Genomic DNA, 54687 nt, shown 5'->3' on the forward strand with positions numbered 1-54687 from the left:
GGCTTCGCCGCCCTGGCCTTCATCAACACCTTCGTCGCCACCGCCGCCGCGGTGCTGGCCTGGAGCGTGGGTGAGGCGCTGCACAAGGGCAAGGCCTCCATGCTGGGTGCCGCCTCGGGCGCCGTCGCCGGCCTGGTGGCCATCACCCCTGCGGCCGGCAACGTCGGCGTGGGCGGTGCGCTGATCATCGGCGTGATCGCCGGCTTCGCCTGCCTGTGGGGCGTGTCGGGTCTGAAGAAGCTGCTGGGTGCGGACGACTCGCTGGACGTGTTCGGTGTGCACGGCGTCGGCGGCATCGTCGGTGCCCTGCTGACCGGCGTGTTCAACTCGCCCAATCTGGGTGGCCCCAGCGCCGTGGGCGACTGGGTCACCGCCAGCATGATCACCGGCGACGCCTACTCGATCGGCGCCCAGGTGCTGACCCAGGCCAAGGCCGTGGGCGTGACCGTGGTCTGGTCGGGCATCGTCTCGGTGATCGCCTACAAGATCGTCGATCTGGTGATCGGCCTGCGCGTCACCGAAGAGGAAGAGCGCGAGGGTCTGGACATCAGCGCGCATGGCGAGACGGCCTATCACAAGTAAGCCGGCCAGCAAGCCCGCAAGCGAAAGCCGCCCTCGGGCGGCTTTTCTTTTGCCTGATGCGCTTTCGACGGAGGGTCAGGTCTTGCGGCCGCGCAGCAGAATCCCCAGCAGCTCCAGCAGCTTGGCCGGGCTGAAGGGTTTGGCGAGGAAGAAATTGGCGCCCAGCCCCAGGGCCTCGGCCTTGTCCTGTTCGCTGGCCGCGGCGGTCAGCATGACGATCACGGTGTTGGCGAAGGCGGGGTCGGCGCGCAGTGTCTTGCAGACCTCCAGGCCGTCCATGCCGCCGGGCATCATCACGTCCAGCAGCACCAGGTCCGGGCGCACCGTCTGTGCCAGCTGCAGGCCGAGCGCCCCGTTGGCGGCCTCGTAGATCACGTAGGGGCTGTCCTCCAGCGCCCAACGTACCAGGCGACGGATGTCGGCCTGGTCATCAACGATCAGGATCTTCGGCTTCATGGGGCTCGGGGGGCTGGCATTCACAGCCTCAAGCATATCGCCTGCTCCTGTCTTGGGATTTTCATTTGCGCCCCCATGTGCAGCAGCCTCCTAGAATCGGCCGACGAAGCAACGCTGGCCCCGCATCATGGTTCCCCACCTCATTACCGCACTCACCGGCCCCATCAACGAGCTGGAGCAGCGCGTGCTCGAGTCCATGCCGGCGATCGAGCGTTGGTTCCGCCTTGAGTGGATGGAGCACACGCCGCCCTTCTACAGCTCGGTGGACCTGCGCAATGCCGGCTTCAAGCTGGCGCCGGTGGACACCAATCTGTTCCCGGGCGGCTTCAACAACCTCACCCCCGAGATGCTGCCGCTGGCGGTGCAGGCGGCGATGGCGGCGATCGAGAAGATCTGCCCAGAGGCCAAGAACCTCCTGCTGGTGCCCGAGGGCCATACGCGCAACAGCTTCTATCTCAGCAATGTGGCCACGCTGACGCGCATCTTCACCCAGGCCGGCCTGAACGTGCGCCTGGGCACGCTGGACGAGAGCATCAAGGAGCCCACGGCGCTGGCCCTGCCGGATGGCGGCCAGCTCACCATCGAGCCGCTGGTGCGCAAGCGCGGGCGCCTGGGCCTGAAGGATTTCGACCCCTGCACCATCCTGCTCAACAACGACCTCAGCGCCGGCGTGCCGCGCGTGCTCGAGCATCTGCACGAGCAATACCTGCTGCCGCCCCTGCATGCGGGCTGGGCGCTGCGCCGCAAGAGCAACCATTTCCGCGCCTACGAGGAAGTGGCGAAGAAGTTCGCCAAGCTGCTGGGCATGGACCCCTGGCTGATCAACCCGATGTTCGCGCCGGTGCAGGGCCTGGACTTCAGCACCGGCCAGGGCCTGGATGCGCTGCAAACCCAGGTGGACACCATCCTCAACAAGACGCGCCGCAAGTACAAGGAATACGGCATCCAGGAGAAGCCCTTCGTGGTGGTGAAGCCCGATGCCGGCACCTATGGCATGGGCATCATGACGGTGCGCGATGCCAAGGACCTCGACGAGCTGAGCCGCCGCACCCGCAACAAGATGAGCGTCTGCAAGGACGGCCAGCTGGTCAGCGAGGTGATCGTGCAGGAGGGCGTGGTCACGCACGAGCGCGTGCACGATGCGGTGGCCGAGCCGGTCGTCTACATGATGGACCGCTATGTGGTGGGCGGCTTCTACCGCATCCATGCCGAGCGTGGCGAGGACGAGAACCTCAACGCCCCCGGCGCCAGCTTCGTGCCGCTGGCCTTTGCGCAAAGCTCGCAGCTGCCGCGCCCGGGTGAGAAGCCGGGCGCCAGCGCGCCCAACCGCTTCTACATGTATGGCGTGATCGCGCGCCTGGCCATGCTGGCGGCCAGCTACGAGCTCGAGGTCACCGACCCCGAGGCCGAGGTCTACGCCTGAGCGGCGTCCTTGACATGAAGCCGCGGCGGCGTCAAGCCCGCTGCCCCCTGGGCAGGCGGGGCGCTTGACGCACTGCACAAAGCCGAGCGCACAATAGCGCTTTTGGCTTTCGAGCAGCGTCCTCAGCGCGCTGCGGCACTCTGTGGGTTCTTCTACTGCGGCACGTTCGCCGTCCGCCCTGGCGGGCCTCACGCTCGGGGCATTGGGCGTGGTCTATGGCGACATCGGTACCAGCCCGCTCTACGCGCTGAAGGAAGTCTTCCATGGCGGCCATGTGGCCGCCACCACCGACAACATCCTCGGCGTGCTCTCGCTGATCTTCTGGACGATGACGGTGATCGTCTCCCTGAAGTACGTGCTGCTGATACTGCGCGCCGACAACAACGGTGAAGGCGGCCTGATCGCGATGCTGGCGCTGGCCACCACGGCGGTGAGCGAGCGCCCGCAACTGCGCCGCGTGCTGCTGGTGGTGGGCATGTTCGGCACCGCCATCTTCTATGGCGATGGCGTCATCACCCCGGCGGTGTCGGTGCTGTCGGCGGTGGAGGGCCTGGGCGTGGCCGCGCCGCAGCTGGAAAAATTCGTCGTGCCGCTGACCCTGCTGGTGCTCACCGGCCTGTTCGCGGTGCAGCGCTTCGGCACCAGCGGCATCGGCAAGTTCTTCGGCCCCATCACCCTGGTCTGGTTCTTCGTGCTGATCGCGCTGGGCCTGCCGCACATCATCGAGAACCCCAAGGTGCTGGCGGCCATCAACCCCTGGTATGCCTTCCAGTTCGCCGCCGCCCAGCCGCTGGTGGCCTTCATCTCGCTGGGGGCGGTGGTGCTGTGCGTCACCGGCGGCGAGGCCCTGTATGCCGACCTGGGCCACTTCGGCCCGCTGCCGATCCGGCTGGCCTGGTACGGCATGGTGATGCCGGCCCTGGTGGTCAACTACTTCGGCCAGGGCGCCATGCTGCTGGACGAACCCGAGGCGGTGAGCAACCCCTTCTTCCACATGGCGCCGGACTGGGCCGCGCTGCCGCTGGTGTTCCTGGCCACGGCGGCCACCGTGATCGCCTCGCAGGCCCTCATCACCGCGGCCTTTTCGGTCACCAAGCAGGCGGTGCAGCTGGGCCTGTTGCCGCGCATGCGCATCCTGCACACCTCGGTGCGCGACACCGGCCAGATCTACGTGCCCTTCGTGAACTGGGGCCTGTTCGTCTTCATCGTGCTGGCGGTGGTGCTGTTCGGCTCGTCCTCGCGCCTGGCGGCGGCCTATGGCATCGCGGTGACGCTGGACATGAGCATCACCACCATCATGACCTTCTACGTGATCCGCTACGGCTGGAAGTACCCCTGGGCGCTGTGCTTCGCCGCCACCGGCTTCTTCTTCGTGGTGGACGTCACCTTCTTCGCCTCCAACCTGCTCAAGCTGTTTGCCGGCGGCTGGTTCCCGCTCGTGATCGGCATCGGCATGTTCACGCTGATGCTGACCTGGAAGCAGGGCCGGCGCCAGCTCAGCGACAAGCTGCGCGAGGATGCCATCGACCTGAAGAGCTTCCTCGGTGCGGTGTTCGTCAACCCGCCGCTGCGCGTGCCCGGTTCGGCGGTGTTCCTCTCCTCCGAGCAAGGCATGACCCCGAATGCCCTGCTGCACAACCTCAAGCACAACAAGGTGCTGCACGAGCAGAACCTGTTCGTCACCGTCAAGCACCACGAGGTGCCCTGGATCGGTTTCGACAAGCGCGTGGAAGTGGAGGCGCTGGGCAACGACTGCTGGCAGGTGAGCGTGCACTTCGGCTTCAAGAACGAGCCCGATGTGCCCGAGGCGCTGAAGCTGCTGGAGTCGCGCCATGTGCACCTGGAAGAGATGGAAACCAGCTACTTCCTCTCGCGCGACATCGTCATTCCCACCATCGGTTCGGGCATGGCGCTGTGGCGCGAGAAGCTGTTCGCAAGCATGCACCGCAACGCCGCCGCCGCCGCCGACTTCCTGCACCTGCCGACCAACCGCATCGTCGAGCTCGGCTCCAAGGTCGAGATCTAGGGCCTGTTAACACTACGCCGATGGGCCGCGAAGGCTCGCCTCGGCGGGCCAAGCTAGGCGCAGCGCGCCGCCCGCACTCGCGTGCGGGCCAGCGTTGCAACGACGCGTGGCCCGCCGAGACGAGCCTTCCCGCAGGGTTGTGGCCAGAAAGACCGCAGGCCGCGTTGCAAATCCTCGCCGGGTGTCCAACCCGGCTGCGGTTTGCGCCTTGCCTGCAGCCTTTCTGGCCGACAACGCGACCCATTGGCGTAGTGTTAACAGGCCCTAGGCCGGCACCGCCTGCAGCGCCTCGCTGCTGCGCCGGCCCGCGGCGTCGAAGTGCAGCATCTCTCCCTGCGGGATCAGCTCCCAGCCCTGCGGGTCGCCCTCCAGTGGCTCCGAGGCCACCACCACGCCGGCCGCCGAGCGGTTGACGTAGAGCGTGGGTGCGCGCTTGTCGGTGGCATAGCGGAAGGCCCAGAGCTGGTCGCCATCGGCCAGCGCGGCCGAGAAGCGCAGCGGCTGCTGGATGTGCAGCAGCTGCATCATCGCCTGGGTCTCGCCGAGCACCTGGCTGGTGGCGCGCAGCGCGTCCAGCCCTTCCTCCATGCGCGCGATGATGAGCAGGAACAGCAACTCGGAGTCGGTCGCGCCCTTGCGATGTTCGTAGAGGTGATCGGGGATGCGCGCCTCCATGCGCCGGCGCAGCTGGCCATAGCCGCCGATCTGGCCGTTGTGCATGAAGAGATAGCGGCCGTAATGGAAGGGGTGGCAGTTCTGGCGCGCGATGCCGCCGCCGGTGGCCGCGCGCACATGCGCGAAGAACAGCCGAGAGCGCACATTGGCGCACAGCGCCAGCAGGTTCTCGTCGGACCAGGCCGGCATCACCTCGCGGTAGACGCCCGGCGCCTCGCGCTCGCCATACCAGCCCACGCCGAAGCCGTCGCCATTCGTCACCACCTTGGCTTCCTCGGCGCGCAGCGACTGTCGCACCAGCGAATGCCGGGGGGCGCATACCAACTCGTCCAGGAAGATCGGCGCGCCCAGGTAGGCCAGGAATCTACACATGCTTGTTTATGCAAGGAGGCTGTTAGGCTTTGGGATGGGCTCGCGCCAAAGCGAGTTGCTTGGCCAGCCTAGGCGGCGGTGCCGCCGTGGGATCGGCCCCCACCAGGCACCGGCAACGACGGATGGCCAGGCAAATCGCTTTGGCCCTTCGGGTTGGGTCGCTTAGGGGGCGCATGCGGCGTTGCAAATGCTCGCCGGATGTCCAATCCGGCTGCGCTTTGCGCCTTGCCTTCGCCCCCTAAGCGACCCAACGCGAGCCCATCCCAAAGCCTAACAGCCTCCTCGTCCATGAAAACCTGGCTCAATGATCTCTCAGTCCCATCGGCCGTGGCGGGGTTTGTGGCGGTGCTGGTGGGCTTCACCAGCTCGGTGGCCATCGTATTCCAGGCGGCCCAGGCCCTGGGTGCTACTTCGTCACAGATCACCTCGTGGATGTGGGCCCTGGGCCTGGGCATGGGCATCACCAGCCTCGGGCTGTCGCTGTGGACGCGCCAGCCGGTGCTGACCGCCTGGTCCACGCCCGGCGCGGCGCTGCTGGCCGGCACCGCCGGCATCAGCATGCCCGAGGCCATCGGCGCCTTCATGGTGTGCGGCGCGCTGATCCTGCTGGCCGGCCTCACCAAGGCCTTCGAGCGCGTGATGGATCGCATCCCGGTGGCGGTGGCCTCGGCGCTGCTGGCCGGCGTGCTGGCGCGCTTCGGCCTGGACGCGGTGGCCAGCGTGAAGACCGCCCCCACGCTGGTGCTGGTGATGGCGGCCGTCTACCTGGCCGGGCGGCGCTGGTGGCCGCGCTATGCGGTGCCCGCCGTGCTGCTGGCCGGCGTGGCGGTGGCGGCGGGGCAGGGGCGTTTGCACATGAGCGAGGTGCAGTGGGCCTGGGCCCAGCCGGTCTGGACCAGCCCGCGCTTCAGCATGGCGGCGCTGATCGGCGTGGCGCTGCCGCTCTTTCTCGTCACCATGGCCTCGCAGAACCTGCCCGGCGTGGCGGCCCAGCGCGCCTCGGGCTACCAGACGCCGATCTCGCCCAGCATCAGCACCACCGGCCTGGCGACCCTGCTGCTGGCCCCCTTTGGCGGCTATGCCTTCAACCTCGCGGCCATCACGGCGGCGATCTGCATGGGGCGCGAGGCGCACGAAGACCCGCGGCGCCGCTACACCGCCGCCGCCATGGCCGGCGTGTTCTACATCGCCCTGGGCCTGGCCGGCGGCGCGGTGGTGGGCCTGCTGGCGGCCTTCCCGCGCGAGCTGGTGGCGGCGGTGGCAGGTCTTGCCCTGCTGGGCACCATCGCCGGGGGCCTGGCCGCGGCGCTGAAGGAGGAAAAGCACCGCGATGCCGCCATCCTGACCTTTCTGGTCACGCTCTCGGGGGTGGCCATGCTGGGCATAGGCTCGGCCTTCTGGGGCGTGGTGGCGGGCACGGTTTCTCTTTTGGTGCAACACTTCCGAGGCAAGTAAATCATCCGCAGCCAGAGCCACCATGAAGATCCTGTTCGTCGCCGACCCGCTTGAATCCTTCAAGACCTACAAGGACACCACCTTCGCGATGATGCGCGAGGCCGCCAGGCGTGGCCATGAGCTGTGGGCCTGCGAGCCCGCCGACCTGGTCTGGCGCGCCGGTGGCCGGGTGGTGGCGCGCGCGGCGCGTGCCATCACGCTCACCGGCGATGCGCATGCCTGGTTCAGCGTGGTGGCCACCGCCGAGCTGGCGCTGGCCGATACCCAGGCCGTCATCATGCGCAAGGACCCGCCCTTCGACAGCGAGTATTTCTACGCCACCCATCTGCTGGGCCAGGCCGAGCGCGAGGGCGCGCGCGTCTTCAACAAGCCCGCGGCGCTGCGCGACCATCCCGAGAAGCTCGCCATCCTGGAGTTTCCGCAGTTCATCGCGCCCACCCTGGTGACGCGCAGCGAGGCCGCGATCCGCGCCTTCCATGCCGAGCAGGGCGACGTCATCCTGAAGCCCCTGGACGGCATGGGCGGCATGGGCATCTTCCGCGTGCCGGCCGATGGCCTCAACCTCGGCGCCATCATCGAGACCCTCAACAAGGGCGGCGCCGAGACCGTGATGGTGCAGCGCTACCTGCCCGCCATCAAGGAGGGCGACAAGCGCGTGCTGGTGATCGGGGGGCAGGTCGTGCCCTTCTGCCTGGCGCGCATCCCGCAGGGCGGCGAGGTGCGCGGCAACCTGGCGGCGGGCGGCAAGGGCGTGGCCCAGCCGATCAGCGCGCGCGACCGCGAGATCGCCGAAACCCTGGGTCCGATCCTGGCCGCGCGCGGCCTGCTGTTGGTGGGCCTGGACGTGATCGGCGATTGCCTCACCGAGATCAACGTCACCAGCCCCACCTGCTTCCAGGAGATCACCGACCAGACCGGCTTCGACGTGCCGAAGATGTTTGTCGACGCGCTGGAGCGCAGCCTCTGACGATGATCAGCCGCCTGACGGCCGCCCAGCTCAACGGCCTCACCGTGGCCCTGGGCGTGGCGCTGGTGCAGGCGCTGCTGAGCGCGGTGTTCGGCGCCGACGTGGGCCTGGCGGCGGCCGGCGGCGCGGTCTGCGCCAGCCTCACCGATGTGCCCAACCCGCCCCAGCGGGTGCTGCGGCGCTTGGTCCCCGCGGCCCTGCTGGGGGCGCTGGTGACGCTGGCCGTGGGCCTGCTGCGCGAGTCGCCGCCACTGATGACGGCGCTGATCGCGCTCACCGCCTTCGTCACGCTGATGACGATGGCCTGGGGGCCGCGCGCCGGGCCGCTCTCCTTCTCGGGCGTGCTGGCCCTGGTGTTCGCGATGGCCTGGGAAGACCCGCTGACGCGGCTGGAGGCGCTCCAGCATGCCGGCTGGGTGCTGCTGGGCGCCTCGCTCTATGCCTTGTGGGCGCGCAGCACCGCCTGGCTGCTGCGCCGCCGCTACCGCGATCTGGCGATTGCGGAGGCGATGCGCGCCTGCGCGCGTCGCCTGCATTCGCGCGCCGCCCGCATCGCCGGCGAGGCGTTGGCCGAGGGCCCCAGCATGCGCGCCTCGATCCGCGACGACGTGGCGCTGGCCGATGCCTTGCAGGCCGCGCGCGATCAGGTGTTCGCCGCCCGGCCCTCGGTGCAGAGCCGCCGCCAGGTCGATCTGGTGTTAGGCCTGATCGAGCTGCGCGACCTGCTGCTGGCAAGCCGCCTGGACATCCCGCTGCTGGGCGAGGACGCGGCCGGCCTGGCCTGGCGCGCCGCCCTGGCCATCACCCTGCGCCAGCTGGCCGACGCGCTGGACGGCATGGCCGCCGCGGTGGGGCGAACAGGCGCCGCCTGCCCGGCGATCTCCGCGCAGGGCTGGCGCGACGAGCTGGCCGGGCGCCTGGCCGCCGTGCCCGCCGCAGCCGACGATGCGCGCCACCATCTGCTGGCCGCGCTGCAGTCGCGCCTGGGTCATATGCTGGACGACGTGGCGCAGATGGCCGAGCGCCTGGCCGGGCCCGACCGCGCCGCCACCCTGACGCCCGCGCAGCTGCAGCAGTTCGTCTCGCCCGAGGGCTGGCCGCTGGCGGCGCTGAAGACGCACTGGACCCTGCAGTCCGGCGTGCTGCGCCATGCGCTGCGCGGCACGCTGGCGCTCTCCTGCGCCTATGCGCTGGGCCTGGTGCTGCCCTGGGCGGCGCATCCGCACTGGCTGGTGCTGAGCGTGGCGGTGGTGCTGCGCGGCAATCTGGAGCAGACCCTCGCGCGCCGCAACGAACGCATCATCGGCACCGTGATCGGCTGCCTGCTGGTGCTGGCGCTGGCCCAGGTGCACAGCCATGCCCTGCTGGCCCTGGCCTTCATCGCCGCGGTGGGCACGGCCCATGCCTACGTGAACGTGCGCTACCGCGTGGCCGCCACGGCCGCCACCCTGATGGCCCTGCTGCAGCCGCTGCTGCTGGCGCCCGGCAGCAGCCCGGCGGTGGGCGAGCGGCTGGCGGACACGGTGCTGGGCGCGCTGCTGGCCTGGGCCTTCTGCTTCGTGTTGCCGGCCTGGGAGCGCCGCACCCTGGGCCGGCTGGCGCTGCAGCTGTGCGGCGCCCTGGCGCGCCATGCCGCCAATGTGCTGCGCTGGGCGCCCGGCGTGCATCAGCAGCAGGTGCAGCAGCAGCTGGCGCAGCGCCTGAGCCGCCAGCAGGCCTATGCCGCGCTGGCGGCGCTGGCCGCGGCCGGCCAGCGCACCCGCGTGGAGCCCGAGCATGTGCGCGTGCCCGATGCGCATGTCGAGGCCCTGCTGACGCATGGCTACCGCCTGATGGCCCTGCTGGGCGCCGTGCAGACCCTGCTGAACCGGCGCGCCGAACGCCTGGACGAGGTCGAGGCCAGCCGGGCGCTGCAGCAGACCCTGCAGGCCTGCGTGGGCACGCTCAGGCTGGAGGCCCTGGCAGGGCAAGACCCGACCCCACCGAAGCTGGAAACCACCGAGGACGATTGGCCCGAGCACCGCGCCGACGTCAGCCTCACCCCCTGGCTGCTGCGCCGCCTGCGCCTGTGCGAGCGCGAGGCGCATTGGCTGGCGAGCGCGGTGCGCCAGCTGCGCGCCGATTTGAACGCTGATCCGCGCGCCTGATCAGCGCGGCGCCAGCGCCCGCAGCACGTCGCGCCAGGTGACGATGCCCACCGGCTTGAGGTCCTCCACCACGATGGGCAGGCAGGAGATGCCATGCTCCAGGAACAGTCGGATCGCGTCGCCGACGGGGTCCTCGGGCCGCAGCGTCAGCGGCTTGCGGCTCATCACCTGGTGCACGCGCTTGTTGAGCGTGGCGAGGTCGCGCGTCGTCTCCACCATGGTGCCGACATAGGGGCTGATGGCGCGCAGCAGGTCGCGGTCGGAGACCACGCCGAACAAGCGCCCTTCCTCCACCACCAGCAGATGGTGGAAGCTGGAACTGTCGAAGATCTCCTTCACCGTGGCCAGGCTGTCGTCCAGCTCCACCGTCACCAGGTTGCTGGACATCAGGTCGTGCATGCGCGTCATCTTGTGCTGCTCCCCGCGCCATCCCGCGGCGCGGGCAGATTGTCGCGCGTCCGTTTATGCTGCGCCTCGCATCTTCACTGGAGTAGCCCCATGATCAAGACCCGTGCTGCGGTGGCCTGGAAGGCCGGCGCCCCATTGACCATCGAGACCCTGGAACTGGACGGCCCGCGCGAGGGCGAGGTGCTGGTGGAAGTGAAGGCCACCGGGGTCTGCCATACCGATTACTACACGCTCTCGGGTGCCGATCCCGAGGGCATCTTCCCCGCGGTGCTGGGCCACGAGGGCGCGGGCGTGGTGCTGGAGGTGGGCAAGGGCGTCGGCTGGCTCAAGCCCGGCGACCATGTGATCCCGCTCTACACGCCCGAGTGCCGGCAGTGCAAGTTCTGCCTCTCGCGCAAGACCAATCTCTGCCAGGCGATCCGCAGCACCCAGGGCAAGGGCCTGATGCCGGATGGCAGCGCGCGCTTCTCGCTGAACGGCCAGCCGGTGTTCCACTACATGGGCACCTCCACCTTCTCCAACCACATCGTCGTGCCCGGCATCGCGCTGGCCAAGATCCGCCCGGATGCGCCCTTCGACAAGGTCTGCTACATCGGTTGTGGCGTCACCACCGGCGTGGGTGCGGTGCTGTTCAGCGCCAAGGTGGAGGCGGGTGCGAACGTGGTGGTGTTCGGCCTCGGTGGCATCGGCCTGAACGTGATCCAGGGCGCCAAGATGGTGGGCGCCGACAAGATCATCGGCGTGGACCTGAACCCGGGCCGCGAGGCGCTGGCGCGCCAGTTCGGCATGACCCACTTCATCAACCCCAAGGAGGTGGCGAACGTGGTGGACGAGATCGTGCAGCTCACCGAAGGCGGCGCCGACTACAGCTTCGAATGCATTGGCAACACCAAGGTGATGCGCGATGCGCTCGAGTGCACCCACAAGGGCTGGGGCCGCAGCATCATCATCGGCGTGGCCGAGGCCGGCGCCGAGATCAGCACGCGGCCCTTCCAACTCGTGACCGGCCGCAAGTGGGAGGGTTCGGCCTTCGGCGGCGCGCGCGGCCGCACCGACGTGCCCAAGATCGTCGACTGGTACATGGACGGCAAGCTCAAGATCGACGAGCTCATCACCCACAAGCTGCCGCTGGAACGCATCAACGAGGCCTTCGAGCTGATGAAGCGCGGCGAATCCATCCGCACCGTGGTGGAGTTCTGAGATGGCGGCCGAGCTGCTCAGCGAGCACGCCTGCTTTGGCGGCCGGCAGCGTTTCCTGCGCCATGCCTCGGCCGAGATCGGCCTGCCGATGCGCTACGCGCTCTACCTGCCACCGCGGCCGCGCGCGCTGCTGCTGTATCTGGCCGGCCTCACCTGCACCGAGGAGACCTTTGCCATCAAGGCCGGGGCCCAGCGCCTGGCGGCCGAGCTGGGCCTGGCCCTCTTGACACCCGACACCAGCCCGCGCGGCGCGCAAGCCGCCGGCGAGGATGCGGCCTGGGACTTCGGCGTCGGCGCCGGCTTCTACCTCGACGCCACCCAGCAGCCTTGGGCCAGGCACTGGCGCATGGAAAGCTATCTGATGCGCGAACTGCTGCCGCAGGTGCAGGCCGAGCTGGGCCTGGGGCCCGAGCGCAGCGGCATCTTCGGCCACTCGATGGGCGGCCATGGCGCGCTCACCCTGGCGCTGCGCCACCCGGGCGCGTTCCGCTCACTTTCAGCGTTCGCGCCGATCTGCGCGCCCATGCAATGCCCCTGGGGGCACAAGGCGTTCGGCGGCTACCTGGGCGCCGAGCGCAGCGCCTGGGCGGCGCACGATGCCAGCGCCCTGATGGCGGCGCTGCCGGCCGCGCCCTATCCGGGCGGCATCCTGATCGACCAGGGCTTGAGCGACCAGTTCCTCGCCGAGCAGCTCCATCCGGACGCTTTCGAGGCCGCCTGCGCCGCGGTGGGTCAGCCGCTGCGCCTGCGCCGCCATGCCGGCTACGACCACGGCTACTACTTCATCGCGAGCTTCGTGGACGAGCATTTGCGCCACCACGCGGCCCAGCTGCTGCCCTGAGCCAGCCTCACTCCAGGCGGCGCACGCGTGCCGTCTCGTTGGAGCCTTCGAACTCCATCATGAAGGAGCCCATCGCGGCGCGGCGTACCAGCACCTTGGGGCTCTTCAGTCGCAACACTGCCGAGCTGCCGTCGATCACCATCCAGGCCTGGCCATTGGCCAGGCGGATCACGCTCTTCGGGCCCCAGCCGTCGAAGGGGCCATCGATGCGGCTTTCCACCGCATCGGCCTCGGCCTTGAGCTGGCGCCGCTCCAGGCCGAAGGTGTCGGCCTTGGGCTCCGCCGGGGCCACCGCCTTGGGCACAGCGGCCGCCGGCGCAGCTGCCGCGGGCGTTGCCAGGGCGATGCCGTCATAACAAGCCAAGCGTGCGTCCTTGTCGGCGATGCCGCGGCAGCGCTGCAGCTCGGACTGCTGCGCACAAGCCGTGCCGGATGCGAGGGCCAGGGCGATCATCAGGGCGTTTTTCATCTGCGGGGCATGTCGGGTTGGCGATGCCCGGCAGCATAACGCCGAAGCGCCGGACTACTTGCTCAGCAGGGCCACGGCGCCGTTGCCGGTGGGCGAATCGGGATCGCTGAAATGCACGGCAAAGGCGAACAGCTGCTCGCTGGCGTTGTCGTTGTTGCAGTCGATGGCGCGCACGGCGCGCTTCAGCGCATGGTGGTAGCCGCGCGGGCCGGCGCTGGTGTCGACGCGGCCGACGCTGCCGCCCTTGAGGCGGAACTGCACGCGCACGGTGCCCTCTTGCTCGACGCGCGACCAGGCGGTGGAGAGCGCCTCCTGCAATTCGACGGCGGCCGCCGGGCAGACGCTGAGCACGTCGGTGCGGGCCATCTCGAAGGCCTTGTTGCCGGTGACTTCAACGCGCTTCAGGTCCTGCGTGCCGCCGCTGTCGGCGCTGGCAAGGCCGGTGAAGAAGGTCATGGCGGTGGCGGCCAGCAGGCTGGATGCGAGGGTGGTGTTGCGATTCATGATGACTCCGTTGCTGAGGGTTGAGGCGGCGGTCTGCCGGCTGTTGAGCCGTCCAATGTCCGCGCTCAATTCAGATTAGGCAGAGGGCCCGGCGCGACCAAGCCGGAGTCGACCAAGCAGCGGATTGCGCGGACGGTTTGCCGGATTCCAGCGACGAACGGAGTTGGGGTGCCAGCGCGGCCTAGGGGCGGGCCCGCATGACTTCTTTCCGGGGTCAGGTCTTGCCTGATGGTGCGTCCATGACCATGGTCATGGCGGTGCCGGGCCGGGCCGGCCGACCGCGGGGGCAGGCGGCGCGGATGACCTTTGGCATGCGCTCTTAGCGCGTCTGCTGGTGGCCGGCCGCGGCCTTGTAGCGCCGCACCAGCGCGTCGATCTCGGCCGGGTCGATCACGTCCTCCAGCCGCTTGAAGCCGGCCGGTGCGCGCTCCTCGACCAGATCGAGGATGGCGTCCAGCCCCTCCTGGCGGTTCATCTCGACGATGCGCGCGCACATCGGCAGGCGCTGCGCCTCGTAGGCGTCGAGCGCCGCTTCCGGCGTGGCGCCCTGCTGCAGGGCCTGGGCCAGGCAGTCGGCATCGAGGATGGCCTGGGTGGCGCCGTTGGAGCCGATCGGGTACATCGGGTGCGCCGCGTCGCCCAGCAGGGTGATGCGGCCATGGCGCCAGCGCGGCAGGGGGTCGCGGTCCACCATCGGCCATTCCAGCAGCTGGGTGGCGCTGCGTATCAGGGCCGGCACGTCCAGCCAGTCGAAATGCCAGCTGCCGAAGGTGGGCAGCAGGTCGTCCAGCGAGCCGGGCTTGCTCCAGTCCTCGCGGCTGGGGGCGCTGAGGCCGCCGCCAAAGCCGTCCTCGCGCAGCCGGCGGTCGCAGATCCAGTTGATCAGCTGCAGCCCGTCCTCGGCCACCGGGGCGATCGGGTAGACCACGAACTTGGCGCGCCGGTGGCCGGCCTGCACCATGGTGCGGCCGTCCAGGAAGGGGCGTGCACGGCTGGTGCCGCGCCACATCATCATGCCGTTCCAGCGCGGTGCGCCCTCGTCGGGATAGAACTGGCGGCGCAGCGCCGAATGGATGCCATCGGCGCCGATCAGCAGATCGGCGCTCAATTCGCTGTGGCTGCCGTCGCTGGCCTGCAGCTGCGCCACCACGCGCTCGCCCTCGGTGCGCGCGGCCAGCACGCGTTGCCCGCTCAGCAGCCTGGCCTCGCCCAGGCGCTCTGCCGCCTCGCGCCACAGCAGCAGTTGCAGCTCGCCGCGGTGGATGCTCAGCTGCGGATGGCTGTAGCCGCCGCCCAGCCCGCGCGCATCGCGGTAGATGGCCTGGCCATGGCGGTTCGCGAACACCAGGGCCGAGGTCGGCACCGCCATCGCCTGCAGCGCCGGCAGCAGACCCAGGCCATCCAGCACCGCCACCGCATGGGGCAGCAGGTTGATGCCCACGCCCAGCGGCTTGAGCTGCGGCGTGGCCTCGCAGACGCGCACGCGGTGGCCGCGCGCCTGCAGGGCCAGGGCGGCGGTGAGGCCGCCGATGCCGCCGCCGGCGATCAGGATGTCCAGGGCTTTGTCTTGCATGGCTGTTCTCGGTTTTGCTTGATCTGGGATAAGGGTAAGTGAGATTGTTGCGCTATGCAACGATATTTATCCTGAAGCCATGAGCAAGACGGCAAGTTCCCAAGCGCAGGTTCCCGAGGGGCTGTTGCTGCCCGTGCCCGGGCTCGACTACGGCGTGCTGGACGAGCTGCTGGGCTATGCCCTGCGGCGCGCGCAGAACGCGCTCTACCTGGACTTCTACCGCGCCACCGAGGGGCTGGACGTGAGCCCGCAGCGCTTTGCCGCGCTGGTGCTGGTGGCCCGCAATCCCGGCATGCGCCAGGGCCTGCTGGCCCAGGCGATGGGGCTGCACCGCAGCGGCGCGCTGCGCCTGACCGATTGGCTGACCGAGCAGGGCTGGGCGGAGCGGCGCGACGATCCCAGCGACGCACGCTCCTGGGGCCTGCACCTGACCGCGCATGGCCGCCGCACCCTGGCCAAGCTGGAGCAGCTGGTGCGCGCCCACGACCAGGCCCTGTTGCAGGGCCTGGGCGAGCGCGGCAGCGCCTTGAAGGCCGATCTCGAGCGGCTGGCCTGGGTGGCCACCGCGGCGGCCCAACCGATTCCACCCGCCAAGCCGACCAAAACCGACAGGAGACCCAAGCCATGACCAAGCACTTTTCGATGCATCGACGCGAACTCACGCTGGGCCTGGCGGCCTTGCTGGCCGGGCCATTGGCGCGCGCCCAGGGCGCCCTGCCGCGCATCCTGGTGGGCTTCCCGGCCGGCGGCTCCGTGGACACGACCGCGCGCCGCGTCGCCGAGGCCTGGCGCGGCCGCATGGCCGAATCGGTGCTGGTGGAGCAGAAGGTGGGCGCCGGCGGCCGCCTGGCGATTGCGGCGCTCAAGGACGCGGCGCCCGATGGCATGACGCTGCTGCTGAGCCCCTCGTCGATGTTCACCATCTACCCGCATGCCTATCGCAAGCTGGCCTATAAGCCGGAGTCCGATGTGGTGCCGGTGGGCCCGCTGGCGCATTCCACCTGCGGCTTTGGCGTCGGTCCGATGGTGCCGGCCACCGTCAAGACGCTGGCCCAGTTTGCCGACTGGGCGCGGGCGAATGCGCAGAGCGCCGCCTATGCCTCGCCGGCCGCGGGCGCGATGCCGCATTTCCTGGGCAACCAGTTCGAGCGCGCCGCCGGCATCAAGCTGACCCATGTGCCCTACCGCGGCGCCGCGCCCGGCATGCAGGACCTGATGGGCGGCCAGATCGCCTCGGGCTGCTTCAGCATCGGCGATTTCCTGCCGCATCTGGCCTCGGGCCGGGTGCGCCTGCTGGGCGTGACCGACACGCGCCGTTCGCGTTTCGCGCCCGAGGTGCCGACCTTCGAGGAGCAGGGCTTCAAGGGCATCGAGGGCGTGGAGAGCTATGGCTTGTTCCTGCCGGCCAAGGCGGCGCCGGCCACCGTCGACCGCATCGCCGACCTGGTGCGCGCGGCGCTGCGCGAGACCGCGGTGGTGGAGGGCCTGGCCAAGCTCGGCTTCGAACCGTTCTCGCTGAGCGCGCCCGAATATGCGCGTCGCCTCGCGGCCGAGCGCGCGCAATGGGGGCCCATCGTCAAGGCCTCGGGCTTTTCCTCCGACGACTGAAAGAAAAGCGGCCGAAACGGGCGGAGCGGCCGCGTCGGGGACAATCGGCCCCATGGCAGTCCTCTCAATTAGCAACGCCCATCTCGCATTCGGCCATGTCGCCCTGCTGGATGGCGCCAACTTCTCACTCGAAATCGGTGAGCGCGTCGGCCTGATCGGCCGCAACGGCACGGGCAAGTCCTCGCTGCTGAAAATCCTCGCCGGCCTGGAGAAGCTCGACGATGGCCTGCTGCAGCTGCAGCAGGGCCTCACCAGCGTCTACGTGCCGCAGGAGCCCGAGCTGCGTGCCGATGCCACCATCTTCGAGGTGGTGAGCGAGGGCGTGGCCGAGGCCAAGGCGCTGCGCGCGCGCTACGAGATCCACGACGAGAACGACGACCTCGCCTGGGTGCAGGAACGCATCGAGCACATCGGTGCCTGGAACTGGGAACAGCGCGTCGACGAGACCCTGCAGCGCCTGGGCCTGGACGGCTCGCGCCTGGTGGGCGCGCTCTCGGGCGGACTGAAGAAGCGCGTCGCCCTGGGCCGCGCCCTGGTGGCACAGCCCGACGTGCTGCTGCTGGACGAGCCCACCAACCACCTGGACCTGGACGCCATCACCTGGCTGGAGGAGTTGCTCAACAACTTCAAGGGTTCGCTGCTGCTGATCACCCACGACCGCGCCTTCCTCGACAACGTCGCCAACCGCATCGTCGAGCTGGACCGCGGCCAGCTGCGCGGCTACCCCGGCAACTTCGCGGCCTTCACCGCCGCCAAGGAATACGAGCTGCAGAACGAGGCGCTCTTCAATGCCCGCTTCGACAAGCTGCTGGCGCAGGAAGAGGTGTGGATACGCAAGGGTGTGGAAGCGCGCCGTACGCGCAGCGTGGCGCGCATCCAGCGCCTGGAGGCGATGCGCCTGGCGCATGCGGCGCGCCGCGATGTGCAGGGCAAGGTCAAGCTGGACATCGACACCGGCGGCGCCAGCGGCAAGATCGTGGCCGAGCTGGAGAATGTGTTCAAGAGCTATGGCGATCGCACCATCGTGCGCGACTTCACCGCCACCATCCTGCGCGGCGACAAGGTCGGCCTGGTGGGCCCCAACGGCGCCGGTAAGACCACGCTGCTGAAACTGATCCTGGGCGAGCTGGCACCCGACAGCGGCGAGGTGCGCCAGGGCTCGCGCCTCTCGGTGGCCTATTTCGACCAGATGCGCGACACGCTCAATCTGGACGCGACCCTGGCCGACACCATCAGCCCCGGCAGCGAGTGGATCGAGATCGGCAGCCAGAAGAAGCATGTGAAAAGCTATCTGGGCGACTTCCTGTTCTCGCCCGCGCGCGCCAACTCGCCGGTGAAGAGCCTCTCCGGCGGCGAACGCAACCGCCTGCTGCTGGCGCGCCTGTTCGCGCGCCCCGCCAATGTGCTGGTGCTGGACGAGCCCACCAACGACCTCGACATCGAGACCCTGGAGCTGCTGGAAGAGCTGCTGGCCGAGTACGACGGCACCGTCTTCCTGGTCAGCCATGACCGGCGCTTCCTCGACAACGTCGTCACCTCCACCATCGTCAGCGAGGGCGACGGGCGCTGGCGCGAGTACGAGGGCGGGGTGCAGGACTGGCTGCTGCAATCCAAGCGTGCCGCGGCGCTGCAAGCCAAGCAGGCGCCGGCGCCCGCACCGGCCCCCGCGCCCGCACCGGCTGTGGCAGCGGCCCCGGCGGCGCCGAAGCGCAAGCTCAGCTACAAGGAGCAGCGCGAGCTGGACGAGTTGCCCGCACGCATCGAGGCGCTGGAGACCGAGCAGGCCCAGGTGGCCGCCCTGCTGGCCGGCACCGAGCTCTACACCCAGGGTGCCGCGCGCCTGGCCGAGGTGACGGCGCGCGCCGGCCAGATCGAGGACGAGCTGATGGGCTTGCTGGAGCGCTGGGAGGCGCTCGGCGCGCGCTGAGGCCTAGCGCCTCTCGCGCAGCTGCTGCAGCAGGCGCCAGAAGCGCGCGTCCTGCGAGGTGGCGAAGTTGATGCGCATCAGCGTGCCGGCGCGGCGCGTCGGGCTGAACAGCAGGCCCGGCGCGATCAGCCAGCCGGCATCCAGCATGCGCTGCGCCAGGCGCTCGGTGTCCATGCCCACCTCCAGCCAGCCGAACAGGCCTTGCGGCGGGGTCACGAATTCGCAGCCGGCCTCCTCGGCCAGGCGCACGACGCGCTGGCGCGCCGCATCCAGCCGGGTGATGACGCGCTCGGCGTGGCGGCGCAGCTGGCCCTGCTCCAGGCAGATCGCCACCGCGCGGTCCATCATCGGGCTGGTGGTGAGGGTGGAGAGCAGTTTCAGCTCGGTGAGCTGGTGCACCTTGTCGGCGCTGGCCGCCACATAGCCGACGCGCCAGGCCGGCGTGAGGATCTTGGAAAAGCCCGACACATAGAGCGTGCGCTTGAGCCCGTCCAGGGCCGAGAGCCGCGGCGCATGGTTGGGCGCCAGGAAGGCATAGGTGTCGTCCTCCACGATCATCAGGTCGGCCGCCTCGGCAAGCTTGAGGATCTGGTGCGCGCTGGCCAGCGAGAGGCTGTGGCCGGTGGGGTTGTGCAGCACCGAGACCGTCACATACATGCGCGGCCGGTGCTCCTCGATGAGGCGCGCCATCACGTCCAGATCGGGGCCCTGCTGGCCGCGCGGCACCGGCAGCAGGCGCATGCCCGCCTGCGACAGGCGTGCGTACTCGATCGCCCAGCCGGGGTCGTCCACCAGCACCGCATCGCCGGGGCTCAGCAGGCTGCGCGTGATCAGGTCCAGCGCATGGGTGGCGCCCACGGTGCTGACGATCTGCTCGGGCGCGGCATGCACGCCGATGTCCTCCAGCCGGCGCGCCAGCGCGGCGCGCAGGCGCGGGTCGCCACCGGGCTCGCCGTACTGCAGGGCCAGCTGGTCTGGCTCCTCGCTCTGGCTGACGACGCGGCGCATCGCGCTCTGCAGCATCGGCAGGTCCAGCCAGTCGCCCGGCAGGGTGCCCAGGCCCGGCGCATGGCGCGCGTCGGCCTGGAACATGCCGCGTATCAGGGCCGAGGCGTCGATCGGTGCGTTGCCCGCCGGGCTGGGGGCGGGCTGCTTGGCGTGCGGGCGTGCATCACGGAGATCACGCACGAAGAAGCCGCGCTGCTTGCGCGCCTCCAGCATGCCCGAGGCCAGCAGCTGGTCGTAGGCTGCCACCACCGTGTAGGGGCTCACGCCATGGTGGCGCGCACATTCGCGCACCGAGGGCAGGCGCGCGCCCGGCAGCAGCAGGCGCTGCTGGATGCGTTCGGCAAAGCGCAGCGCCAGCTGCTGGGCCAGCGGGGTGCTGGCATCGCGCGAGAGGGGTGAGGCGGCGGCGCTGTGGCTCATGGTGGGCTCTCCGGCAATGAACGAACAACAATGCAGCAGCCAAGTGTACTGGTGCTGTATTGCTCCGGCGTCCTGCCGGCGCCCCCTCAGGGGCAGCCGCGCGGGCTGGCCTGGGCGCCGCTGCTGAGCTTTTGCAGCTGCAGCAGGGCCAGCACCTGGCCGCTGGCGCTGCGCAGCTCCAGCTGCAGGCGCGGCGTGCCGTCGCTGCTGGGCGCCAAGGCCTGCACGGTGCCCATCGCCAGCACCGGCTGGATCAGGCCGGCATCCAGGTAGCCGCCGAAGAAGGCGGCCGCGCCGCTGCCCGGCTGGCCCCATTCACCGCTATAGCTCAGGCGTGGGCAGCCGCCCTCCAGCTTGAGCTCGTTGCCCTCGAAGCTCAGCACGAATTCGGGGTTGCTGGCGCTGCTGGCGTACAGCACCTTGGCGGTGCCGGGGTGGTCGGGCGAGACGCCGCTGCTACCGGGCGGCAGGCCGCAGGCCAGCTGGTCGGCCCAGGGGGCGCTGCACAGGGGGGCCGACTTGGCACCCGCCAGGGCCAGATAGCCGTGCGATTCGGTGGTCAGGCCCGAGCCTCCCGTGCCCGGCCCGCAGGCGCTCAGCAGCAGGCCCAGCAGGCCCGCGAGCAGATGGTTGGGCTTCATGGCTTCTCTCCCTCATTCATGGGTTCTGCATAGAAATAGACGCCGAAGCGGGCCCGTTGGTTCTTCTGTGCCGCTTCGGCATGCTGGGCATCGTCATTGAAACGGTCCTGGGCTTCCTGCATCACCAGCTTGAAAGCCTGGCGCCAGGCCTGGCGCGAGACCTGGTGCAGCCGCGCCACCGAGGCCGGCGTGAGTTCGTCCACGAAGATGGATTGCTCCAGGAACTTGTCCTCGCCCAGCAGGTTGGCGGTGCCCGCCGAGAGCGCATCGCGCAGGTTGTCGGCGCACAGCCAGGCCAGTTCTTCCAGGCCCTGGCGGGGCGTGAATTCCTCGGCCAGCAGGCGTATGCCTTCCGGCTCTTCGGCCACGCCGCCCAGGCGCAGCAATTCGTCCAGCACCGCGCGCGGCCGCACATCGCTGCTGACGCGGGTGACGAGGGCGTCGAAGCTGTCGTCGCCGGCGCTGCGCGGCAGCAGCTTGGGGCGGCCCTGGGCGTCCAGGAAGGGGGCGTCGTTGAGCCAGCGGCCCACCACCTCGGCCGCCAGGCTGAGCGGGCGGAAGGCCTCGGCATCGGCGGCCTTGACCTCGGCGGGGCGCGTCAGGTTGCGCACATCGCGCCGGTGCACGCCCGACAGCAGGCTCACCGCGCTATCGGTCTGCGGCATGCCGCGCTGCTTCAGTTCCTGCTGCGCGGCGGCCAGGAATTCGGTCTTCAAGGCCTGGGCGAAGGCCGGGTAGGCGACGCCGCTCTTGATCAGCATGCGTGCCAGCGGCCGCACGACCTTGAGGCTGAACTCCAGCGCCAATGTGGCCGCGGACTTCATGCGCGGCTCCGCCCGGCGCGGCCTGCGCTCCTGCGTGGGTTGGTGTTCACTGCCTGTGGCATGGCGGCTGGGCCTCGTCTGGGTCTGGGGTCTGGGGTCTGGGGTCTGGGGTCTGGCCTTGCGGCACGGCCGGCATTGTCAACCGGTTGACGTGGACTTTGATGTGTGGAATATTATCCCACATCGCACTCAAACGGAGGAGGAAAGCGATGACGAAAGTGAAAGCAAGCAACAACAACAGCGCAATGCGCGTGATGCTGATGGCGGGGCTGGTGGCGGCGGGGCTGAGCGCCTGCGGCGGCGGTGGCAGCGAGACCGCCAAGCCGCTGGCCCTGCAGGGCACGGCGGCCGTGGGGCTGGCGGTGGCGGGTGGCCAGGTGCGCGCCAAATGCCTGAAGGGCGAGGGCACGACCAGCACCGCGGCGGACGGCAGCTACAAGCTGAGCATTCCCGCGGGCGAGCTGCCCTGCGCCCTGGAGCTCACCCATGCCAGCAGCGGCCTGCAGCTGCGCTCGCTGGCGGTGCCCGGCGGCAACGGCGAAATGGCCAACCTGACCCTGCTGACCGAGATGGTCACGACCAGGCTGGCGCGGCGCGATGCCGCGGCCTACTTCGCCGGCTTCGATGCCGCGGCCGGCAAGGCCCTCAGCGTCGACAAGGTCAAGCTGGCCCAGGCCGATGTGAGCAAGCTGCTGGCGCCCACCACCGAGATCCGCAACCTGGGAGACTTCCTCGGCACGCCGCTGAAGGCCGCCACGTCCGCCAACCCCAACCAGGGCGACGCGCAGGACAAGCTGCTGGACGCCCTGCACATGCGGCTCAGCAAGGCCCGCCAAGTGCAGTTGCTGGGCGTGCTGGCGAATGCCGCCGATCCGGTGGACCCAGCGCCGTTCCAGCCCTGGATCACGGTGGAGCCGCAGGCCGTGAGCATGCTGGCCGGCGCCAGCCAGACCCTGATGGCCGACCTCAACTACCCGCCCAATGTGGTCTATGTGCGCCTGCCGGTGAAGTGGGCGCTGCAGGAGGCCAATGGCGGCGCGGTCGAGGCACTCAACGGCCGCTATACCGCGCCGATGGCCAACGGTGTCTACCATGTGCGCGCCACGCGCGAGGATTTTGGCAGCGTGAGCGCCGATGTCACGGTGACGGTGGGTCAGTTGCTGAGCCTGGACCAGCGCAGCATCTCGGGCGTCAAGAAGGCGCGCAATGCGGCGGTGCTCGATCAGGCTGCCTGGGCCGAGCTGTGGAACCAGCATGTGGCCGGTAACTCGCCGGCACCGGCCCTGCCGGCGGTGGACTTCGGCACCCAGATGGTGGTGGCGGTGTTCCTGGGTGAGCGCGCCAACGGCTGCGCCAGCGTGGCGATCAGCGGGGTTGCGTCGAACGGCGCGGCGCTGCAGGTGGCGTACCAGGAAGGCAAGCCGCCGGCCGACAACGTGAGCTGCACGCAGGTGGTCAGCGCCCCGGCGCACCTGGTCAGGCTGCCCAGGTCGGCGCTGCCGGTGGAGTTCGTGCTGAAGCCCTGACCGGCTGTGCTGGTCAGCATGCCAATACAGAAAAGCTGGCTGATCGGCTGACTGTATTGGCCATGTACTGCATCCGGCCATAGACTGGCCGGATGCCTTCGCAGCCCCAAGCCCTCCCATCCACGGCCTCCAGCGCGCCCGCCGATCTGCGCCGCGGCCTGGCCCTGGGGGCGCTGGGGGTGTTCATCTTTGCGCTGAGCATCCCGATGACGCGCCTGGCCAGCGGCAGCGCCGAGGCGCCGCAACTGCCGCCCGAGTTCGTGGCGCTGGGGCGTGCGGCGCTGGCGGGGCTGCTGTCGATCGCCTATCTGCGCTGGACCGGGGCGCCGCGCCCGCAGGGGCGCCAATGGGCGCTGCTGGCTTTCACCGCCCTGGGCGTGGTGTTCGGCTGGCCGCTGCTGCTGGGTTATGCGGTGCGCCAGGTCGATGCCGTGCATGCCTCGGTGATCTCGGGCGTGCTGCCGCTGGCCACCGCGGTGATCGCGGCCCTGGCGTTGCGCCAGCGTCCCAGCCTGGGTTTCTGGGCCTGCGCGGTGGCCGGGCTGGCCCTGGTGCTGGGCTTTGCCTGGTGGCGCGGCGCGGCCGGCTTGCAGACGGCCGACCTGCTGCTGCTGGGCGCGGTGCTGAGCGCCGCGGCCGGCTATGTCAGCGGCGCCCAGCTGAGTGCGGCCATCAAGCCCGAGCAGGTGATCAGCTGGGTGCTGGTGCTGAGCCTGCCGCTGACGCTGCCCGCGGCCTGGCTGTTCTGGCCCGCGCAGCCGATCCGCGCGGCGGCCTGGGGCGGCTTTCTGTACGTGGCGCTGTTTTCGATGTGGCTGGGCTTCTTTGCCTGGTACCGGGCGCTGGCCCTGGGTGGCGCGGTGCGCGTCAGCCAGGTGCAGGTGCTGCAACCCTTTCTGTCCATGCTGCTGGCCGTGCCGATCCTGGGCGAGGCGCTGGATGGCGTGACCCTGCTGTTTGCGCTGGCGGTGATTGCCGTGGTCTGGCTGGGCAAGCGCATGCCCGTGCACGCGCTCGCACAGGAGGCGCGATGAGGCTGCTGGGTGTGCTGGGCGGCATGAGCTGGGAATCCAGCGCGCATCTGTACGCGCTGCTGAACCGCGGCGTGGCCACGCGCCTGGGCGGGCTGCACAGCGCCCCGGTGCTGATGCACAGCGTGGATTTCGCCGACATCGAGGCGCGCCAGCGCGCCGGCGACTGGGTCGGTGCCGCTGCCCTGCTGGGCGCGGCCGGGGCGGGCCTGAAGGCGGCCGGCGCTGAAGGCCTGCTGCTGGCCACCAACACCATGCATCGCGTGGCCGACGCGATCGAGGCCGCGGCCGGCCTGCCGCTGCTGCATATCGTCGATGCCACCGCGCTGGCGCTGCGCGCGCAGGGCATCCGGCGCGCCGGGCTGCTGGCCACGCGCTACACCATGGAGCCGGGCTCCTTCTATCACCTGCGCATGCAGCGCCACGGCATCGAGCTGCTGACGCCCGCGGCGGCGCAGGCGGACGAGGTGAACCGCATCATCTATGAGCAGCTGTGCCGCGGCCAGATCCTGCCGGCCTCGCGCCAGCTCTACCTGGAGGCCGTGCGGGCGCTGGCCGGGCGCGGTGCGCAGGCGGTGATCCTGGGCTGCACCGAGATCGGCCTGCTGCTGGACGCCAGCGCGCAGCCGCTCAGCCCGCTGCCATTTTTCGACAGCACCGCACTGCAGGCGCAGGCGGCGGTGGATTGGATCTGTACCCCCGGTGGTACAACGACGGATTGATTTGCAGGAGACACAAGCAATGAGCACCATCTGGACCCAGGCGCGCCGCGCCGCGCGCATGAACCCGTCCATCATTCGCGAGATTCTCAAGGTCACCGAGAAGCCCGGCATCCTCTCGATGGCCGGCGGCCTGCCCTCGGCCGACACCTTCCCGGTGGAGGCGCTGAAGGCCGCTTGCGACAAGGTGCTGAGCGAGAACGCCAAGGAGGCCTTGCAGTACGCCGCCAGCGAGGGCTTTGCGCCGCTGCGCGAATGGGTGGCCAAGCGCGTGGCCTCGCTGGGCATGCAGGTCGACCCGGACCAGGTGCTGATCACCAGCGGCTCACAGCAGGGCCTGGACCTGGTGGGCAAGATCCTGTGCGACGCCGGCGCGCCGGTGGCGGTGGAAACGCCCACCTATCTGGGCGCGCTGCAGGCCTTCACGCCCTACGAGCCGATCTTCACCAGCCTGGCCAGCGACGAGCAGGGCCCCCTGCCCGAGGCCTTTGCCAAGCTGCCGCATGACGCGCCGGGCACGCGCTTCGCCTATCTGCTGCCGAACTACCAGAACCCCACCGGCCGCGTCATGAGCCTGGAGCGCCGCCAGGCCGTGATGGCCGCGGCCAAGGCGGCCGGCGTGCCCATCGTGGAAGACAACCCCTATGGCGACCTCTGGTTCGACGAGCCGCCGCTGCCCTCGCTCTCCTCGATGTGGCCCGAGGGTTCCATCTACCTGGGCTCCTTCTCCAAGGTGCTGACGCCGGGCTTCCGGCTCGGTTACATCATCGCCCCCAAGGAGCTCTACCCGAAGCTGCTGCAGGCCAAGCAGGCGGCCGATCTGCACACGCCGGGCTTCAACCAGCGCGTGGTCTATGAGGTCATCAAGAACGGCTTCCTGGACGAGCATGTGCCCAAGATCCGTGCCCGCTACAAGGCGAATCGCGATGCCATGGCCACGGCGCTGAAACAGCATCTGCCGGCGGGCTGCGAATGGCAGAGTCCCAAGGGCGGCATGTTCTTCTGGATCCGCCTGCCGGCCGGCCTCGACGCCATGGCCCTGCTGCCGCAGGCGGTGGAGGCGAACATCGCCTATGTGCCGGGCGCCGCCTTCTACGCCAGCGCGCCGGACCCGCGCGCGCTGCGCCTCTCCTTCGTGACGCTGACGCCCGAGCTGATCGCCGAGGGCGTGGAAATCCTCGGCCGCGTGCTGCGCGAGGCGCTGGAAACGCAGGTCGAGCCGACGCCCTGAGGGCCGCTGCTCAAGCTAGCAGCAGGAAGTGATCGGCCAGCAGGAGGCCGAATAGCGCGAACAGGTAGGCGATGGAGAAGCGGAAGCTCATCATCGCCTGCAGCTTGTCGCGCCGCAGCCGGTAGTTCCATTGCAGGTAGCGCGCGCCGATCAGCAGCGCGCCCAGCAGATAGGGCCAGCCGCTCATGCCGATGGCCCAGGGCAGCAGGCTGGTGAACACCAGCGCCCAGGTGTACTGCAGGATGCGCCGGCTGGTATGCGAGACGCCATGCGTGACCGGCAGCATCGGCACGGCGGCGCGCGCGTAGTCCTCGCGCCGGTGGATCGCCAAGGCCCAGAAATGCGCCGGCGTCCAGATGAAGATGATGAGGAAGAGCAGCAGGGCGCCCGGTTCGAGCTGCCCCTGCACCGCCACCCAGCCCAGCAGCGGCGGCGCGGCGCCCGCGGCACCGCCGATGACGATGTTCTGCGGCGTCGCATGTTTCAGATACAGGCTGTAGATGCCGGCATAGCCGATCAGCGAGCCCAGCGTGAGCGCGGCGCACAGCGGGTTGGTGTAGGCCATCAGCAGGGCCATGCCGGCGCTCCCCAGCAGCAGCGCGTAGGCCAGCACCTGGGGCGCGCCGAGGCTGCCGGTGGGCAGGGGGCGGCCGCGCGTACGTGCCATCAAGGCGTCGATGCGCCGGTCCACCAGGTGATTGACGGCGGCGGCGGCACTCGCCACCAGGGCGATGCCCAGATTGCCGAACAGCAGCACCTGCCAGTCCGGCAGGCCGGGGCGGGCCAGCAGCATGCCCACCAGCACGGTGAAGCTCATCAGCGCCACCACGCGCGGCTTGCCGAGTTCGAAGTAGCTGCGCCAGAGCGGCCGGCGTGCGCCGGCGAGATCCAGGCTGAGGCTGGAGTCGTTGCTCATGTCATTTGAAATAGAAGCTGCGCATCTGGTGCACCCAGCTGGCCTCGCTGAACATCAGCCCGATCAACACCGCCAGCAGCAGCGGCGGCAGCAGGATGGCGTAGATGAGCGCCAGCCGTTCCCAGGCCATGTGCATGAAGACGGCGACGATGAGCCCGGCCTTGAGCGCCATGAAGGCGAGGATCAAGCTCCAGCGCAGCAGGCCATGGAGCTGGAAATAGTCCACCAGATAGGACATGGTGCTGAGCACGAACAACAGGCCCCAGACCTTGAAATACAGGGCGATCGGAGGCTGCTGGTGCTCTTGACTGCTTGCATGCATGGCTGACCTCACCACAGGTAGAAGAGCGCGAAGATGAAGACCCAGACCAGGTCCACGAAGTGCCAGTAGAGGCCGGCGATCTCGACGATCTGGTAGTTGGGCCCGCCCGGCCCATGCTCGTAGCGACCCTGCTGCACGCGCCGCGCCACGACGGCCAGGTAGATCACCCCGGCCGAGACATGCAGGCCGTGGAAGCCGGTGATCATGAAGAAGCAGGCACCGAACTGGGCCGCCCCCATCGGATTGGCCCAGGGCCTTACACCCTCGTGGATCAGCTTGGTCCACTCGAAGGCCTGCATGCCCACGAAGGTAGCGCCCAGCAGGGCGGTGGCCAGCATCAGCGCCGCGGCCGCGCCGCGCTGGCGCCGGTAGGCGCAGTTCACCGCCATCGCCATGGTGCCGCTGCTGCTGATCAGCACGAAGGTCATGATGGCAATCAGCAGCAGCGGCACCGGTTGGCCGGCGATCTGCAGCGAGAACACCTCGCTGGGATTGGGCCAGGGCACGGTGGTGCTGTTGCGCACCGCCATATAGCCGGTGAGGAAGCAGCTGAACACAAAGGTGTCGCTGAGCAGGAAGATCCACATCATGGCCTTGCCCCAGGGCACCTGGAAGGCCTGCTGGTCGGCTGCCCAGTCCTCGACGAGGCCGCGCCAGCCTGGGGCGCTGCTGCCGGTGGTGGAGCTGGCGGTCATGGGGGGCTCCTTGGTGGTGCTGGTTCAGCGCGTGCCGCAGATGGCACGCACCAGTTCGGGGGTTAGCCAGCCCAGGGTGGCGTAAAGCAATGCCCAGAGCAGCAAGAGGAAATGCCAGAAGCGTGCGCACAGCGCCAGGCCCGTGGCGCGCTGGGCCGCATCGGCCCGCGGCCAGGCGCGCAGGCAGCGCCACCAGCCCCACAGGCCACCCAGCACGTGCAGGCCATGCATGGCGGTGAGCAGGTAGAGAAAGCTCGCCGCCGGGTTGCCGCTCGGCAGCACGCGTGCCGCCGCCAGGGCCTGCCAGCCCCAGAGCTGCACCAGCACAAAGGCGAGGGCACAGAGGCCGCCCCAGCGCAAGCCGCGGGCGTCACGCGTGGCGGAGCGGCGGCCCAGTTCCAGCGCCAGGCCGCCCAGCGCCAGCAGGGCGCTGCTGAGCATGAACTGCCAGGGCAGGGCGAGCGGGAAGCCCTCCAGCCCGTTCAGCCGCATCACATAGGCCACCAGCAGCAGGAAGAAGATCGAGCTCGACACCGCCATCATGAACCACAGGCCGGTGCTGGCGGCGGCCTGCGGGCGTGGCCAGGCGCCGGTTTGCAAGGCGGCGGCCAGGCCGTTCATGCCAGTTGCTCCCGGGGCGTGCCATGGCTGGCGTCGGGGCCCTCGACACCGCCGGCGGACAGCGGTGCGGTCTGCGGGATGAAGTCCTCCGGCGCGCCCGGCACGCTATAGGCATAGGCCCAGCGGTGCACCACCGGCAGGGTGACACCCCAGTTGCCATGACGCGGCGGGGTGTCGGGGGTGAACCATTCCAGCGAGGCGGCGCGCCAGGGATTGGGCTCGGCTCTGCGGCCGGCTTTCAGGCTCCACAGCAGGTTGAACACGAACACCAGCTGGGTGATGCCCACGATGATGGCCGCCACCGTGATGAAGGTGTTGAGCTGGTGGGCCGAATCGGGGATGAACTGGTAGTTCCGGTACTCGTAGTAGCGCCGCGGCATGCCCAGCAGGCCGAGGTAATGCATGGGGAAATAGATCGCGTAGGTGCCGATGAAGGTGACCCAGAAATGCAGATGGCCGAGGCGGTCGTCCAGCATGCGGCCGCTGATCTTGGGGTACCAGTGGTAGATCGCGCCGAACACCACCAGCAGCGGCGCCACCCCCATCACCATATGGAAATGCGCCACCACGAAGTAGGTGCCCGAGAGCGGGATGTCCACGCTGACGTTGCCGAGGAAGAGCCCGGTCAGCCCGCCGATGATGAAGGTGGAGATGAAGGCGAGCGCGAACAGCATCGGCACGCTCAGATGTATATCGCCGCGCCACAGCGTGAGCAGCCAGTTGTAGACCTTGATCGCGGTGGGCACGGCAATGATGAGGGTGCTGGTGGCGAAGAAGAAGCCGAAGTAGGGGTGCATGCCGCTGACGAACATATGGTGGGCCCACACCACGAAGCTCAGCACGCCGATCGCCAGGATGGCCCACACCATGGTGCGGTAGCCGAAGATGCATTTGCGCGCATGCACGCTGATGAGGTCGGAGACGATGCCGAAGGCCGGCAGCGCGACGATATAGACCTCGGGGTGGCCGAAGAACCAGAACAGGTGCTGGAACAGCAGCGGGCTGCCGCCCTTGGTCTCGGTGATCTGGCCCATCGAGACCAGCGCAGGCATGAAGAAGCTGGTGCCTATGGTCTTGTCCAGCAGCATCATGATGCCGCTCACCAGCAGGGCCGGAAAGGCCAGCAGGGCAAGGATGGTGGCGGTGAAGATGCCCCAGACGGTGAGCGGCATGCGCAGCAGGCTCATGCCGCGGGTGCGCGCCTGCAGCACCGTGGTGACATAGTTCAGGCCGCCCATGGTGGCGGCGACGATGAAGATCACCAGCGAGACCAGCATCAGGATGATGCCCCAGTCATGGCCGGGCGTGCCGGGCAGGATGGCTTGCGGCGGATACAGCGTCCAGCCCGCGCCGGTGGGGCCGCCGGGCACGAAGAAACTGATCATCAGCACCACCACCGAGAGCAGGTAGACCCAGAAGCTCAGCATGTTCAGGTAGGGGAACACCATGTCGCGTGCCCCCACCATCAGCGGGATCAGGTAGTTGCCGAAACCCCCCAGGAACAGCGCGGTGAGCAGGTAGATCACCATGATCATGCCGTGCATGGTGACGAACTGGTAATAGCGCTCGGCGTTGATGAATTCGAACTGGCCCGGGAAGCCGATCTGCAGCCGCATCAGATTGGACAGCAGCAGGCCCACCAGGCCTACCAGCACCGCGGTGCCGCCATACTGGATCGCGATCACCTTGTGGTCCTGGCTCCAGACGTACTTGGTCCAGAAGCTCTGCGGTTCGTCATGCTCGGAATGGCTCATGCGCTCCTCGTTGGTCAGGGCTGTCTATTTGCCGCGCGACTCGATATAGGCCACCAGGGCGTTGACCTCGTCGCTGCTGAGTTCGATCTTGGGCATGATGGGCGCAAAGCCCTTCACCACGCGTGCCTGCGGGTCGGTGATCTCGCCGCGCAGGAACGCCGCGTCCACCTGGTGCGTGCTGCCATCGGCGAGGGTCTCGGTCTTGCCGTACAGGCCCTTCCAGGTCGGGCCCACGCCGGCCGAGCCGTCCACGCTGTGGCAGGCCACGCAGGCCTTGGCCTTGGCCAGCGCCTCGCCGCGCGCCGCCGGGGTGTCGGCCACCGCGGCCGCGGCGGCCGGTTGACTGAAGCGCGCCTGGCCGCCCAGCCAGCTCTGGAACTGCGGCAATGCCTCCACCACCACGCTGCCGCGCATATTGGCGTGGCCGATGCCGCAGAGCTGCGCGCACAGGGCCTCGTAGCGGCCCGCCTCGGTGGGCGTGAACCAGAAGCTGGTGACGGTGCCGGGCACCATGTTCAGGCGCGCGCGCATCGGCGGCATGTAGAAGTCGTGCAGCACATCGGCCGAGCGCAGCAGGAATTTCATCGGCTGGTTCAGCGGCAGATGCAGCTCCGAGCCCTCCACCAGCACATCGTCCTGGCCATTGGGGTCGGCCGGGTCCAGGCCATAGGGGTTGCTGGCCGTCATGAAGCGCGCATCGCTGCTGCCGAACTTGCCGTCGGCGCCGGGGAAGCGGTAGCGCCACTGCCATTGCTTGCCCAGCACCTCGACCAGCATGGCGTTGGCGGGCGGGCGCACATAGTCGGCGTAGACCAGCAGGCCAGGCGCCAGCAGGCCGATGATGCCCAGCGCGGTGATGCCGATCAGCCAGCGTTCCAGCCGGTGGTTCTCGGGCTGGTAGGCGGCACGCTGGCCGGGCTTGTGCTTGAAACGCACGAGCAGCCAGACCAGCAGCAGGTTGAGGACGACGAAGAACAGGCCGGTCACCGCGAAGGTGATGTCCAGCGTGCGGTCCATCTCCAGCCAGTTGGATGCCAGCGCCGGGGCATGCCAGGGGTTGACGAAGTGGAACACCAGCGAACCCAGCACCATGATGATCAACACCAAGGCCAAGATCATGCCCAGCTCCTTCCAGCGTATGGAGGCTGCGCCCGGCGCAGCGAACCTGCTTGTCAGTGAGGCGTGCGGTACAGGGCCAGGCGCCAGTAGGTGCTGGCGGCGCTGATGCCGAAGATCAGGTGCGCGATGAAGGTGCCCCAGCCGCGCAGCTCGCTCATCCAGGGGAACACCGTGCTCATGGCATGGAAGTTCACGAAGTAGACCACCACGCCGGCCGCGGCCCCGATCACCTCCATCATGGCGGCGCTGGACTCGTAGTGGAAGCCGGCGATCACATAGGCCATGCAGATGCCGAACACCAGGCCAAGCACATAGTGGGTTAGCAAGGCGACGCTGACAACGGCGAAGTCGAAGCCGGAGCCTTGCAGGACCTGTGGCCCGAGCATGATGGCGGCCACCAGACGCGAGGTATGCCAGGGGCTGACGTCATTCAGTACCGCCGACCAGACCAGCTCCAGCACCATCATCACGGCGCCGGCCACCAGGCCTGCGATACAGGCCACCGGCCAGTCCGGCGTGCCCTGCGACCATCGATGCGATTGCGCTTGTGCATGCATGGCGACCTCCTCAGCAGGGCAGCGATCAGGACGATCGGCACACCTGGTAGCTGGCCTCCGCTTGCGACGCGTGCAAGCGCTTAGGCGAATGGAGTGACGGATTGCTTTTGACTCGCGTCAACACGGTTTATATACCCCGCCCGATGGGCCCGCAAGGGTAAAGACGCGCAGCCTCGCGGCGCTGGGGTCATGCCTTGCCTTGTGCGGTCAAGCCGGCAATACAGTGTGTGTGCATGGCCGCTTGGCTGTACTGGTGTCGGTGGCCGTCGGCCCCCTAATATCGGCCCGGGCCGCTTGGGCCTGCCGCCAATCCGGAGCCATGAAGTCACGACGTTTTGCCCAGGTGGATGTGTTCACCGACCTGGCCCTGCGGGGCAACGCACTGGCGGTGGTGGTCGACGCCGAGGGGCTCAGTGATGCGCAGATGCAGGCGCTGGCGTGCTGGACGCAGCTGTCCGAGACCACCTTCTTGCTGCCGCCCAGCGACCCGGCCGCCGACTACCGCCTGCGCATCTTCACGCCGGCCGGCGAGCTGCCCTTTGCCGGCCATCCGACCCTGGGCTCGGCCCATGTCTGGCTGAGCCACGGCGGTGCGCCCAGGCGCGCGGACGAGTTGGTGCAGCAATGCGGCGTCGGCCTCGTGCGCGTGCGGCGCGACGGCGCGCGCCTGGCGTTTGCGGCGCCGCCGTTGCGGCGCAGCGGGCCGGTGGAGGCGGCGCTGCGCGAGCAGGTGGCGCGGTCCCTGCGCCTGGCCGAGCAGGACTTGCTCGACGTGGTCTGGGTCGCCAATGGTCCGCCCTGGATCGGCGCCAGATTGCGCAGCGCAGCCGCGGTGCTGGCGCTGCAGCCCGACTATTCGGCCATGCAGGGCCTCGAGCTGGGCGTGGTGGGTGCCTATCCCGAGGGCGCGCCGGCGCAGTTCGAGGTGCGCGCCTTCGTGCCGGGGCTACCCCAGCCCGAAGACCCCGTCACCGGCAGCTTGAACGCCGGCCTGGCGCAATGGATGATGGGCGCCGGGCTGGCGCCCGCGGCCTATGTGGTTTCACAGGGCACGGCCTTGCAACGCGCGGGCCGGGTTCATGTGCGGCGCCAGGGTGATGACATCTGGATCGGCGGCGATATCACGCCCCTGATCCAAGGACAGATAAGGCTTTGACGACGATGGAAACCGATCATCTGGTGGTGGCGGCGGCCAGCCTGGCGCAGGGCGGGGCCTGGTGCGAGCAGGTGCTGGGCGTCACGCCCCTGCCCGGTGGCAAGCACGCCTTGATGGGCACGCACAACTGCCTGCTCAATATCAGCTCGGCGCTGTATCCGCGCTGCTATCTGGAGATCATCGCCATGGACCCCGAGGCGCCGCCGCCGGGCCGCGCGCGCTGGTTCGACCTGGACCAGCCCGCCCTGCAGCAGCGCCTGCAGGATGGCGCGGGCCTGATTCATTGGGTGGCGCGGGTGCCGAATCTGGATGCGGCGCTGGCGCAGTGCCGCAGCGAGGGCGTGGACGCGGGCGAGCCGGTGGCGGCCTCGCGCGGCGCGCTGAGCTGGCGCATCGCGCTGCGCGAGGACGGGCGGCGGCTCAAGCGCGAAGCCCTGCCGGTGTTGATCGAGTGGGGTGCCGCCCATCCTTGCGACCAGATGCCCGCCAGCGGGGTGCAGTTGCTGGCCCTGGAGGCGCGCGACGGCCTGCGTGCCCGCCTGGCCACGCCGCGCGGCGAGATCGTGCTGGAGCAGATTGGATGATGACAGTGACCGAAGACCTGTTTCGAGAAGACGCGCAGTTGACCGAATGCCAGGCGCGCGTGCTGCGCGTGGATGAGCGCGGCGTGCTGCTGGACCGCACGGTGTTCTATCCGCTGGGCGGCGGCCAGGCCGGCGATGCCGGCGAACTGCTGCTGCCCGACGGCCGCGCGCTGCGCATCGCCGATACCCGCAAGGGCGAGGCGGGCGAGATCCTGCATCTGCCGGCGCCGGAGCAGCCGGAGCTGCTGGCGGCCTTGCTGCCAGGTCTGGCCGTCAGCGCCCGCATCGACTGGGCGCGCCGGCATGCGCATATGCGCTTTCACACCGCCACCCACCTGCTGTGCGCGCTGGTGCCGCATCCGGTGGACGGTTGCTCGATCACCGCGCAATACGCAAGGCTGGACTTTCACATGACCGAGCCGCTGGACAAGGACGAGCTCACGGCCGGGCTGGCGCGTCTGGTTGCCGAAGCGCATGCCGTCAGCCACAGCTGGATCAGCGATGCGGAGCTGGAGGCCAACCCCGGCCTGGTGCGCAGCATGAGCGTGCAACCCCCGCGCGGCTCGGGCCGGGTGCGGGTGCTGCAGATCGAGGGGGTGGACCTGCAACCCTGCGGCGGCACGCATGTGTCGAACACGGCCGAGATCGGTGCGGTGGTGGTCAGCAAGATCGAGAAGAAATCGGCCAAGACCCGAAGGGTCGTATTGGGGTTTGCAACATGACGATGAAGATATTGGGCAAGGCCGCGTCGATCAATGTGCGCAAGGTCTTGTGGACCTGCGCCGAGCTCGGCCTGGACTACCAGCGCGAGGATTGGGGCGCGGGCTTTGCCGATCCCCAGACGCCTGCATTCCTCAAGCTGAATCCGAACGGCATGGTGCCGGTGCTGCTCGACGGCGACTTCGTGCTGTGGGAGAGCAACAGCATCTGCCGCTACCTGGCGGCGCGCCAGGCGCGCAGCGATCTGCTGCCTGCAGCGCCGCGGCAGCGCGCCCTGGTCGAGCAATGGATGGACTGGCAGGCCGGCGAGCTGAACAACAGCTGGCGCTATGCCTTCATGAGCCTGGTGCGCCAGAGTCCGGCGCACCAGGATGCCGCGGCGCTGGCCGCCGGCGTGGCGGGCTGGAATCGCCACATGGCCATGCTGGATGCGCAGCTGGCGGCCGGCGGCCCTTACGTGCTCGGGGCCGACTTCACGCTCGCCGATGTGGTGCTGGGCCTGTCGGTGCACCGCTGGGCCGCGGCGCCGCTGGCGCATGCCGAGCTGCCCGCCGTGCGCGCCTATTACGAGCGCTTGAGCGCGCGGCCGGGCTTTATGGCGCACGGCCGCAACGGGCAGCCCTGAGCGGGCGATCAGTCGTTGCGGAAGTTGTCGTGGCAGGCCTTGCAGGTCCTGGCCGTATTGCCGAAGGCGGCCTTCAGCTGGTCGAGGTTGTTGGCCTTGGCGGCCAGGGCCAGCTTGGCGGCCTCGGTCTGCAGGTTCTTGGCGGCCTCGTCGAACTTGGCGCGCTCGCTCCAGACATTGGCCTTGGGGCTGCCCTTCTCGTTGCCGCCCGTGCCTTCCACAAAAGCCATGTAGGGCAGCTTGGCGATCTCCGCCACGATCTCGGCATTGGCCGCCGCGGCCGCGCCGTCGAAGGGCACGCGACCCTGCGCCATCGCGCCGATGCGGCCGAAATGCGTGGCCATCACCGTGAACGCCGCCTTGCGGTACTTGACCGCATCTTCAGGCTTCTGGAACTGGGCGTGAGAGGGCAGGGCGCTGCACAGGCCGACGGCCAGGGCGATCACGTAACGCTTCATGCTTGAAATCCTTGCAGTGTTGGGCTAGCTGGTGCCGGGTCTTGCCCGGGCCCGCGAGTGTATGCAGGGTCGAAATGTTTGGGTTATCGTCGGTCCATGTCCCTTTACCAACAGCGCTTTCTGCCATGAACGAGGCGACGGCCGAATTGCGAGCCCGGGTGCGCGTGTGGGATCTGCCGACGCGGCTGTTCCACTGGGCGCTGGTGCTGGCCGTGCTGGGCTCGGTGCTGAGTGCCAAGCTGGGCGGCGATGCCATGGTCTGGCATATGTGGCTGGGCTATGCGGTGCTGACCCTGGTGGCGTTTCGCGTGCTGTGGGGCCTGGTGGGTGGCCATTGGTCGCGCCTGCATCATCTGATCTACAGCCCGGCAGCGATCTGGCGCTATGTGCGCCACCGGCCCCGGCCGGGCGAGCGCTTCGATATCGGCCACAACCCGCTGGGCGGGCTTTCGGTGCTGGTGATGCTGGCCTGGCTGCTGGTGCAGGTCGGCTCGGGGCTGATCGCCGATGACGAGATCTCCGTCACCGGCCCGCTGATCCGCTTCGTCACCAGCGAGCAGAGCCTGGCCTGGACGGCCTATCACAAGCACCTGGGGCAATGGGGCTTGCTGGCCCTGGTGGCCCTGCATGTGCTGGTGGTGCTGTTCTACCGCTTCGGCAAGGACCGCGATCTGCTGGGCCCGATGTTCAGCGGCGACAAGCAGCTGCCCGCCCATGTGCCGGCGTCGCGCGATTCGCTCGCCACGCGCGTGTTCGCGCTCACTCTGCTGGGGGCCTGCGGTGCCGCGGTCTACCTGCTGGTGAGTCTGGGCTGATGGGTACACTGCCGGCCTGCATGGAAACACCCGATATCAGTCTGGTTCTGCCGGATACCCCCGAAGGCTTTGCACGCACCCGCGAGATCCTGCGCGAGTACGCGCAGTCCCTGGGCGTCGATCTGTGCTTCCAGAATTTCGAGGCCGAGCTGGCCGGTTTGCCGGGTGAATACGCCCAGCCCGCCGGCCTGATGCTGCTGGCCATGGTGGATGGTCAGCTGGCCGGCTGCGGCGGCTTTCGCCCGGCGCCGGATGTGGACTATCCGAATGCCTGCGAGATGAAGCGCCTCTTTGTACGCCCGGCCTTCCGGCGTTTCGGCCTCGGGCGCTTGCTGGCCCAGGCCCTGATCGACCGGGCCACCGAGTCGGGCTATTCGGCCATGCTGCTGGATACCCTTGACGATATGGAGGCGGCGCGCGGTCTCTATGAAAGCCTGGGCTTCGAAGAGATCCCACCCTATTACTTCAACCCGATCGCGGGCGCCCACTATCTGAAAGTGGAACTGGGCTGAGTTACGGCCTGGTACGGCCTTAGCATCGCGGCATGAGCGTTGTTGTCGAACTTGCCTGCCCGCAGCCCGCCACCCTGGGCGAATCGCCGCTGTGGCACCCTTTGGAGCAATGCCTCTATTACGTCGACATCGCCGCGCGTCAGGTCTTGCGCCTGCGCGACGGTGAGGCGCAGGTCTGGCAGCTGGACAGTGAACCGGGTTGCATCGCGGCGCTGGCGGGTGGTGGCCTGCTGGTCGCGCAGCGCAACGGCCTGTGGTGGCTGGACACGGCCAGTGGCGCGCATGAGCGCCTGATGCCGCCCCCCTTTGATCCCGGCCAGCAGCGTTTCAACGATGGCAAGCCCGACGCCCAGGGGCGCTTCTGGGTCGGCACGATTGACGACGCGCGCCGGCCCGAGGCGGGCCTCTACCGCGTGGCCGACGGGCAATGCCAGCGCATGGTCGATGGCATCACCACCGCCAACGGCCTGGCCTGGAGCCCGGATCAGCGCTGCATGTACGGCGCCGATACCAAGGCCCATGCCATCTACGCCTGGGATTTCGATGCCGGCAGCGGTGCCATCAGCCAGCGCCGCGTGTTCGCGCAGTTCGAGCCGCGCCAGGCCGATCAGGCCCTGGACGACTATGCCGGCCGGCCCGATGGCGCGGCGGTGGATGCCGAGGGCTGCTACTGGGTCGCGATGTTCGAGGGTCAGCGCCTGCTGCGCTTGTCGCCTTCCGGCGCGCTGTTGCAAACCGTGCGGCTGCCGGTGCGCTGCCCCACCATGCCGGCATTTGGCGGCCCGGACCTGCGCACGCTCTACATCACCACGGCGCGCGAGAAACGCCCCGCCGAGGAGCTGGCCGCCCAGCCCTGGGCCGGTTGCGTGCTGAAGCTGCGGGTGGATGTGCCGGGGCTGCCGGCCCAGTTCGCGCGCCTCTGAAGCCCTGCGGGCAGGGTAATCCACGGGTGGCTAAAGCCACAGCATGCGCTTTGTCAAGCCCGGCCGCAAAGGCATGTGCATCGCTGCGTTACCTGGGTGTAAGGGGAAACCACATATAATCCTTGGGTTTTGCTGATTGCACCCCTAAGCCGTGAGCCCTGAGAACCTGCGCGCCCGTGACAATGCCGCGCCGCAGGCCAGGCCTGACGATGCCTGGGGAGATGAGGTCGGCGAAGAGCCTTTCAAGGTGCTGTCGCGTGAAGAAGCGCAAAGCCTGCGGGCCGGGTGGCCGAAGTGGTCGCCTTGGCGCCTGGTGATGGTGCAGGCCCTGGCGGGTGTGGTGATGGCTGCGCTCTGGTGGTTGTTCACGCAGGAGAGCAGCAAGGCGTGGTCGGCGCTGTGTGGCGCGATCGCGGTGGTGGTGCCAAACGGTCTGATGGCCTGGGGTGCCACGCGACGAACGGTGACGGATGCGGGAGCGGCCTTGCTCTCGATGATGTTCTGGGAGTCGGTCAAGATTTTGCTGGCCATTGCCATCCTGGTGGTGGTGGCCAAACGGGTGGCGGATCTGAGTTGGCTGGCGATGCTGGTGACCATGATCCTCTGCCTGAAAGTTAATTGGCTGGTCCTGCTCACGCGGGGCCGTTCTACAAGCATTAGTGACGGAAACTGACGATGGCAGCCGAAGGACACGCGCCGAACGCGGGCGAATACATCCAGCACCACCTGCAGCACATGCAGGTCAATTTCTCGGGGCAGGCGGTCAAGCAGACCAGCATCGTTGACTTCAGCCTGTTCAATCTGGACTCGCTGATCTATTCGGTGATCCTGGGCGTGATTGGCTGCTTCATCCTGTGGCGCGCCGCGCGCAAGGCCACCTCGGGTGTGCCGGGCCGCTTCCAGGCTGCCGTTGAAATCATTGCCGAAATGGTCGAGAACCAGGCCAAGGGCGTGATCCACAACGCCGCCAGCCGCAAAGTCATCTCGCCGCTGGCCCTGACCGTGTTCGTCTGGATCTTCCTGATGAACTTCATGGACATGCTGCCGGTGGACCTGCTGCCTTCGGCCTGGACCCAGGTCTATGCCTCGATGGGCCACGATGCGCACCATGCCTATATGCGTGTGGTGCCCACCGCCGATCTCTCCACCACGCTGGGTCTGTCGACCAGCGTGCTGCTGATGTGCTTCTTCTACAGCGTCAAGATCAAGGGCGTCGGTGGTTGGACGCATGAACTGCTGGCTGCGCCGTTCGGCGACAAGTGGTTCCTGTATCCGGTCAACTTCCTGATGCAGATGATCGAGTTCGCTGCCAAGACCGTCTCGCACGGCATGCGACTGTTCGGCAATATGTTTGCCGGCGAACTCGTGTTCATGCTGATCGCGCTGATGGGCGGTGTCTGGGCCTGGGAGCTGAACCCCCTCACGGGTGGTTTCTGGCTGGGCTTCGGTCATGTGGTGGCCGGTACGGTGTGGACGCTGTTCCACATCCTGATCATCACCTTGCAGGCCTTCATCTTCATGATGTTGACCTTGATCTACACGGGCCAGGCGCACGATTCGCACTGATTCCCAAGCAGTTCTTCTCTTTCCCTTTTCTTCAATTTCTTTCTTTTCATTCCATTCAGGAGCTAATCATGGAAAACATCCTCGGTCTCGTCGCGCTGGCTTGCGGTCTCATCGTTGGTCTGGGCGCTCTGGGCGCTTCTATCGGCATCGCGCTGATGGGTGGCAAGTTCCTGGAATCGTCGGCTCGCCAGCCTGAGCTGATGAACGAACTGCAAACCAAGATGTTCATCTTGGCTGGTCTGATCGACGCTGCCTTCCTGATCGGTGTGGCTATCGCTCTGCTGTTCGCATTCGCCAAGCCCTTCGCGATCTAAGCGGCTCGCTTACCTTTCACGGTTGAAAGGATCGTGCTGTGAATATCAACGCAACCCTGTTCCTGCAAGCGATCGTCTTTGCGATCCTTGTGTGGTTCACCATGCGCTTCATTTGGCCGCCTGTGATGAAGGCGCTGGATGAGCGTGCGCAGAAGATCGCTGACGGGCTGGCTGCGGCCGACAAGGCCAAGAGCGAATTGGCAACCGCCAACAAGCGCGTTGACGAGCAACTGAGCCAGGCGCGCAACGAAACCACCAAGCAACTGGCCGACGCCGAAAAGCGCGCCGCTGCGATCGTGGACGAAGCGAAGAAGCGCGCAGAAGATGAAGGCGCCAAGATCGTGGCTGCTGCCAAGGCCGAGGCCGAGCAGCAAGCCGCGCGTGCCCGTGAGGCCCTGCGCGAGCAGGTTGCCGCACTGGCCGTGAAGGGCGCCGAGCAAATTCTGCAACGCGAAGTCAATGCCAGCGTGCACGCCGAATTGCTGGGCCGTCTGAAGACGGAGCTGTAATCATGGCTGAGCTCGCAACCATTGCACGCCCTTACGCTGAAGCGCTCTACCAGGTCGCGGTCAAGCATGATGTGAAGGCCTGGGGCGCGGCGCTCGACGCGCTCGCCCTGGTCGCACAGGATGCCGATCTGCGCCAGTTCGCCGACAACCCCAAGGTCACGGCCGAGCAGGTGTACGCGGTGATGACCGCGGCCGCCAAGCAAGACCTGGCCCCGGAGCTGCAGAACTTTCTGCGCGCGGTGATCGAGAACAGCCGCCTGGCGGCGCTGCCCGAAGTGGTGGCGCAGTTCCACGTGCTGGCCAATGCCGCAGCCGGCGTGGCTGATGCGCAGATCTTCAGCGCCTATCCCATCGAAGCAGCCCAGCTGAGCGATGTGATCGGCACCCTGGAGAAGCGTTTCGGTCGCAAGCTCGAAGCCCATGTCACGCTGGAGCCTTCACTCATCGGCGGTATCCGTGTGGTGGTCGGCGACGAGGTGCTCGACACCTCCGTCAAGGCCCGCCTGGAACGCATGAAAGTGGCGCTCACAGCTTAAAAGCTAGCGCGAGAAGACACCTATTCCGATTCATCCCTGTGTCACCCGCGCTCTGGCAACAGACGCCCGACCAGATGGGAGCAAGCAATGCAACTGAATCCTGCTGAAATTTCCGAATTGATCAAGAGCCGCATCGAGGGCCTTGGCACATCGACGGACGTCCGCAACCAGGGCACCGTGGTGTCCGTCTCCGACGGTATCGTCCGCATCCACGGCCTGTCCGATGTGATGCAAGGCGAGATGCTGGAGTTCCCCGCCGCCGCCGATGGTCAACCCACCTACGGCCTGGCGCTGAACCTCGAGCGCGACTCCGTCGGTTCCGTGATCCTGGGTGCCTACGAGCACATCTCCGAAGGCGACACCGTGAAGTGCACGGGCCGCATTCTGGAAGTGCCCGTCGGCCCCGAGCTGATCGGCCGTGTCGTGAACGCCCTGGGCCAGCCGATCGACGGCAAGGGCCCGATCAACGCCAAGATGACGGACGTGATCGAAAAGGTCGCTCCCGGCGTGATCGCCCGTAAGTCCGTGGACCAGCCGGTGCAGACCGGTCTGAAGTCCATCGACTCGATGGTGCCCGTGGGCCGCGGCCAACGTGAGTTGATCATTGGCGACCGTCAGACCGGCAAGACTGCCGTCGCGATCGACGCCATCATCAACCAAAAGGGTCAGAACATGACCTGCATCTACGTCGCCATCGGCCAGAAGGCGTCGTCGATCAAGAACGTGGTGCGTGCCCTGGAAGCCAACGGCGCGATGGAATACACCATCGTGGTGGCCGCCTCGGCCTCCGAGTCGGCTGCCATGCAGTACGTCTCGGCCTACTCCGGCTGCACCATGGGCGAGTACTTCCGCGACCGCGGCCAAGACGCCCTGATCGTGTATGACGACCTGTCCAAGCAAGCCGTGGCCTATCGCCAGGTCTCGCTGCTGCTGCGTCGTCCGCCCGGCCGCGAAGCCTTCCCCGGCGACGTGTTCTATCTCCACAGCCGTCTGCTGGAGCGCGCAGCCCGCGTGAACGCCGATTACGTGGAAGCCTTCACCAAGGGTGAAGTGAAGGGAAAGACCGGTTCGCTGACCGCCCTGCCCATCATCGAAACCCAGGCCGGTGACGTGTCCGCCTTCGTTCCGACCAACGTGATCTCGATCACCGACGGTCAGATCTTCCTGGAAACCAGCCTGTTCAACGCCGGTATCCGCCCCGCCATCAACGCCGGTATCTCGGTGTCGCGCGTCGGTGGTGCTGCACAGACCAAGCTGATCAAGAACCTGTCCGGCGGTATCCGTACCGACCTGGCCCAGTACCGTGAGCTGGCCGCGTTCGCGCAGTTCGCTTCCGATCTGGACGAGTCCACCCGCAAGCAGCTGGACCGCGGTGCCCGCGTGACCGAGCTGCTCAAGCAGGCTCAGTACTCGCCGCTGCCGATCAGCCTGATGGCTGCCACGCTGTTCGCGGTGAACAAGGGCTTCATGGACAGCCTGGACGTCAAGAAGGTTCTGGCTTTCGAGCACGGCCTGCACCAGTTCCTGAAAACCAGCCACGCCGCTCTGCTGGCCAAGCTGGAGGCCGATCGGGCCATGGACAAGGATGCCGAAGCCGAGCTGAACGCTGCCATCACCACGTTCAAGAAGTCCTTCGCCTAATGACCATGACCGGGCTGTGATGCAAAGAACGGCCCGGACCTAACAGGAGAAATCATGGCATCAAGCAAGGAAATTCGCGGCAAGATCAAGAGCTTCGAGAACACGAAGAAGATCACCAAGGCCATGGAGCTGGTGTCCGCTTCCAAGATGCGCAAAGCGCAAGACCGGATGCGTGCGGCCCGCCCCTACAGCGAGAAGATCGGCAACATCGCCGCCAATCTCGCCCAGGCCAACCCCGAGTACCAGCACGCTTTCCTGGTCAAGAACGACCAGGCCAAGGTGGCCGGCTACGTGGTGGTGACGACCGACAAGGGTCTTTGTGGTGGCTTGAACACCAACCTGCTGCGCGCCACGACCAACAAGCTCAAGGAGCTTGAGGGCGCGGGTCAGAAGGCGGAAGTCGTTGCCATCGGCAACAAGGGCTACTCCTTCATGAACCGCATCGGCGCCAAGGTGGTGGCTCATGCGACGCAGCTGGGCGACCAGCCGCACATCGAGAAGCTCATCGGCCCCGTCAAGGTGCTGCTGGACAAGTACGCCGCAGGCGAGCTGTCGGCCGTCTACCTCTGCTACACCCGCTTCATCAACACGATGAAGCAGGAGCCGGTGGTGCAGCAACTGCTGCCGCTGTCGGCCGAGAGCATGAAGGCGGGCGCGGGCAACAACCACTCGTGGGATTACATCTACGAGCCGGATGCCGCCACCGTCATCGACGAGCTGCTGGTGCGCTACACCGAGGCCCTGATCTACCAGGCCGTGGCCGAGAACATGGCGTCCGAGCAATCGGCGCGCATGGTGGCCATGAAGGCCGCTACTGACAACGCCGGCAACCTGATCGCCGAGCTGAAGCTGGTCTACAACAAGACCCGCCAGGCCGCCATCACCAAGGAACTGTCGGAAATCGTCAGCGGCGCCGCCGCCGTGGGCTGATCGCAGTCGAACGCAAAAGTTTTGGAATTGAAGGAACGAAAAAATGGCTAACACTCAATCAGTGGGCAAGATCGTTCAGTGCATCGGCGCCGTGGTGGACGTGGAGTTTCCGCGCAACCAGATGCCGCAGGTCTATGACGCGCTGAAGATGGAAGGCTCGGCTCTGACGCTGGAAGTCCAGCAGCAGCTGGGCGACGGCGTGGTGCGTACCATTGCGCTGGGCTCGTCCGACGGCCTGCGCCGCGGCACCGAGGTCTACAACACCGGTGAGAACATCAAGGTCCCGGTCGGCAAGGCAACCCTTGGCCGCATCATGGACGTGCTGGGCAACCCGATCGACGAGCGCGGCCCCGTGGCTGCCGAGCTGACCGCGTCCATCCACCGCGCTGCACCGTCTTACGACGAGCTGAGCCCCTCGCAAGACCTGCTGGAAACCGGCATTAAGGTGATCGACCTGATCTGCCCGTTCGCCAAGGGCGGCAAGGTGGGTCTGTTCGGTGGCGCCGGCGTGGGCAAGACCGTGAACATGATGGAACTCATCAACAACATCGCCAAGGCCCACAGCGGTCTGTCGGTGTTCGCTGGTGTGGGCGAGCGTACCCGTGAGGGCAACGACTTCTATCACGAAATGGCCGATTCCGGCGTGGTGAACCTCGAGAAGCTCGAGGACTCCAAGGTCGCGATGGTCTACGGTCAGATGAACGAGCCCCCGGGCAACCGTCTGCGCGTGGCCCTGACCGGTCTGACGATCGCCGAGTCCTTCCGTGACGAAGGCAAGGACGTGCTGTTCTTCGTGGACAACATCTACCGCTACACCCTGGCCGGTACCGAAGTGTCGGCACTGCTGGGTCGTATGCCTTCGGCCGTGGGCTACCAGCCGACGCTGGCCGAGGAAATGGGCCGTCTGCAAGAGCGCATCACCTCGACCAAGGTTGGTTCGATCACCTCCATCCAGGCCGTTTACGTGCCTGCCGATGACTTGACCGACCCCTCGCCCGCCACCACCTTTGCCCACTTGGACGCAACGGTCGTGCTGTCGCGTGACATCGCTTCGCTGGGTATCTACCCCGCCGTGGACCCGCTGGACTCGACCTCGCGTCAAGTTGACCCGAACGTGGTTGGCGAAGAGCACTACAACACCACCCGTGCCGTGCAGGGCGTGTTGCAGCGCTACAAGGAACTGCGCGACATCATCGCGATTCTGGGCATGGACGAGTTGTCGCCGGAAGACAAGCTGGCCGTGGCCCGCGCTCGCAAGATCCAGCGTTTCCTGTCGCAGCCCTTCCACGTGGCCGAAGTCTTCACCGGCTCGCCCGGCAAGTACGTGCCCCTGAAGGAAACCATCCGCGGCTTCAAGATGATCGTCAACGGCGAGTGCGATCATCTGCCCGAGCAGGCCTTTTACATGGTCGGCACGATCGACGAAGCGTTCGAAAAGGCGAAGAAGATGCAGTGATGAGGCCTCGGGGTGCTCGCACCCCAGCCGCATGACTGAATCTTTTCAACCGCTAAAGGAAGATTGACATGGCAACCATCCACGTTGATGTGGTTTCCGCCGAAGAGCAGATCTTCTCCGGCGAGGCCAAGTTCGTCGCGTTGCCGGGCGAAAGCGGTGAGCTGGGCATCCTGCCCCAGCACACCCCGCTGATCACCCGCATCAAGCCGGGCGCGGTGCGCATCGAGCGCGCCGACGGTGGCGAAGAGTTCGTGTTCGTGGCCGGTGGCATTCTCGAAGTGCAACCGGGCACCGTGACCGTGCTGGCCGACACCGCGATCCGCGGCAAGGACCTCGACGAAGCGAAGGCCACCGAGGCCAAGAAGCTGGCCGAGGAAGCGATGAAGAACGCCAAGAGCGATATCGACTTTGCCGCCGCGCAAGGCGAATTCGCCGCCATGGCCGCCCAGATCGCTGCGCTGCGCAAGTTCCGCAAGAAGTAAGCAAGCAGCCCGGCTGCTCACGGCGCCCGCCGACGCAAGTCAGGCGGGCGTTCTTTTTTGTCTCTCGTATGCTCTGACCCTATGTCCATCCCCATCGCCATCGCCCGCCACCAAGGCATGGAAGCCCTGGAGCTCTGTGCCCCCGACGGCGCCCGCGCCACCGTGCTGCTGCATGGCGGCCATGTGCTGTCCTGGGTGCCCACCGGTGCCGACGAGCAGCTCTACGTCTCGCCCAAGACGGCCATGGCCTCGGGCCAGGCGATACGCGGCGGCGTGCCGGTGATCTTTCCGCAGTTCGCAGCGCGCGGCCCGCTGCAGCGCCATGGCTTTGCCCGCACCAAGCCCTGGCAGCTGGTGATGGCCGAGCAGGGCGAGGGCGACGCGCTGGCGGTGCTGCGCCTCAGCGACGATGCGGCGACGCGCATGTTCTGGCCCCATGCCTTCGAGCTCGAGCTGAGCGTGCGCGTGGCCGGCCGCGATCTCGAGATCGAGCTGGCCTGCGAGAACAAGGGCGAGGAGATGTTCAGCTTCAGCGCCGCGCTGCACAGCTATCTGGGTCTGGGCGCGTTGGGCGACGCCAGCGTGCAGGGCCTTGCCGGCCTGAGCTACTGGGATTCGGTGGACGGGGTGGAGCGCAGCCAGCGCACCGATCTGCTCCTGCCCGGCAGCCCGGGTGCGCAGGACCTGGATCGCATCTACTACCAGGTGAAGCAAGACCTGACCCTGCAGGAACTCACCGCCGCGGGCGAGCGCCGCGTGAGCATCCAGCAGCAGGGCTTCGAGGACGCGGTGGTGTGGAATCCCGGTGCGGCCAAATGCGCGGCGCTCGCGGACATGCCGGCCGACGGTTACCAGCACTTCCTGTGCATCGAGGCGGCGCAGGTCGAGCGCCCGGTGCAGTTGGCCCCCGGCGAGAGCTGGGTGGGCCGCCAGAGCCTGAGCCTGGCTTGAAGCGGGGCTGATCAGAGCAGCGCCGGCTCGTCCGGCAGCTCGTTCGGATTGAGCTCGCCCGCGCGCAGCGGGAAATGCTGCGCCAGCATTTCACCTACCTCGTCAACGGCCTGGCTGAGCCCGGCCTCGAACGCGCCATCGCGGAAGGCGCCGCGCATGCGCGCCAGCAAGGCGTTCCAGGCCTCGGGCCCGACGCGGCGTGTGAGGCCGCGGTCGGCAATGATCTCGATGCGGTGTTCCACCAGCAGGAGGTAGATCAGCACGCCGTTGTTGTGCTCGGTGTCCCAGACGCGCAGCTTGCCGAACATGGCCAGGGCGCGCTCGCGTGCGCTGGCCTGGCGCCAGAGATAGGACAGCGGCAGGCTGGCCTCCACGCAGATGCGGATCTCGCCGCTGTGGCGCGTCTCGCTGGCGGCCACGCGCTGGCGCAGGCGCTCCAGCACCGGTTCGGGCAGGGCGCGCTGCGCGTCGCCCTCGTCCCAGAGGCGATGCTTGAGCAGGCGTAGCAAACGGGCTCCCATCACCAATCTCCCGAGGCGCCGCCGCCGCCAAAGTCACCGCCGCCGCCCGAGGAGAAGCCGCCGCCGTCGGAGCCGCCGCCGAAGCCACCGCCGCCGCCGCCCCAGATCACCGGGCCGCCGCGGCTGCCGCGCCCGATGCCGCGGCGCGCGGCGCCCACGCCCATCACGCCCACCAGCACCAGGCTCACCAGCGCCGCGGCTGCGGCCACCAGCAGGCTGGTGCTGAGCATCCAGCCCAGCGCACCCGCGCCGCCGGCGGTGAGCAGGCTGCCGAGCTTGCGGCCGAACACGGCGGTGAGCACCGCGCCGAGTATCGGCACGCCGATGAAGATGATGGCCCCCCAGTCTTCGATGCCCAGGCCGAGATCCTGGGCGGGGGCGCGCCGGGCCGTCGGGGCGGGCAGGGCCTCGCCGCGGATGCGCGCCGCCAGCGCGTCCACGCCGAGGTTCAGGCCGCCGGCGTAGTCGCCCGCCTTGAAGGCCGGGCTGATCTGGTTCTGGATGATCTGCTTGGCCGCCAGATCCGGCACCGCGCCTTCCAGCGCCTTGGCCACCTCGATGCGCAGCTTGCGATCATCCTTGGCCACCACGATCAGCAGACCGTCGCCCGCCTCGCGCCGGCCGATCTTCCAGGCATCGCCGACGCGCTGCGCATAGGCGGCGATGTCCTCGGGCGCGCTGCTGGCCACCATCAGGATCACCAGCTGCGAGCCGCTCTCCTGCTCGAACCTGGCCAGCTTGGCCTCCAGCGCGCTGCGCTGCGCGGCATTGAGCGTGCCGGTCTGGTCGATCAGCTGCGCGGTCAGCACCGGCACGGCCTTGAGCTCCTGCGCCCACGCGGGCAGGGCGCAGCAGGCCCAGAGCAGCAGCGGCAGCAGCCAGCGGCGCATGGCGTTCCTCGCTTGCGCTTACTTGGAGGCCGGCTTGTCGAAGCTCACCGTCGGCGCGTTCTTGATCTCGGCCTCGTTCTGCACCTGGAAGTTGGGCTTCACCGCGTAGCCAAACGCCATCGCCGTCAGATTGCTGGGGAAGGAGCGCGTCAGCACGTTGTAGTCGGCGACCGACTTGATGTAGCGGTTGCGCGCCACGGTGATGCGGTTCTCGGTGCCCTCCAGCTGCACGCGCAGATCCTGGAAGCCCTGGTTGGCCTTCAGGTTGGGGTAGTTCTCGCTCACCACCAAGAGGCGCGAGAGCGCGCCGCTCAGCTCGCCCTGGGCGGCCTGGAATTTCTTCAGCGCCTCGGGGTCCTTGGCCAGCTCGGGCGTGACCTGGATGGCGGTGGCCTTGGCACGCGCCTCCACCACCTTGGTGAGCGTCTCCTGCTCGAAATTGGCCTCGCCCTTCACCGTGTTGACGATGTTGGGGATCAGGTCGGCACGGCGCTGGTACTGGCTCAGCACCTCGGCCCAGCTGGCGCTGACCTGCTCGTCCAGGCGCTGGAATTCGTTGTAGCCACAGCCGCTCAGGCTCAGGGTGGCGGCGGCCAGGCTGCCGATCAGTGCGGCGCGTTTCAGACTCGAACTCATGGCAAGACTCCCGTATGGATTCGATGACGCAGCGGCAGATGGTGCCAACCGTGTCCAGATCAAGGCTGGCCGAGTATCGCAGCGGATAATCACGCCATGAGTGCCACCTTGCAAAACGACACCTTCCTGCGCGCCTGCCTGCGCCAGCCCACCGACTACACCCCCGTCTGGCTGATGCGCCAGGCCGGGCGCTACCTGCCCGAGTACCGCGACACGCGGGCCAAGGCCGGCAGCTTCATGGGCCTGGCCACCAACACCGACTACGCCACCGAGGTGACGTTGCAGCCGCTGGAGCGCTACCCGCTGGACGCGGCCATCCTGTTCAGCGACATCCTCACCGTGCCCGACGCGATGGGCCTGGGCCTCTCCTTCCAGCTCGGCGAGGGTCCCAAGTTTGCGAAAGTGGTGCGCGACGAGGCCGCGGTGGCCGAGCTGGCCGTGCCCGATATGGCCAAGCTGCGCTATGTGTTCGATGCCGTCGGCTCGATCCGCAAGGCCCTGAACGGCCGCGTGCCGCTGATCGGCTTCTCCGGCAGCCCCTGGACCCTGGCCTGCTATATGGTGGAAGGCGGCGGCTCGGACGACTACCGCCAGGTCAAGAGCCTGATGTATGCGCGCCCCGACCTGATGCACCGCATCCTGCAGATCAATGCCGATGCCGTGGCCGCCTACCTGAACACCCAGATCGAGGCCGGCGCCCAGGCGGTGATGCTGTTCGACTCCTGGGGCGGCGTGCTGGCCGACGGCATGTTCCAGCGCTTCAGCCTGGACTACTCGCGCCGCGTGCTGGCGCAGGTGAAGACCGAGCATGAAGGCCAGCGCATCCCGCGCATCCTCTTCACCAAGGGCGGCGCGCTGTGGCTGGATGAGATCGCCGCCGCCGGCGCCGATGTGGTGGGTCTGGACTGGACCGCCAACCTTGGCAAGGCGCGCGCCCAGGTGCAGGACCAGGTGGCCCTGCAGGGCAATCTGGACCCGAACGTGCTGTTCGCACCGCCCGCGGCGATCCGCGAGCAGGCCCGTGCGGTGCTGGACAGCTTCGGGCGCCCGCAGCGCGCCGATGGGGGCTGGGGCGGCCATGTCTTCAACCTCGGCCATGGCATCAGCCAGCACACCCCGCCGGAGCATGTGCTGCACCTGGTCGACGAGGTGCACAACTACTCGCGCAAGCTGCGCTGAGGCCGGGCTTCGGGCTGCGGCCAGGGTGTGAATTAGGCCCAGCCTGCTTGGACTTATCCCCAATTTGAGGCATGTCACCGGCGCAGGCTTCAGATGCTGCATTGCAGCTTGGGGTTTTCACGATTGAAGCCTAAGTGTTTGATTTCAAAGGGGGCGCCCCGCGGGGCTCTGCCCAGGGCTGGCGAGCCCTGCGCTTAGCGGACGGCAGCGTCGGGAAGAAATTGAATATGTTTCCCACAAAGTTATCCACAGGCTGATGTGGATTCCCGGAAAGCCCCTTTGAATCATGGACTTAAGCGGCGTTTCTAATCCGATCTGTAGGCTGCGGGTGGCGGTGGACGCGCCCCAGCACAGCGGTATTGGCGCGCCGCTGGACTATCTGAGCGAGCAGGCGCTGCCGCCCGGCAGCCTGGTGCAGGTGCCGCTGGGCAAGCGCGAGCTCACCGGCATCGTCTGGGACCCCTTGCCCGCCGATGCGGATGCCGAGGGTCAGGTCTTGCCGGACACGGCGCTGCGCCCGATCGGCCAGGCCCTGCTGGAGCTGCCACCGCTGACGCTGAACTGGCGCCGCCTGCTGGACTTTGCCGCCAGCTATTACCAGCGCAGCGTCGGCGAGGTGGCGCTCTCGGTGCTGCCGCCGCAGCTGCGCGAGCTGGATGCCAAGCAGCTGCAGGGCCGGCTGAAGAAATTGCACAAATGGGTGGAAGCCGAGGCCAAGGACGGGGCGCCAAGCGCGCAGCGCCCCGAGCTGAGCCCGGCCCAGGCCGAGGTGCTGGCGCAGCTGGATGCGCTGCTGCTCGCCGAGCGCGCCAGCGACGCGACCGGATCGGCGCCAGGGCCGGCGCCCGTGCTCCTGCATGGCGTCACCGGCAGCGGCAAGACCGAGGTCTATCTGCGCGCCGCCGAGCATGCGCTGAACCAGGGCCGCCAGGTGTTGGTGCTGGTGCCCGAGATCAACCTGACGCCACAACTGGAGGCGCGCTTTGCCGAGCGCTTCCAGGGCCATCGCATCGTCTCGCTGCACAGCGGCCTCACGCCTGCGCAGCGCCTGCGCAACTGGCTGGCCGCCCATCTGGGCCAGGCCGAACTGGTGCTGGGCACGCGGCTGGCGGTGTTCGCCTCGATGCCGCGCCTGGGCCTGATCGTGGTGGACGAGGAGCACGACCCCTCCTACAAGCAGCAGGATGGTGCGCGCTATTCGGCGCGCGACCTGGCGGTCTACCGCGCGCACCTGGAGCGCGTGCCGGTGATACTGGGCTCGGCCACGCCCTCGCTGGAGAGCTGGCAGCACGCCAATACCGGCCGCTATCGGCGCCTGGCCCTGCCGCAGCGCATTGGTGGCGGGGCCATGCCGCGCCTGCGCATCTACGACATGAACCTGCTGCCGCGCAAGCAGGGCGTCACCACGGCGCTGGCGCAACCGCTGCTGGCGGCGCTGCGCGAGCGCCTGCAGCGCGGCGAGCAGAGCCTGATCTTCCTGAACCGGCGCGGCTATGCGCCGGTGCTGCATTGCGGCGAATGCGGCTGGAAGAGCGAATGCCCGCATTGCAGCGCCTACCGCGTCTTCCACAAGGGCGACCGCACGCTGCGCTGCCACCACTGCGGCTTCAGCGAGCGCGTGCCGCGCGCCTGCCCCGATTGCGGCAACCAGGACATCGCGCCGCTGGGCCAGGGCACCGAGCGGCTGGAGGAGCAGCTGGCCGCGGCCCTGCCCGAGGCGCGCGTGGCGCGCATCGATGCCGACTCCACGCGCCTGAAGGGCGCGCTGGAGGCGCAGCTGGGCGCCGTGCATGCCGGCGAGGTGGACATCCTGGTGGGCACGCAGATGATCACCAAGGGCCACGACTTCCGCCGCATCACCCTGGTGGCGGCGGTGAACCCCGATGCGGCCCTGTTCAGCAGCGATTTCCGCGCCCCCGAGCGCCTTTTCGCCCTGCTGATGCAGGCGGCCGGCCGTGCCGGGCGCGATGCCGAAGTGGCCGCGCGCTCCGAGATGTGGCTGCAGACCTGGCATCCGCAGCATGCCCTCTACCAGTCGCTGCTCAGGCATGACTTCGAGGCCTTCGCCAAGAGTCAGCTGGCCGAGCGCGAATCGGCCGGCCTGCCGCCCTATTCACACCTGGCCCTGCTGCGCGCCGAGGCGCGCACGGTGGAGGCGGCACAGGGTTTCCTGGAGGCCGCGGCGCGCCATGCCGGCACGCTGCCCGACGCGCAGACCGTGCTGGTCTACCCGCCCGTGCCCATGAGCGTGGCGCGGGTGGCGAATGTGGAGCGCCTGCAGATGCTGGTGGAATCGCCCACGCGCGGCGCGTTGCAGCGCCTGCTGTGGCAATGGATGCCCGAGCTGCACGCGCTCAAGCGCGAGCACAAGGGCCTGCTGCGCTGGGCCGTGGACGTCGATCCCTTGGCGATCTGATCAGGGCGCGCGCGGGTCACCCAGATAGGTCTTGAGCCACTGGCTCATCTCCCACTGCACATGGCCCACCGACTCGCGTGCGCTGTAGCCATGCGCCTCGCCGGGCAGCAGTACGTAGCGCACCGTGCCGCCGGTGCCGGCCAGCGCCAGGTAGAGGCGCTCGCTCTGCATCGGCTGGGTGCCGACGTTGTTGTCGGCCTCGCCGTGGATCAAGAGCAGCGGCTCCTTGATCTGCGGCGCATACATGAAGGGCGAGAGCTTCAGGTACAGCTCCTTGGCCTCCCACAGCGAACGCCGCTCGCTCTGGAAACCGAAGGGCGTGAGGGTGCGGTTGTAGGCGCCGCTGCGCGCGATGCCGGCCTTGAAGAGATCGGTGTGGGCGAGCAGATTGGCGGCCATGAAGGCGCCGTAGCTGTTGCCGCCCACCGCCATGCGCTTGGGGTCGGAGACGCCCAGCTCCTCGGCCTTGTCGATGATGGCGCGGGCGTTCATGGTGATCTGCTCGAGGAAGCCGTCGTTGACGGTCTTCAGATCGCCGACGATAGGCATGGTGGCGTCCTGCAGCACCACAAAGCCGTCCAGCACCAGCAGCAGCGGGCTGCTGCCGGCCACGCTGAGGTAGCGGTTCGCCGAGCCGCTCACCTGGCCGGCGATGGCGGCGTCGCTGAATTCCAGCGGGTAGGCCCACACCAGGGTGGGGCGGCGCTCACCTTCCTTGTAGTCGGGCGGCAGGTACATCCAGAAGGAGAGCTCCACGCCGTCGGCGCGCTTGAAGCTCACCAGCTCGCGTTTCACCTTGCGCAGTTGCGGCGTCGGGTCCTTGCTGCGGGTGAGCGCCTGGGCCGCGCCATAGCCGCTGGCATTGAGTTCGCGCAGCCAGAGGTTGGGCGGCTCGCTGGGGCTTTCGCGCAGCGTCACCAGGTGCTGCGGGTCGAGCAGCAGCAGCGGCTGCTCGTAGGGCGCGTCGGCCGACTGGAACAGGCGCTGCACGCCGCCATCGCGCAGCGAATAGCGGTCCAGGAAGGGGCGGTCGCCGCGCGGCGTGGCGCCCTGGCCCTGCAGCAGGATGTTGTCGCCGCCCAGGGTCTGCACCACCTGGTGGCCGTTCGGCAGGGTGCGCATCAGCGGCGTGCCGGGATGGCGGTAGCGCTCGCGCACCGAGTGCTCGAACAGCGGCCGGCTCTGCGTACCGCGCAGGGGCAGCAGATAGGTGCGGGTCCAGGCGCGCTGGCGGTCCTCCTCGGTCAGGAGGGCATGCTGGCCATCGTCCAGAAAGCGCAGCCGGGTGAAGCGGTGCGGCATGCGCTGCACCTCCATGGCTTCGCCGGTGAAGGGCGGGTCCAGGCGCATCACGCGGTCGCGGAAGGCCACGCGCGCATTCGGGTTGCCGCCGTCCAGCGCTTCCACCCAGTAGATCGCCGCGTCCTTGTTGGGCGAGGCATAGAACACGCGCGGCCCGGCCTGCACCGCGTCGATGGCGATGCCGTTGCGCATCGGCACCTTGGCGATCTCGCGCAAGAGCTTGCCGTCGCGGCCGCGCAGCTCCACCACGGTGGGGAAGTCGTCGTAGGTGAGGGTGTAGCTGAAGGGGCGGGTGATGCGCTCGGTCAGCAGGTACTGGCCCTCGCCCACGCTGCTGATGCTGGTGAACATCGCGGTGGCCGGCAGATCGCGGCTCTGCAGGCTGTGCAGGTCCACCCAGGTGAGCGTGGCGCGGGCGTGGAATTCGAACAAGGCCTCGTCATGCGGGGACTTCAGCAGGTCGGCATAGCTGCGCTCGGGCGAGGCGCGGCCCAGGCTCTCCTGCACCACCGGTGCGTTCGGCACGCGCGGGGCGGCTGGCGCGGCGCCGCGGCGGTCGGGGATGGTGGCGAGCACCAGCTCATGCGCGTTCAGCCAGGCCAGTTCGCCCGGCGCCAGCACCTCGCTGGGGCGCAGGCCCGGCACCTGGCGCAGCCGGCCGCTGGCGGTCTCGCCCACCCAGAGCTCGTTGCCGGCGTCGCTGCGCCGTTCGATCAGGAAGCGCTGGCCGTCCGGCGCCCAGCTGAAGCTGTGGATGAGGCCGCCCGCGGGCAGCTCGACGTTGCGCTCCGGCGCCTCGGGATTGAGCAGCGCGCGCAGGCGCAGGCGCTGGATCTGCGGCGTGCCGGCGGGCACGCCGGTGGCGGCGTCGAAGCGCAGGCCGGCCAGCTTCAGGGTGGGGCGGGCCAGCTCTTCCAGGCTGCTGTAACGGCGCTGCTCGAGCAGGGCCAGGTGTTGCTTGTCGGGCGAAATCAGATAGCGCGGCAGCGGCGCGGCGTCCAGCAGCTCGCGCACCGCGGGCGAGGGCTGTTGGTAGCCGGTGTGCACCGGCGCCGCCAGGCCGATGGTGGGCAGGAGCGCGGCGGCGGCGAGCAGCAGGGAGCGGGCAAGCATCAGCATGGCCAGCAGTGTGCCTCAGCGCGGCTGCGCCCCGAGCAGCCAGGCCAGGGTGGTGAAGCTGAGGAAGGCCAGCGCGGTGGAGGCCAGGATGATGCGCGCCACGCGGCCGTTGTCGGCGCCATAGCGTTCGGCCAGCAGCGAGACATTGCTGGCACTGGGCAGGGCCGCCGCCAGGGTCAGCACGGTCAGCTGGAAATCCGACAGCGGGGCGCCCAGCCGGCGCGCCACCAGGCCCAGCGCGAACACCAGCGCCGGGTGCAGCAGCAGCTTGATCAGGGCCACCGGCAGGAAGCGCTGCCAGGGGGTGCGGCGGTGCGCATGCTGGCCGGCGCGCCACAGCACCGCGCCGATCGTGAACAGCGCCACCGGCGTGGCCGCATCGGCCAGCATCTTGATCACCGAGTTCAGCGGACCCGGCAGTTGCAGCCC

General features: G+C 68.3%; 56 protein-coding genes (2 of these 56 running past the window's edge). 34 read left to right on the forward strand and 22 right to left on the reverse strand.

The features are described 5' to 3' along the window. Positions 1 to 582: the final stretch of an ammonium transporter gene (locus PFX98_RS09190; RefSeq protein ID WP_285234898.1), read on the forward strand. 954 nt of this gene lie to the left of the window's left edge; 582 of the gene's 1536 nt are visible here — the last part of the coding sequence; the start codon falls outside the window, past its left edge; the stop codon is at positions 580 to 582. Between the two features lie 75 nt (positions 583 to 657). On the opposite strand, the gene PFX98_RS09195 is transcribed toward PFX98_RS09190, so the two are convergent. After that, the gene (locus tag PFX98_RS09195; protein WP_285234899.1) at positions 658 to 1038 is read right to left on the reverse strand and encodes a response regulator transcription factor; all 381 of its coding nucleotides are present in this window, start codon (positions 1036 to 1038) and stop codon (positions 658 to 660) included. Between the two features lie 127 nt (positions 1039 to 1165). On the opposite strand from PFX98_RS09195, the gene gshA reads away from it, so the two are divergent. Then, positions 1166 to 2461: a glutamate--cysteine ligase gene (gene gshA / locus PFX98_RS09200; RefSeq protein WP_285234900.1), complete on the forward strand. Its 1296-nt coding sequence runs from the start codon at positions 1166 to 1168 to the stop codon at positions 2459 to 2461. A gap of 142 nt (positions 2462 to 2603) precedes the next feature. Continuing rightward, complete coding sequence (locus PFX98_RS09205) at positions 2604 to 4487, forward strand: potassium transporter Kup (RefSeq protein ID WP_285234901.1); 1884 nt, start codon at positions 2604 to 2606, stop codon at positions 4485 to 4487. Between the two features lie 264 nt (positions 4488 to 4751). Here the strand turns inward: PFX98_RS09205 and PFX98_RS09210 are convergent, their stop codons facing one another. Next, positions 4752 to 5534 carry a class II glutamine amidotransferase gene (locus PFX98_RS09210; RefSeq protein ID WP_285234902.1) on the reverse strand — a complete coding sequence of 261 codons (783 nt, stop codon included), beginning with the start codon at positions 5532 to 5534 and terminating at the stop codon, positions 4752 to 4754. 288 nt (positions 5535 to 5822) lie between these two features. On the opposite strand from PFX98_RS09210, the gene PFX98_RS09215 reads away from it, so the two are divergent. Genes PFX98_RS09215 through PFX98_RS09225 form a run of 3 tightly spaced genes read left to right on the forward strand, consistent with a single transcriptional unit; the run spans position 5823 to position 10103 of the window. Continuing rightward, positions 5823 to 6989 carry a benzoate/H(+) symporter BenE family transporter gene (locus PFX98_RS09215; RefSeq protein WP_285234903.1) on the forward strand — a complete coding sequence of 389 codons (1167 nt, stop codon included), beginning with the start codon at positions 5823 to 5825 and terminating at the stop codon, positions 6987 to 6989. A gap of 22 nt (positions 6990 to 7011) precedes the next feature. After that, on the forward strand, positions 7012 to 7956 hold the full coding sequence (gshB, locus tag PFX98_RS09220) for a glutathione synthase (protein WP_285234904.1): 945 nt from the start codon (positions 7012 to 7014) through the stop codon (positions 7954 to 7956). A gap of 2 nt (positions 7957 to 7958) precedes the next feature. Further along, entirely contained in the window at positions 7959 to 10103 is a 2145-nt protein-coding gene (locus PFX98_RS09225) for an FUSC family protein (RefSeq protein WP_285234905.1), read from the forward strand. On the opposite strand, the gene PFX98_RS09230 is transcribed toward PFX98_RS09225, so the two are convergent. Then, positions 10104 to 10511, reverse strand: coding sequence for a CBS domain-containing protein (locus tag PFX98_RS09230; RefSeq protein WP_285234906.1), 408 nt, complete (start codon positions 10509 to 10511; stop codon positions 10104 to 10106). 93 nt (positions 10512 to 10604) lie between these two features. On the opposite strand from PFX98_RS09230, the gene PFX98_RS09235 reads away from it, so the two are divergent. Continuing rightward, positions 10605 to 11711 (forward strand): S-(hydroxymethyl)glutathione dehydrogenase/class III alcohol dehydrogenase, encoded by a 1107-nt coding sequence (locus tag PFX98_RS09235; protein ID WP_285235561.1) that lies wholly within the window; start codon positions 10605 to 10607, stop codon positions 11709 to 11711. 1 nt (position 11712) lies between these two features. Beyond that, positions 11713 to 12552 (forward strand): S-formylglutathione hydrolase, encoded by an 840-nt coding sequence (gene fghA, locus PFX98_RS09240; protein WP_285234907.1) that lies wholly within the window; start codon positions 11713 to 11715, stop codon positions 12550 to 12552. Positions 12553 to 12559: 7 nt separating this feature from the next. Here the strand turns inward: fghA and PFX98_RS09245 are convergent, their stop codons facing one another. From PFX98_RS09245 to PFX98_RS09255, 3 genes are all read right to left on the reverse strand, one after another. Next, positions 12560 to 13021 (reverse strand): hypothetical protein, encoded by a 462-nt coding sequence (locus tag PFX98_RS09245; protein ID WP_285234908.1) that lies wholly within the window; start codon positions 13019 to 13021, stop codon positions 12560 to 12562. Positions 13022 to 13075: 54 nt separating this feature from the next. Further along, positions 13076 to 13525: a hypothetical protein gene (locus PFX98_RS09250; protein ID WP_285234909.1), complete on the reverse strand. Its 450-nt coding sequence runs from the start codon at positions 13523 to 13525 to the stop codon at positions 13076 to 13078. A 319-nt stretch (positions 13526 to 13844) separates the two neighbouring features. Next, positions 13845 to 15098: a flavin-dependent oxidoreductase gene (locus PFX98_RS09255; RefSeq protein WP_285234910.1), complete on the reverse strand. Its 1254-nt coding sequence runs from the start codon at positions 15096 to 15098 to the stop codon at positions 13845 to 13847. Between the two features lie 79 nt (positions 15099 to 15177). Between PFX98_RS09255 and PFX98_RS09260 the strand changes: the two genes are divergently transcribed. The 3 genes from PFX98_RS09260 to PFX98_RS09270 are packed head-to-tail and all read left to right on the forward strand — an operon-like array spanning position 15178 to position 18633. Continuing rightward, on the forward strand, positions 15178 to 15726 hold the full coding sequence (locus tag PFX98_RS09260) for a MarR family winged helix-turn-helix transcriptional regulator (RefSeq protein WP_285234911.1): 549 nt from the start codon (positions 15178 to 15180) through the stop codon (positions 15724 to 15726). Beyond that, positions 15723 to 16706 carry a Bug family tripartite tricarboxylate transporter substrate binding protein gene (locus PFX98_RS09265; protein WP_285234912.1) on the forward strand — a complete coding sequence of 328 codons (984 nt, stop codon included), beginning with the start codon at positions 15723 to 15725 and terminating at the stop codon, positions 16704 to 16706. Before PFX98_RS09260 ends, PFX98_RS09265 begins: the two co-directional genes overlap by 4 nt. Positions 16707 to 16758: 52 nt before the next feature. Then, positions 16759 to 18633, forward strand: coding sequence for an ATP-binding cassette domain-containing protein (locus PFX98_RS09270; protein WP_285234913.1), 1875 nt, complete (start codon positions 16759 to 16761; stop codon positions 18631 to 18633). 3 nt (positions 18634 to 18636) lie between these two features. Here the strand turns inward: PFX98_RS09270 and PFX98_RS09275 are convergent, their stop codons facing one another. The 3 genes from PFX98_RS09275 to PFX98_RS09285 form a co-directional block, all read right to left on the reverse strand. Next, positions 18637 to 20061: an aminotransferase-like domain-containing protein gene (locus tag PFX98_RS09275; protein WP_285234914.1), complete on the reverse strand. Its 1425-nt coding sequence runs from the start codon at positions 20059 to 20061 to the stop codon at positions 18637 to 18639. Positions 20062 to 20147: 86 nt separating this feature from the next. Next, the gene (locus PFX98_RS09280; protein ID WP_285234915.1) at positions 20148 to 20702 is read right to left on the reverse strand and encodes a hypothetical protein; all 555 of its coding nucleotides are present in this window, start codon (positions 20700 to 20702) and stop codon (positions 20148 to 20150) included. Continuing rightward, the gene (locus PFX98_RS09285; protein WP_285234916.1) at positions 20699 to 21526 is read right to left on the reverse strand and encodes a DUF6502 family protein; all 828 of its coding nucleotides are present in this window, start codon (positions 21524 to 21526) and stop codon (positions 20699 to 20701) included. The genes PFX98_RS09280 and PFX98_RS09285 overlap by 4 nt, the downstream gene beginning before the upstream one ends. 209 nt (positions 21527 to 21735) lie before the next feature. On the opposite strand from PFX98_RS09285, the gene PFX98_RS09290 reads away from it, so the two are divergent. From PFX98_RS09290 to PFX98_RS09305, 4 genes are all read left to right on the forward strand, one after another. After that, entirely contained in the window at positions 21736 to 23052 is a 1317-nt protein-coding gene (locus tag PFX98_RS09290) for a hypothetical protein (RefSeq protein WP_285234917.1), read from the forward strand. A gap of 92 nt (positions 23053 to 23144) precedes the next feature. Then, positions 23145 to 24086, forward strand: coding sequence for a DMT family transporter (locus PFX98_RS09295; RefSeq protein ID WP_285234918.1), 942 nt, complete (start codon positions 23145 to 23147; stop codon positions 24084 to 24086). Continuing rightward, complete coding sequence (locus PFX98_RS09300; RefSeq protein WP_285234919.1) at positions 24083 to 24805, forward strand: aspartate/glutamate racemase family protein; 723 nt, start codon at positions 24083 to 24085, stop codon at positions 24803 to 24805. The genes PFX98_RS09295 and PFX98_RS09300 overlap by 4 nt, the downstream gene beginning before the upstream one ends. A 19-nt stretch (positions 24806 to 24824) precedes the next feature. Continuing rightward, positions 24825 to 26033, forward strand: coding sequence for an aminotransferase-like domain-containing protein (locus PFX98_RS09305; RefSeq protein ID WP_285234920.1), 1209 nt, complete (start codon positions 24825 to 24827; stop codon positions 26031 to 26033). A gap of 10 nt (positions 26034 to 26043) precedes the next feature. Here PFX98_RS09305 and cyoE read toward each other — a convergent pair whose 3' ends face one another. Genes cyoE through PFX98_RS09340 form a run of 7 tightly spaced genes read right to left on the reverse strand, consistent with a single transcriptional unit; the run spans position 26044 to position 32017 of the window. Then, the gene (gene cyoE, locus PFX98_RS09310) at positions 26044 to 26949 is read right to left on the reverse strand and encodes a heme o synthase (RefSeq protein WP_285234921.1); all 906 of its coding nucleotides are present in this window, start codon (positions 26947 to 26949) and stop codon (positions 26044 to 26046) included. Between the two features lies 1 nt (position 26950). After that, on the reverse strand, positions 26951 to 27271 hold the full coding sequence (locus PFX98_RS09315; protein ID WP_285234922.1) for a cytochrome C oxidase subunit IV family protein: 321 nt from the start codon (positions 27269 to 27271) through the stop codon (positions 26951 to 26953). Between the two features lie 8 nt (positions 27272 to 27279). After that, entirely contained in the window at positions 27280 to 27966 is a 687-nt protein-coding gene (locus PFX98_RS09320) for a heme-copper oxidase subunit III family protein (protein WP_285234923.1), read from the reverse strand. Between the two features lie 24 nt (positions 27967 to 27990). Beyond that, the gene (locus tag PFX98_RS09325) at positions 27991 to 28587 is read right to left on the reverse strand and encodes a cytochrome c oxidase subunit 3 family protein (RefSeq protein WP_285234924.1); all 597 of its coding nucleotides are present in this window, start codon (positions 28585 to 28587) and stop codon (positions 27991 to 27993) included. Next, complete coding sequence (gene ctaD, locus PFX98_RS09330; RefSeq protein WP_285234925.1) at positions 28584 to 30341, reverse strand: cytochrome c oxidase subunit I; 1758 nt, start codon at positions 30339 to 30341, stop codon at positions 28584 to 28586. Before ctaD ends, PFX98_RS09325 begins: the two co-directional genes overlap by 4 nt. A 24-nt stretch (positions 30342 to 30365) precedes the next feature. Beyond that, the gene (locus PFX98_RS09335) at positions 30366 to 31460 is read right to left on the reverse strand and encodes a cytochrome c oxidase subunit II (protein WP_285234926.1); all 1095 of its coding nucleotides are present in this window, start codon (positions 31458 to 31460) and stop codon (positions 30366 to 30368) included. Positions 31461 to 31513: 53 nt separating this feature from the next. Continuing rightward, positions 31514 to 32017: a hypothetical protein gene (locus PFX98_RS09340; protein ID WP_285234927.1), complete on the reverse strand. Its 504-nt coding sequence runs from the start codon at positions 32015 to 32017 to the stop codon at positions 31514 to 31516. A 319-nt stretch (positions 32018 to 32336) separates the two neighbouring features. Here PFX98_RS09340 and PFX98_RS09345 point away from each other — a divergent pair, with 319 nt between their 5' ends. The 4 genes from PFX98_RS09345 to PFX98_RS09360 are packed head-to-tail and all read left to right on the forward strand — an operon-like array spanning position 32337 to position 35102. After that, positions 32337 to 33173, forward strand: a complete 837-nt coding sequence (locus PFX98_RS09345; RefSeq protein ID WP_285234928.1) for a PhzF family phenazine biosynthesis protein — start codon at positions 32337 to 32339, stop codon at positions 33171 to 33173. A gap of 5 nt (positions 33174 to 33178) precedes the next feature. After that, complete coding sequence (locus tag PFX98_RS09350) at positions 33179 to 33757, forward strand: VOC family protein (RefSeq protein WP_285234929.1); 579 nt, start codon at positions 33179 to 33181, stop codon at positions 33755 to 33757. A gap of 5 nt (positions 33758 to 33762) precedes the next feature. After that, positions 33763 to 34479 (forward strand): alanyl-tRNA editing protein, encoded by a 717-nt coding sequence (locus tag PFX98_RS09355; protein ID WP_285235562.1) that lies wholly within the window; start codon positions 33763 to 33765, stop codon positions 34477 to 34479. Then, positions 34476 to 35102, forward strand: a complete 627-nt coding sequence (locus tag PFX98_RS09360) for a glutathione S-transferase family protein (RefSeq protein WP_285234930.1) — start codon at positions 34476 to 34478, stop codon at positions 35100 to 35102. Before PFX98_RS09355 ends, PFX98_RS09360 begins: the two co-directional genes overlap by 4 nt. Positions 35103 to 35110: 8 nt before the next feature. Here PFX98_RS09360 and PFX98_RS09365 read toward each other — a convergent pair whose 3' ends face one another. Then, positions 35111 to 35560 carry a c-type cytochrome gene (locus PFX98_RS09365; protein ID WP_285234931.1) on the reverse strand — a complete coding sequence of 150 codons (450 nt, stop codon included), beginning with the start codon at positions 35558 to 35560 and terminating at the stop codon, positions 35111 to 35113. Between the two features lie 125 nt (positions 35561 to 35685). Here PFX98_RS09365 and PFX98_RS09370 point away from each other — a divergent pair, with 125 nt between their 5' ends. The 13 genes from PFX98_RS09370 to PFX98_RS09430 all read left to right on the forward strand — a co-directional run bounded on the left by PFX98_RS09370 (position 35686) and on the right by PFX98_RS09430 (position 46195). Continuing rightward, positions 35686 to 36375 (forward strand): cytochrome b/b6 domain-containing protein, encoded by a 690-nt coding sequence (locus PFX98_RS09370; RefSeq protein WP_285234932.1) that lies wholly within the window; start codon positions 35686 to 35688, stop codon positions 36373 to 36375. Positions 36376 to 36395: 20 nt separating this feature from the next. Then, positions 36396 to 36887 carry a GNAT family N-acetyltransferase gene (locus PFX98_RS09375; RefSeq protein ID WP_285235563.1) on the forward strand — a complete coding sequence of 164 codons (492 nt, stop codon included), beginning with the start codon at positions 36396 to 36398 and terminating at the stop codon, positions 36885 to 36887. Positions 36888 to 36919: 32 nt separating this feature from the next. After that, the gene (locus PFX98_RS09380) at positions 36920 to 37810 is read left to right on the forward strand and encodes an SMP-30/gluconolactonase/LRE family protein (RefSeq protein ID WP_285234933.1); all 891 of its coding nucleotides are present in this window, start codon (positions 36920 to 36922) and stop codon (positions 37808 to 37810) included. Positions 37811 to 37961: 151 nt separating this feature from the next. Then, positions 37962 to 38483 (forward strand): ATP synthase subunit I, encoded by a 522-nt coding sequence (locus tag PFX98_RS09385; RefSeq protein WP_285234934.1) that lies wholly within the window; start codon positions 37962 to 37964, stop codon positions 38481 to 38483. 2 nt (positions 38484 to 38485) lie between these two features. Continuing rightward, a complete protein-coding gene (gene atpB, locus PFX98_RS09390; protein ID WP_285234935.1) occupies positions 38486 to 39376 on the forward strand; it encodes a F0F1 ATP synthase subunit A in 891 nt (296 codons plus the stop codon). A gap of 68 nt (positions 39377 to 39444) precedes the next feature. Beyond that, positions 39445 to 39690: a F0F1 ATP synthase subunit C gene (gene atpE, locus PFX98_RS09395; RefSeq protein ID WP_058721792.1), complete on the forward strand. Its 246-nt coding sequence runs from the start codon at positions 39445 to 39447 to the stop codon at positions 39688 to 39690. Between the two features lie 38 nt (positions 39691 to 39728). Then, positions 39729 to 40199 carry a F0F1 ATP synthase subunit B gene (locus PFX98_RS09400; RefSeq protein ID WP_285234936.1) on the forward strand — a complete coding sequence of 157 codons (471 nt, stop codon included), beginning with the start codon at positions 39729 to 39731 and terminating at the stop codon, positions 40197 to 40199. 2 nt (positions 40200 to 40201) lie between these two features. After that, positions 40202 to 40735: a F0F1 ATP synthase subunit delta gene (locus tag PFX98_RS09405; RefSeq protein WP_285234937.1), complete on the forward strand. Its 534-nt coding sequence runs from the start codon at positions 40202 to 40204 to the stop codon at positions 40733 to 40735. Between the two features lie 87 nt (positions 40736 to 40822). Continuing rightward, entirely contained in the window at positions 40823 to 42376 is a 1554-nt protein-coding gene (gene atpA / locus PFX98_RS09410) for a F0F1 ATP synthase subunit alpha (RefSeq protein ID WP_285234938.1), read from the forward strand. A 54-nt stretch (positions 42377 to 42430) separates the two neighbouring features. Then, on the forward strand, positions 42431 to 43306 hold the full coding sequence (gene atpG / locus PFX98_RS09415) for a F0F1 ATP synthase subunit gamma (protein WP_285234939.1): 876 nt from the start codon (positions 42431 to 42433) through the stop codon (positions 43304 to 43306). Between the two features lie 43 nt (positions 43307 to 43349). Next, positions 43350 to 44762: a F0F1 ATP synthase subunit beta gene (gene atpD / locus PFX98_RS09420; RefSeq protein WP_285234940.1), complete on the forward strand. Its 1413-nt coding sequence runs from the start codon at positions 43350 to 43352 to the stop codon at positions 44760 to 44762. Between the two features lie 68 nt (positions 44763 to 44830). Continuing rightward, the gene (locus PFX98_RS09425) at positions 44831 to 45244 is read left to right on the forward strand and encodes a F0F1 ATP synthase subunit epsilon (RefSeq protein ID WP_285234941.1); all 414 of its coding nucleotides are present in this window, start codon (positions 44831 to 44833) and stop codon (positions 45242 to 45244) included. 81 nt (positions 45245 to 45325) lie between these two features. Continuing rightward, the gene (locus tag PFX98_RS09430; RefSeq protein WP_285234942.1) at positions 45326 to 46195 is read left to right on the forward strand and encodes a D-hexose-6-phosphate mutarotase; all 870 of its coding nucleotides are present in this window, start codon (positions 45326 to 45328) and stop codon (positions 46193 to 46195) included. 11 nt (positions 46196 to 46206) lie between these two features. Here the strand turns inward: PFX98_RS09430 and PFX98_RS09435 are convergent, their stop codons facing one another. The 3 genes from PFX98_RS09435 to PFX98_RS09445 are packed head-to-tail and all read right to left on the reverse strand — an operon-like array spanning position 46207 to position 48242. Then, entirely contained in the window at positions 46207 to 46716 is a 510-nt protein-coding gene (locus PFX98_RS09435; RefSeq protein ID WP_285234943.1) for a TPM domain-containing protein, read from the reverse strand. Further along, the gene (locus PFX98_RS09440; protein ID WP_285234944.1) at positions 46716 to 47606 is read right to left on the reverse strand and encodes a TPM domain-containing protein; all 891 of its coding nucleotides are present in this window, start codon (positions 47604 to 47606) and stop codon (positions 46716 to 46718) included. Before PFX98_RS09440 ends, PFX98_RS09435 begins: the two co-directional genes overlap by 1 nt. An 18-nt stretch (positions 47607 to 47624) precedes the next feature. Continuing rightward, positions 47625 to 48242, reverse strand: a complete 618-nt coding sequence (locus tag PFX98_RS09445; RefSeq protein WP_285234945.1) for a LemA family protein — start codon at positions 48240 to 48242, stop codon at positions 47625 to 47627. Between the two features lie 96 nt (positions 48243 to 48338). Between PFX98_RS09445 and hemE the strand changes: the two genes are divergently transcribed. Then, the gene (gene hemE, locus PFX98_RS09450; RefSeq protein ID WP_285234946.1) at positions 48339 to 49421 is read left to right on the forward strand and encodes a uroporphyrinogen decarboxylase; all 1083 of its coding nucleotides are present in this window, start codon (positions 48339 to 48341) and stop codon (positions 49419 to 49421) included. Between the two features lie 286 nt (positions 49422 to 49707). Next, positions 49708 to 51837 (forward strand): primosomal protein N', encoded by a 2130-nt coding sequence (locus PFX98_RS09455; RefSeq protein ID WP_285234947.1) that lies wholly within the window; start codon positions 49708 to 49710, stop codon positions 51835 to 51837. Here PFX98_RS09455 and PFX98_RS09460 read toward each other — a convergent pair whose 3' ends face one another. Together PFX98_RS09460 and PFX98_RS09465 are read right to left on the reverse strand one after the other, a co-directional pair. Further along, positions 51838 to 54258 carry an alpha/beta hydrolase family protein gene (locus PFX98_RS09460; RefSeq protein ID WP_285234948.1) on the reverse strand — a complete coding sequence of 807 codons (2421 nt, stop codon included), beginning with the start codon at positions 54256 to 54258 and terminating at the stop codon, positions 51838 to 51840. 15 nt (positions 54259 to 54273) lie between these two features. After that, positions 54274 to 54687, reverse strand: the 3' portion of a protein-coding gene (locus tag PFX98_RS09465; RefSeq protein ID WP_285234949.1) for an AEC family transporter. The gene runs 543 nt beyond the window's last position; 414 of the gene's 957 nt are visible here — the last part of the coding sequence; the start codon falls outside the window, past its right edge — the gene reads right to left on this strand; the stop codon is at positions 54274 to 54276.

The organism is Paucibacter sediminis (assembly GCF_030254645.1).
Classification (GTDB): domain Bacteria; phylum Pseudomonadota; class Gammaproteobacteria; order Burkholderiales; family Burkholderiaceae_C; genus Paucibacter_B; species Paucibacter_B sediminis.

Excerpts from the sequence above, each read along its gene's own strand:
- PFX98_RS09370 (WP_285234932.1), top strand. The coding sequence starts at position 35,686 with ATGAACGAGGCGACGGCCGAATTGCGAGCCCGGGTGCGCGTGTGGGAT.
- ctaD (WP_285234925.1), bottom strand. The coding sequence starts at position 30,341 with ATGAGCCATTCCGAGCATGACGAACCGCAGAGCTTCTGGACCAAGTAC.
- PFX98_RS09275 (WP_285234914.1), bottom strand. The coding sequence starts at position 20,061 with ATGAGCCACAGCGCCGCCGCCTCACCCCTCTCGCGCGATGCCAGCACC.
- PFX98_RS09255 (WP_285234910.1), bottom strand. The coding sequence starts at position 15,098 with ATGCAAGACAAAGCCCTGGACATCCTGATCGCCGGCGGCGGCATCGGC.
- atpA (WP_285234938.1), top strand. The coding sequence starts at position 40,823 with ATGCAACTGAATCCTGCTGAAATTTCCGAATTGATCAAGAGCCGCATC.
- PFX98_RS09445 (WP_285234945.1), bottom strand. The coding sequence starts at position 48,242 with ATGAGTTCGAGTCTGAAACGCGCCGCACTGATCGGCAGCCTGGCCGCC.
- PFX98_RS09425 (WP_285234941.1), top strand. The coding sequence starts at position 44,831 with ATGGCAACCATCCACGTTGATGTGGTTTCCGCCGAAGAGCAGATCTTC.
- gshB (WP_285234904.1), top strand. The coding sequence starts at position 7,012 with ATGAAGATCCTGTTCGTCGCCGACCCGCTTGAATCCTTCAAGACCTAC.
- PFX98_RS09245 (WP_285234908.1), bottom strand. The coding sequence starts at position 13,021 with ATGAAAAACGCCCTGATGATCGCCCTGGCCCTCGCATCCGGCACGGCT.
- atpE (WP_058721792.1), top strand. The coding sequence starts at position 39,445 with ATGGAAAACATCCTCGGTCTCGTCGCGCTGGCTTGCGGTCTCATCGTT.
- PFX98_RS09305 (WP_285234920.1), top strand. The coding sequence starts at position 24,825 with ATGAGCACCATCTGGACCCAGGCGCGCCGCGCCGCGCGCATGAACCCG.
- atpB (WP_285234935.1), top strand. The coding sequence starts at position 38,486 with ATGGCAGCCGAAGGACACGCGCCGAACGCGGGCGAATACATCCAGCAC.
- PFX98_RS09435 (WP_285234943.1), bottom strand. The coding sequence starts at position 46,716 with ATGGGAGCCCGTTTGCTACGCCTGCTCAAGCATCGCCTCTGGGACGAG.
- PFX98_RS09320 (WP_285234923.1), bottom strand. The coding sequence starts at position 27,966 with ATGACCGCCAGCTCCACCACCGGCAGCAGCGCCCCAGGCTGGCGCGGC.
- PFX98_RS09460 (WP_285234948.1), bottom strand. The coding sequence starts at position 54,258 with ATGCTGATGCTTGCCCGCTCCCTGCTGCTCGCCGCCGCCGCGCTCCTG.
- PFX98_RS09325 (WP_285234924.1), bottom strand. The coding sequence starts at position 28,587 with ATGAACGGCCTGGCCGCCGCCTTGCAAACCGGCGCCTGGCCACGCCCG.
- PFX98_RS09280 (WP_285234915.1), bottom strand. The coding sequence starts at position 20,702 with ATGAAGCCCAACCATCTGCTCGCGGGCCTGCTGGGCCTGCTGCTGAGC.
- PFX98_RS09265 (WP_285234912.1), top strand. The coding sequence starts at position 15,723 with ATGACCAAGCACTTTTCGATGCATCGACGCGAACTCACGCTGGGCCTG.
- PFX98_RS09335 (WP_285234926.1), bottom strand. The coding sequence starts at position 31,460 with ATGATCTTGGCCTTGGTGTTGATCATCATGGTGCTGGGTTCGCTGGTG.
- PFX98_RS09300 (WP_285234919.1), top strand. The coding sequence starts at position 24,083 with ATGAGGCTGCTGGGTGTGCTGGGCGGCATGAGCTGGGAATCCAGCGCG.
- PFX98_RS09290 (WP_285234917.1), top strand. The coding sequence starts at position 21,736 with ATGACGAAAGTGAAAGCAAGCAACAACAACAGCGCAATGCGCGTGATG.
- PFX98_RS09215 (WP_285234903.1), top strand. The coding sequence starts at position 5,823 with ATGAAAACCTGGCTCAATGATCTCTCAGTCCCATCGGCCGTGGCGGGG.
- PFX98_RS09360 (WP_285234930.1), top strand. The coding sequence starts at position 34,476 with ATGACGATGAAGATATTGGGCAAGGCCGCGTCGATCAATGTGCGCAAG.
- PFX98_RS09225 (WP_285234905.1), top strand. The coding sequence starts at position 7,959 with ATGATCAGCCGCCTGACGGCCGCCCAGCTCAACGGCCTCACCGTGGCC.
- PFX98_RS09295 (WP_285234918.1), top strand. The coding sequence starts at position 23,145 with ATGCCTTCGCAGCCCCAAGCCCTCCCATCCACGGCCTCCAGCGCGCCC.
- PFX98_RS09350 (WP_285234929.1), top strand. The coding sequence starts at position 33,179 with ATGGAAACCGATCATCTGGTGGTGGCGGCGGCCAGCCTGGCGCAGGGC.
- PFX98_RS09345 (WP_285234928.1), top strand. The coding sequence starts at position 32,337 with ATGAAGTCACGACGTTTTGCCCAGGTGGATGTGTTCACCGACCTGGCC.
- PFX98_RS09230 (WP_285234906.1), bottom strand. The coding sequence starts at position 10,511 with ATGACGCGCATGCACGACCTGATGTCCAGCAACCTGGTGACGGTGGAG.
- PFX98_RS09340 (WP_285234927.1), bottom strand. The coding sequence starts at position 32,017 with ATGCATGCACAAGCGCAATCGCATCGATGGTCGCAGGGCACGCCGGAC.
- atpD (WP_285234940.1), top strand. The coding sequence starts at position 43,350 with ATGGCTAACACTCAATCAGTGGGCAAGATCGTTCAGTGCATCGGCGCC.
- PFX98_RS09260 (WP_285234911.1), top strand. The coding sequence starts at position 15,178 with ATGAGCAAGACGGCAAGTTCCCAAGCGCAGGTTCCCGAGGGGCTGTTG.
- PFX98_RS09250 (WP_285234909.1), bottom strand. The coding sequence starts at position 13,525 with ATGAATCGCAACACCACCCTCGCATCCAGCCTGCTGGCCGCCACCGCC.
- PFX98_RS09380 (WP_285234933.1), top strand. The coding sequence starts at position 36,920 with ATGAGCGTTGTTGTCGAACTTGCCTGCCCGCAGCCCGCCACCCTGGGC.
- PFX98_RS09455 (WP_285234947.1), top strand. The coding sequence starts at position 49,708 with ATGGACTTAAGCGGCGTTTCTAATCCGATCTGTAGGCTGCGGGTGGCG.
- PFX98_RS09430 (WP_285234942.1), top strand. The coding sequence starts at position 45,326 with ATGTCCATCCCCATCGCCATCGCCCGCCACCAAGGCATGGAAGCCCTG.
- PFX98_RS09270 (WP_285234913.1), top strand. The coding sequence starts at position 16,759 with ATGGCAGTCCTCTCAATTAGCAACGCCCATCTCGCATTCGGCCATGTC.
- PFX98_RS09440 (WP_285234944.1), bottom strand. The coding sequence starts at position 47,606 with ATGCGCCGCTGGCTGCTGCCGCTGCTGCTCTGGGCCTGCTGCGCCCTG.
- PFX98_RS09210 (WP_285234902.1), bottom strand. The coding sequence starts at position 5,534 with ATGTGTAGATTCCTGGCCTACCTGGGCGCGCCGATCTTCCTGGACGAG.
- PFX98_RS09315 (WP_285234922.1), bottom strand. The coding sequence starts at position 27,271 with ATGCATGCAAGCAGTCAAGAGCACCAGCAGCCTCCGATCGCCCTGTAT.
- fghA (WP_285234907.1), top strand. The coding sequence starts at position 11,713 with ATGGCGGCCGAGCTGCTCAGCGAGCACGCCTGCTTTGGCGGCCGGCAG.
- PFX98_RS09195 (WP_285234899.1), bottom strand. The coding sequence starts at position 1,038 with ATGAAGCCGAAGATCCTGATCGTTGATGACCAGGCCGACATCCGTCGC.
- cyoE (WP_285234921.1), bottom strand. The coding sequence starts at position 26,949 with ATGAGCAACGACTCCAGCCTCAGCCTGGATCTCGCCGGCGCACGCCGG.
- hemE (WP_285234946.1), top strand. The coding sequence starts at position 48,339 with ATGAGTGCCACCTTGCAAAACGACACCTTCCTGCGCGCCTGCCTGCGC.
- PFX98_RS09405 (WP_285234937.1), top strand. The coding sequence starts at position 40,202 with ATGGCTGAGCTCGCAACCATTGCACGCCCTTACGCTGAAGCGCTCTAC.
- gshA (WP_285234900.1), top strand. The coding sequence starts at position 1,166 with ATGGTTCCCCACCTCATTACCGCACTCACCGGCCCCATCAACGAGCTG.
- PFX98_RS09365 (WP_285234931.1), bottom strand. The coding sequence starts at position 35,560 with ATGAAGCGTTACGTGATCGCCCTGGCCGTCGGCCTGTGCAGCGCCCTG.
- PFX98_RS09375 (WP_285235563.1), top strand. The coding sequence starts at position 36,396 with ATGGAAACACCCGATATCAGTCTGGTTCTGCCGGATACCCCCGAAGGC.
- atpG (WP_285234939.1), top strand. The coding sequence starts at position 42,431 with ATGGCATCAAGCAAGGAAATTCGCGGCAAGATCAAGAGCTTCGAGAAC.
- PFX98_RS09285 (WP_285234916.1), bottom strand. The coding sequence starts at position 21,526 with ATGAAGTCCGCGGCCACATTGGCGCTGGAGTTCAGCCTCAAGGTCGTG.